A 57,671-nucleotide genomic window follows, 5' to 3' on the forward strand; every position below is an offset into this window, starting at 1 on the left:
GTACAGTCTGTCATAGCGGCGGCTCGATTCCTGGTAGGGTAGGGATTTGTGCAACACCAAATCCTACAAGGAGTAGGGCCGCCGCGCAACCAATTCCTTCGAACTGCCTATGAAATATCCGGGCTAGGCGGAATCTCCTGGCCGATGTCGCGGGTATGGGGTTATGCGCCGTGTTCTCTGCCCATCGGCTCGGGCCGATCAACGCTTCCTGAGCAAGAGCCTCAGCAGGCCCCGGAGCTGCTGGACGACCGGGGCGGCGTCGACGGTTCGCGCGAGGTTGTTGGTCTCTTCGGGGTCGGCGGCGAGGTTGAACAGCTCTTCGGTCCCATCAGCCATCTGGATGTAGTGCATTCCGGCGGCGACCACGGCCTTCATCGGCCCCTTGGCGGCGGGTTCTCGTCCGTCGTTGGTGAGCAGCTCGGGCTTCGTCGTTTCCATGAGCAGGGGCGGGGTCGTCATTCGTCCCTCGCCCGGGTCTCGCGGCCGCCAGAGCTTCGCGAAGGACCGGCCGGGGAAGGCCGGCTTCGAGGCCAATCCGAGGACATCGATCACCGTCGAGGGGAGGTCGCAGAGGCCGACGGACTCGGCGACGGTCCGCCCTTCGGGGAGCCACTTCCGGCCCGCGATCACCAGCGGGACGTGGACGAGCTGTCGGTAGAGGCTACAACCGTGGAAGAAAAGCCGGTGGTCGCCCAGGTGTTCGCCGTGGTCCGAGGTGACGATGACCAGGGTGTTCTCGAGCACGCCCTTGCGGCCGAGCTCCTCGAGGAGCGACCCGAGCCGTTTGTCGAGATAGGAAATGCAGTCATCATAGACATCGATGGCCATGTGGACGTCGTCGTTCGAGAGCGACGTCTTGTCCAGGCCGGTGAAGCTTTGCAGAGTCTGCCGCTGCGCCGAGGTCGAAGGGCGGAGCCCGAAGCCGGGCGTCGACCGGTCCGGAACCTCGTATGGGCTGTGCGCGTCGTTGTAGTTGAGGAAGGCGAAGAACGGCCGATGCGTTGCCTTGCGGTTTTCGAGCCAGCCGAGGAAGGCGCCGTTGATCGCGTCGGCGTCTTTCGCATGCTCTCGCGATTGCGGGATCAGGTCGTGCCAACGGCCGGTCCTCGCCTCGACCCAGGCGTCGACGGAGCCCTGCCACGCGGAAGCATCGATCCGGCGTCCCAGCGCGATGTAGCGGGTGAAGGTGTCGACGATGCTCAGGGAGAAGTCTTCGTAGTGGGCGAATCCCCGAGCCAGGCCGGTCTCCCGGCTGCAATAGTCGAGGTTCGCCACGAACCCCGCGGTGTCGTACCCATGTTCCGCCAGATATCCCGCGAGCGTGGGGACGCCCTCGCGCACGGGGGACTTCCAGTTGACGCCGACCTCGTGGGGCCATCGCCCGGTAAACAGGCTCGCATGCGACGGGAGTGTCCATGACGAGGACGAGAACGCGAGGTCGAACTTGACTCCGCCCCGGGCGAGCCGGTCCAGGTTCGGGGTCGTCACGCGAGGGTAACCGTGCAGGCTCGTGTTGGAGGCCCGCACCGTGTCCCACACGATCAGCAGCACGTTTTGAGCGCCGGGAGCGGACGGGGATAGTGTGGTCCCCTGGCGATATTCCTGCCACCAACGCCCGCCGACCGTCACCAACATGGTCGCGACCAGGGCGGCGACGAGCCATCCGACCGACATCCGGACCGACCGCAAGAACCTTTCCCGGCGCGATCGGACGAAGCGGACCGACTGGGTTGCCAGGCCGATGGAAATGATCGCCGTTGCCCAGAGCTCGAGCCGGAGCCGCGAGCACAGGTCGAGGAACCCGAGGAACGAAAGCAGGCCCACCGGCACACCCAGCCGGACCGATCCCCGTCGCCAGGCATAGAGGATGATCAGACTCGCGGGCACGGACACCAGGGCCGTGACGCCCAGGGGGATGAGCCAGGGGAAGTCCGCGCCGAGATGGTAGAAGTCGTGGGCGACCAGCCGCTTGTAAACGACGAGGACGCCGAGGTCGCAGAACCCCGCGATCAGGCCGATCCAGGTCGCAATCAACGCGACGGCGCCGGCCCCGACCCCGGGCCGCGACGTGGGTGCATCGGGCGCAACGATCCCAGACTCGGACCCGATCCCGGGATCAACGTCCATGTAATGACTCGAAATGCGCGTGGATGAGAACGTGATGCGCAGGATACGATCCGCAGCCCCCGTCCTTCGATCGGATCGGCGGTTGCCGATCCCGGATTTCACGAGGCTGTGGATCGGGGCCAGCTTAGCCAAGCGGCACAGTCAGGGCAAGCGGGCCCCTGGGACCTTCGCCCCTACCAGGAGCTGGCGTCGACTCCTTCAGCTCGTCTCGCACCCGGTATTCTGCCCGCGTCCCCGGCAAGGATTGCGCAGGTCGCTTAACAATGAAGGACACCGGAGAGGGAGTCACAAAGTGGACAGGTTTGCCGCCGCATTCGGATCGAAGCGTATCGTTGTCGCTCAAATCGATTCTTGTCGGTCGTTTTAGTAACGGCGTTATGGTCAATTCGCACATCGTATTCACCGGGCAGGGAGGTCGATGGGATTCGAGGAGAGGGGCGGTCCGGATCTCCGAGTCGTTCGGACGGGGGAGGAGCCGGTACAAAAATTCGATTGATACTTGTCGGGGTGCCCGACTCGGTTATGCTCAACCTGTCTCGATCGATTTCAGCCCGGGGACCCTTCGTCGTGAATTGAGGCTCGACGAGTATGGTTTTCGCTCCGGCTCTCGAATCCGTCCGACTTCCGCGAATTGTGAAGAGATCGCCAGGGGGCTGCCCGTTAGGGGGTGGTCCTCAAGAATGGGCGCGCGGTGGTTCTACGCGCCGGCCGAATCGTATGGATTAAGAAGAATTAATGATAGTGGTTGAAATCGAAATAAGGTGTGTCGCCCCGTTCAAACCTGAAGTCGTTCGCTGCCGGCGGATGGGTTGATTTCGTGGTGCGAAGAATTGGCCCTCGAGCCCTAGGTTCGGGGCGGTCCCGCCGGTTGTCGAGGAGAGTCCATCGTGCGCGATACATGCCGCAGGTTGTTGGCTACGGCCCTGTCCGTCGCGATGCTGGGTGGCCTGGGTGGCGGCCTGAGCGGCTGCGGCGAGGGCAAGCCGTCGGACGGGACGATGGTGAGCGGAGCGCCGCCCCAGTCCGAACAGCAGAAGGCGATGCATAAGAAATTCTACGACCGGTCGAAGAGGGCGAAGAGGGGCGGTCGGCGTTGACCTGCCGAGCGGCGATCGCCGCGGCCTCTCCCTCGCGTCTGGGGACGGCCGTCGGGCCTGTCGCCGCGAGACAATGCCGGCTCGGCGGGCCCAGGGCCCGCCCGCGGAGGGGCGTCCACGGTGCCGTGGCGTCCGAGTGTTCGTGAGATCTGTCAAATCTGGGGGTGCCGATGTCGACAGCTTCTTCGAGGCGAGGTTTCACGCTGATCGAACTCCTGGTGGTGATCGCGATCATCGCCGTGTTGATCGCGCTGTTGCTCCCGGCCGTGCAGTCGGCCCGAGAGGCCGCCAGGCGCATGCAGTGCGTGAACAACCTGAAACAGATCGGGTTGGGCATTCACAATTACCATTCGGCCAACAGCGTATTCCCGATGGGCGGGTCCGCCCAGCTCAACGTCCGCAAGCAGGGGCCCTACGAGTGGGAGAACTTCAGCGCCTTCGCGCTGATGCTCAGCTACCTCGAGCAGGCCCCGATGTACAATGCGATCAACTTCATGATCTGCCCCGACACGGGGTATGGTTATGGTTTTGCGCCGAATACCACGGCCTACAACTGCAAGCTCAACCTGTTCCTCTGCCCCTCCGACCCGTTCTCCGGCATCCAGAACCTGAACAACTACATGGCGTGCTACGGCACTACCACCTGGATGCCCTCCTACCAGGTCGGGATGACGACGCTCAACTCGTCGCGAGACACCAGTGGTGTCTTCACGATCTGGAAGTCGTACGGCATCAACGACGTGACCGACGGATCGAGCAACACAATGGCCTATTCCGAGTCGATCGTCGGGAACGGGGCCAACGGCTATTCGGGCACGACGAGCCCGAGGAAGTATCGGGGTAACTTCCTCTTCAACCAGTCGGGCAACCCCTCGAGCGGCCTCGTGCTCGACATCGGCACGTCGCCGTACGCCAACGTGCTCGCCGACATCCAGAACTGCGCCAGCACGTTCATCACCGACAACAACGACATCGCCGACTATCGCGGCTATCGTTGGATCATGGGCATCCCCGGCGCCACGATGTTCAACTCCGTGCAGACCCCGAACGAGGGGAACAACAACGGCTGCCGGTTCGGCTGCGGCGTCGGCTGCAACACCGACTCGGCCTGGTCCGTGCCCGCCACCAGCACTCACGCCGGCGGCGTCAACGTCCTGTTCGCCGACGGCTCCACCCGATTCGTCAAGAACACCGTCAACCGCAAGACCTGGTGGGCCATCTCCACCCGGGCCGGCAACGAAGTCGTCAGCGCCGACGCATTCTGACGCCACTCCAATCGGGCCGCCCCGAGCCTCCACGCCGAGGACGTTGGAGCGGCCGGTCGGCGACATCCTGAACGCGAAAGGGCCGGGGATCATCCCCCGGCCCTCTTCGTTTTATGATCAGATGTCGTCTCGGACGAACGTCGATCGAACGACGTTCACAAGTCCGCTCGACCCCACATTCCCAATAGTCGTAGAGTCCCGGCCACAGAGCAACGTTGGCTTGCAACTCACGCTTTCTTCGTCGCGACCTTGGGTTCCTGGGAGGCGACGACGACGACCCCGGCCGCGACGCAGAGCCCGAGGAGCAGGTCGCCCGCGAGCCTGGTCCCGGCCAAGTCCGAGAGCGGCCGTTCCGTGTGCGCGAGCGGGAAGAGGCTGCCGGAGACGTCGAACAGGACCGTCCCCAACCCTGCGCCCACGATCCCCCCGACGAGGGCCCGCCCGATCACGGGCCGGCTCCCCGTGCCGATCCCGAATGCGATCCCGGCGGCCGCCCCCAGGGCCGCCCAGACTCCGAGGTGGATGAGCACCGACAGCGTCAGATCCGCCGATTCCATGCGGCCGAAATAAACCGGGAATAGTCCGTAAGAACTCCCCGCCCCGGCTATCGCCCCGAGCACGACGCCCGATATTCCGGCGATGAGCGTGCGGCGGTGTGATCGCCCCCCGATCAGCAGACCCGAGGCCACTCCGAGGCCGAGCGACAACACTGCGCCCAGGATCGCATATCCGACAACGCCGTTCCGGGTCGCCCGAGGCACGGAGAGTTCCGCGCCTCCATAAAATTCGTCCTCGTCCACGACCTCCGCCACGCGGAACGCGTCCCCGAGGACCCAACCGGCGCCCCCCGAGGCCAGCGCCACGAGGAGTGCGACGAACAGGACTTTGGCGCCGAAGACGGGCTTCGTCTCGGGTTGGGCGGGTGAGCCTCCGAGTCCGGCCTCGGGCTCGACATGCTCTTGCGTCACACCCTTGAAATCGGATGTGCTCATCGATAAATTCCTTGATGGTCTTCCGGCGCGTGCGTGTGAAAGGGGCGCGACGTGCAACGTCGGCGGGCCGGCCGGCCTTGAGATTATTTCGGATGGATACGGTTTTCAAGTAGGCAGGCTCTTGGTCGGTCATCGGCCGGCCTGTCTGAAGATCAGCCCCTCCCCGAACGACAGTCCCGAAACCTGTTCTTAAGAATGCGGCAGGTTTCGAGTTAGGTCCTGGCTCTCGCCACGCGACTCAATGGCCATCCCGTGATCCTTCGGGCATCTCGCCTAACCGTTCGCGGTAGCGCTGGAGCCGCGGCAGCATCGCGTCCATCTTGGCGAGGTTGTCGAGCTCGTCCGGGTCGTCGGAGGTGCGGAAGAGCAGCTCTCGTCCATTCCGTTGATTGCGAATATAGACATACTCGTCGTCAGCAATCGAGACGAGGGGCCCGCGCGCCGCCGGCGACCGGCCATGGCTCGGGTTGATGGGGTTGGGCGATGAGAGCTCGGAGATCACCACCGAAGCGTCTCCCGGTGGAGCCGTCTTAGCCGAGGTCTCGCGCCAGTGGCTGGCCAGCGAGTGGCCAGGGAAGGAGGATTGGCCCGGCAATCCGGCCATGTCGACGATCGTGGCCGACAGGTCGAGCAGGCTGACGGGTGTCTTGACGACGACTGGGGCCTCGGCCTCGGCCCTGGCCGGCAGGACGAGCAGCGGGACGCGGATCTCCGGGCGATAGAGGGACTCGCCATGTTCGAAGAGCCCGTGCTCGCCGAGTTCCTCGCCGTGATCCGAGGTGATGATGACCACGGTATTCTCGAGCACTCCTCGCGTTCGTAGCGTCTCGAACAGCTCCCCGAGTTGCCGGTCGAGGTAGGCGAGGCAGTTGTCGTAGGAGTCTCGGATGAGCTGCTGGTAGTGGGGGCCCAGGCGGGCCTTGTCCACGGTTTCCCAGAGGCCGACCAGGATGTGGAAATCCCCCATCGTCCTCGGCCCCGGACCAAAGCGGGGCGGGTTACCCTGCGGGGGCAGATACGGGGCATGGGCGTCGTAATAATTGAGGAACGCGAAGAAGGGGCGACGGGGTTCTCGTCTGCGGGACAACCAGCCGGTGAATTCGCGGTTCAACGCGGCGGCGTCCTTGCGGTAGGGGGCGACGAGGTAGGTAGTCACGGGATTAAGCCGTTCAATCCCGCTCGCCCGGGCGAGGCCGACCGCCAGGTCCCAGGCCTTCTGGAAGAGCACGGCCGTCCGCAAGGGGCGGGCGTGTTCCAGGTCGGTCCAGTAGTCGTCGAAGTGGGCGAACCCGCGATCGAGTTTCGTGTCGTACGAGCAATAGCCGATGTTGGCGGCGAAGCCGGCCGTCGCGTATCCTTGGGCGCCGAGGACCTCGGCCACGTTCGGCGAGCGATCCCGCAATGCGGTCGCCCACTCGACGCCGAGCTCGTGGGGCAAACGACCCGTGAACAGGCTCGCGTGCGAGGCGAGCGTCCAGGGCGCGGTGGCGCGGGCTTCGGTGAAGCGGATCCCACGCTCGGCCAGACGATCGAGCGTCGGCGTCGTGGGGCGTGGGTAGCCGTAGACGCCCAACCGGTCGGCCCGGACGGTGTCGAGCACGATCAACAGCACGTTCGGCGAGCCGGTCGGAGGCAAGGCGCGGGCGCCTTCCCTCGCCTCCGCGACCCAATCGGCACCGAAGGTCACGCACGCCACGACCGGCACCAACGCCAGGAGCCCGGCGGAAGTGCGGCCTGACCATCTCCGCCAGGGGCGCCCCGTCCGCTCCAGCCAGGGGACGAACTGGATCGCGGCCCCCCAGGCCAGGATCCCCCAGGCCCACGAATAGATCTGGGGGACGGCGACCAAAAGAGCGGGCATCAACGCACCGGCGCACAAGATCCGAGGACCGAGCCAGCCGAACCGTCGAGGGCCGATCCTCGCCAAGGCCGCCAACAGAAGGCCCACGACGAGGAAGAGCAGTAGGTTCGAGAGCGGCACCAGCCAGACGAAGTGCCGCGTCATCATATAGAGTCGGTTGGTCCCGATCAGGCTTTTGCAGAGTACCCGCGTCCCGACCTCGAGCCACCCGGCCGCCAGGCCGCACCAGGCGGCGAACCTAAGGACGTCCCCCGCGCCGAGTCGGCCCTTCGACGTCTGGGCGGGATTCGGTGGCCCACCATCGGATTGGTGGTTCGTGATCGAGGTCGTGCTGGTCACGGGCGTCCCCATGCTCTTGGCCGTCGAGATCGGCCGAATTCGCACCCCGTCGTCTCGCCGCCCGGCGCGTTGGGCCAAGTCGGAGTTGCCCATCACGTTGTCAGGGCGGACCGAAGATCGTACTCAACGGATCCCGGGAGGGCAATTCGGTGGGCGAGTTGTGCGATGAGTGGGCGTTAATGTCTCATCCCCACGGGGGCCGCTATCCATGACCCACGAGTTGTATCGGGTCGAACTTGTGTTGATATAATAATTTTTAATTTGTGATGTCTAAAAATTTGTATTGATGGTTCGTTCCCACGGTCCCCGTGGGAATGCTGTCTTCGGACGCTCTGCGTCCTTTTTCACGGGCTTCGAGGTGCCACCGTACCATACGAAGCAACGCGCTCCTTCTCAAGTCACCCTCGCGGAAGAAGGGCCGAATCCGAAGTCCGGCCGTGAACTCATCAGGTCGATCCGAAGGTCTCCGAGCGGCCTTCTGAAGTCGAGCAAAGAGGACGCGGATCGTCCGAAGACGGCATTCCCACGGGGACCGTAGGAACGAGAGATTTGGCGGTCCTGGCTTATGTTTCATGGATAGCGAGGGCCATGGGTACGGGCGTGTGAGGCATTTGCGATTGGCCCGGAGGGACGTGTGCACTGCGATCGAAATCCGTTCTAATGACGCCACCGAAGCCTCCCCTCCGGAGTGTCTCAGTGGCGAGGGCGAGGCCGATCCGCCGGCAAGTCACCGAGCGTTCGCGACAGGAGGTCTCATGCGACACGTTGCTGCTGCCGTGATCCTGATCCTGTTCGGTTGCATGGAGGGCCGCGTCGTCGCCGAGACGCAACGTGGCTTTGATTCTGTCGTCATCGACGGGGTGAAACTCCCGTTCGGCAAGACCGTCGAGGTCTCGGGGCCTTGTCGAGGCTACGAGGATCAGTATCCCCTGAGCGCCGGAGCCATCGCTCTGCGGCTGCGGCGTCTCGACGGAAAGGCGACCCAGGAAGAATTCGACGTCCACCTGATCCCACCGGGGAACAATGACGATTTGTCCTATGAAAAACTGCGCCGACTCGAAGGTGACGTCTTTTACAAGGTCCGCGGACGCCTCGTGTGTGCTCGGGCCGTGGGGCCGTCCCCGGCACTTGGCCTCGTCGTCGGACACATTGAGCAGGTGCCGCCGTCGCCCTTAACCTTCGCGGATTTCGTCGATCGCTCCGCGACGTTCGAGGGGACCGCTCGACCGCAAGGAACGCTCGAAACGGAACACGGTGAGGCGCAAGTCGACGGAATTGCCGCCTGGCCAAAACTCGCCGAGGGCGAGAAGATCGCGGTGCGTGGCGTCATTCGACGCACCCCGGACGGCTGGCGTATCGAACGCCCGGATTGGCATCTCATCGACCTGGGCGTACAACTCGGTCATGAGGTTACGCTGGACGGGAGACTTCGGGGCTGGGATGAGCACTGGTGGTTTCACCACCGCGACGACGACCTTTACCTGACCTCCGCTTCCGGCCCGAAATTGAGTTTTCCGAGCGACAACCACGGTCGAATGGCTCGCGTGACCGGCAAGTTGGTCCGCCAGGATCGACCTTCTATTAAAACTGATGAAGAAACATTCGGTGCGCTCGTCCCTTGTTTCGTCCTCCGCAATGCCAAGGTCGAATACCTCGAGCCGCAAGCCGACAAGAGATCTCGGTTCGGGCCGATCTATAACAGCTTTCACGTCGTTCGCGATGGTGTGATCGAACTCCTCCCCGAGTGGAGTCTCCGCAAGAATGTGATGGGAACGGAAACCGACGCCAGACTCTATAGGGAACGAAATGCTGATGCTATCGACTCGATTTTCCGCGATGCCACGCCGGAGACGCGCGAGGTGTTGGCACGGCGGATGGAGGACTCGAAATTGCCGGAGCCCTTGCGCCTCCTCTACGCCGGCATGCTCCTAAAACTCGACGACGCTCGGGGCCGGACCTTTCTTCTGAGTCGGTCTGATGTGGATGGTTCTCCAAGTATCGACGCGATCTTCTGTCTCGGCGCCTTCCTGTCTACCAAGCCCCCGAAGGACATTTCGTGGGCAGTGCGGCCGCTCATCGCGCTCATGACATCGAAGAAGCTTGCTCATCCAGAACGCTTCGAACTCGACTCGAACGATCCGGTGGGTCTGAAGGTCTTCGACATTGATGTAAAACGCTTCACGGTCGCCGACGCCACCGCTCGCTTTTCCGATATCCCAAGCCTGCTCCTGGCGATGAAATCCGCTCCGGCACGGCAGTCCGTGATCGAGTATCTCGTCACAGACGGCAAGAACACCGTTGCCGGGAACGAGATTATCCGTGCCTTGAGATTTTTTGACTCCGAGCAGACCGAGTACGCGGATGGCGAGACCGATATGGATGTCTGGGAACGTGGCACGCGTGTGGCCAGTGGGTTCCTGCCTGTCGACGAACTCCTGCGGCTCGAAGCCGCGACGGAGACTCGGTACGAGCGGCTCGCAATCCTATCCCAACTCTTGCGGCACGAGCACCGTGCCGCCGTCGATGAATTCGTCGGTGATATGAAGGATGGATTCTTCTATCTGAGCATGAGACGTCATTTGTCCCCGGAGGTAGTCCGGGCCCTCGAAGCCCACCTCCCTACCCTGAGCGGTCGGGCCAAGTACCACGCCGAGGTCCTGGTCGTGCTTTCCCGGAGGGATCCGGTCCCGGCCCTTCTCAAACGGCTCGATGATCCGTCTTGGCCCGACAAGAACCTTGTCTTGTTCGAGCTCGCGCGGCTTGCCGACCCTCGGGTCATCGCCCCTCTGGCGCGTATTCTGCGGACGGCCTCGCCCGACTTTTTTCATGTCGATTTGCAACGAATCGCCGAGGAGGCTGGCGAGGACGGAGGGGCAGAGGCCGTTGACGACGAGTATGCGAAGTCCGTCCGGATGAGAATTGCCACATCCTCCGTCGAACATGCCTTGGAGGCGATCGCGCACGCCAAGACTCCCGAGGCAATCCGCACGCTCATCGAATTGTTCCCGATCGACCTCGCGCGTTTCGGCACCTACGTCGATCGGGAGGATTTCAAGAACGGCATTGCCGCTCACTTGATTGACCTGACGGGAGAATCGTTCGGGGTCGACCCGAACGCGTGGCGGGATTGGCAGACGGCACATCCCGAGTTCGGGCTGAATCCGTAACCGCGAATCGTGAAGACGCCCGAAGAGCATGGCCCGATGATGCGGGACCTACTCCCAGGCCTCGTCCAAAGCACGCGTTGGTCACGTCGAGGTCATTGCGGCGGAAATTCGGGACACGTCGCCGAGGACCACCAGGTATTGTCCGATCGACCTGTTGCAGATTCACCACAAAGGCACCAAGACACAAAGAAATCACAGAGGAAGCTCGGGAAGGATTCGTCCTCTCGGAATGCTCCCTTTGTGCCTTCGTGCCTTTGTGGTGAAGAGTTCTCCCGGCGAAGGCCCGGTGGCGAATCACCGATCTCCGAGAATCGTCCCGGAAACTTGTAAGCGTTGGCGCTCGGCCCGCACTTCTAGGGGTAGACGGACGGCGTGAGGAGGAAGGTCGCATGGTGGGCGGGTCGTGGGGGTCGGTGGCTCGGTCGATTCAGACGCTCTTCAGCGTGGATTCGGTCGCGGGGAAGACGGAGGGGCAGCTCCTGGAGCAGTTCCTGAACCCTCGGGACGAAGCCGGGGCGGAGGCGGCGTTTGCGGCCCTGGTGAAGCTCCACGGCCCGATGGTTTGGCGGGTTTGCCTCGACTTCTTGCCAAATCCGCACGATGCCGAGGATGCGTTCCAGGCGACCTTCCTGATCCTGGTGCGTAAGGCGGGCTCGATCCGCCGGCGCGACACCCTGGGCCCTTGGCTTTACGGCGTGGCCCGGCGGGTCGCGGCGCACGCCAAGGCCTCGGCCGTCCGTCGTCGGAGACTCGAAGGGCAGGAGGGGGAGACGACGATGTCACCGGTCCCGGACGCGGAGCGCCGAGAGCAACTCGAGGCGCTCCACGAGGAACTGGGTCGGCTGCCGGAGAAGGATCGTTCGGTCGTCGTGCTCTGTCACCTCGAAGGGAGGACGCACGCCGAGGCGGCCCGGATCCTGAAGTGCCCGGTGGGCACCGTCAGCGTCCGGGTGGCCCGCACGCGTGAGGTCCTGCGGGCCCGGCTGGCCCGCCGGGGGTTGGCGTTCCCCGCCGTCTTGGCAGGAGCGTTGATCGAGCCCGGGTCCGCGCCCGCGGCGGTCCCCTCGGCCCTGGTGTCGTCCACGATCAACGCCGCGATGAAGGTCGCGGCCGGCAAGAGCCTGGCGGTTGGGACGGTCTCGGCCGCGGTGGCTCAACTGACTCAAGAGGTGCTCAAGTCCATGACCCTAGCCAAAGTCTCGATGGTGGCGGCGGGCGTGCTCGTCGCCGGGTTCGCCTCGACGGGAGTCGGCCTTCTCGCGATGGGAAGCGGGCCGGAGCCGGAAGCGCCTGCTGCGAAGGGAGGAGTCCAGGCCAAAGCCACCGCCGCGAAGTCCGAGCGCGACGTTGCGGTCGCCAAGGCCGAGAGCAAGTTCAACTTCAAGGCGATCCGGACGGCCCTCCTCGAGTACGTCGAGAAGCACGACTTGACATATCCCGACTCTGCGATCCGGTCCGGTGGCAAGCCCGTGCTGAGCTGGCGAGTTGCGCTCTTGCCGTATCTCGGTCAGCAGAAGTTGTACGACCGGTTCCACCTCGACGAAGCTTGGGACAGCCCGCACAACAAGGCACTCCTGTCGGAAATGCCCGAGGTCTATGCGACGAGCTCGGATCATGCGGCGTCCCCGACCTTGACGTATTACCAGGCCCTCGTCGGGCCGAGCACCCTCTTCGAGGACGAGGGGGGAACGTCGATCAAGACGGTGTTCGACGGGACCTCCAACACCTTGATGTTCGTCGAGGCGGCGAAGGCCGTCCCCTGGACCAAGCCCGAGGACGTGACGGTCGACAAGGGCGACCTGGTCTCGAAGTTCGGCGGCCCGTTCCCTGAGGGTTTCCACACCGCGACCGGCGACGGGGCTGTGCGGTTCCTCAACAAGACGATCGACCCGGATCTTCTCCGCTTCATGGTCACCCGAAACGGCGGCGAGGTCGTTCCCCACAAAGACCTCCCCAAGCCCGAATAGACGAGACGACGCGGCGGATCGAACCCATCTCTCGACAACTCGAATCGAGGCCGACGTGCCTCGTGGATGGCCTCCCGAGGCCCGCCACGGGGCACGTCTCGCTCTCTGGGGGGAGCCTCACCACAAAGGCACGAAGTTACCGGGAGAATCTCGGAGGAGGTCCGAAGGGAATACGTCCTCTCTGCATAGACCCCTTGTGTCTCGGTACCTTTGTGGTGAAGTCTTCATTCAGTAGGAACGCGGTCGAGGCCGACGAAGAGCGTCATCCGTTCTCTCGCGGGACCGGGTGGATATCATCGGCCGGTCCTACCCGGAGAGACGCCGATGACGATCCTGCGCAAACAGCCGTTGATTTCCTGCGCCCTGGTGGCCCTGGCCCTCACGCCGTGGCCGGCTGGTGCCCAGGACGCCCCGGCCTGGCGGGAGCTTCGCTTTCGCGAGAGCACCCAGTCGTTCCCGAACCCCGAGCGAGGCTTCTACTCGCCGCAGATGAGCCATCGGACGGGCCGGCTCGAAGGCTTGCGCGCGGGGGGGATCACCCTGCTGCTGCTCGAGGTCGACCTGAAGGCGTTCAAGGAGCGTGAACTCTCTCGGGAGAAGCTCGACGAAGTCCAGAAGGCCCTGGCGGAGGCCCGTCGACACGGCCTGAAAGCGATCCTCCGCTTCGCCTACGGGTTCACGGGGCGAGACTACCGCGCCGACCCGAAAGACATGGACCGCATCGTAGGGCACATCCGCCAACTCGGCGAGGTGTTCCGTTCGAATCGCGATGTCCTCTTCGGGGTCCAGGCGGGATTCCTCGGCCCTTGGGGCGAGTGGCACGGGTCGAACTGGGGCGACCCTCCGTCGCTGGACGCCCGACGCTCGGTCCTCTTCGGGCTGCTCGACGCCGTGCCTTCCCCCGTCACCGTCCACATCCGTCGACCGATGTTCATCCGTGACATCTTCGCAGACGAGGCAGAGCTGACCGAGGCGACGGCGTACAGCGGCTCGCGGTTGTCGCGGGTCGGCTGGCACGACGATGCACTCCTGAGCCTGCCGACCGACATGGGGACTTACGCCGAGAAGGGCTGGGACCGCGAGCGAGAGCTCCGCTGGTGCGCCGAGCACGCCCGCTTCGCCCCCTTCGGCGGCGAGTCCGTCCCCCCATCGGCCCGCACGCCGATCGACCAGGTCGTCCGCGAATTGGAACAACTCCACGCCACCTACCTGAACATCAGCTACCACGGGGGTACGCTCAACGGTTGGCGGAAGGCCGAGTACAAGGGGAGCACGGGCTTCGACCACGTCGAACGCCGGCTCGGCTACCGCCTCGTGGCCAACCGCCTGCGAGTGGCGACAGGTCTTGATGCGGAGGGTAAGCTCCGCGTCGAGCTGGACCTGCGCAACGCCGGCTTCTCCTCGCCCCACATGCCGAGAGAGGTTGCCTTCCTCCTCGTCCAGGGAGACCGGACCCACCGCGTCGTCCTCTCCGACGTCGATCCTCGCCGATGGTCCCCGGAAGCCGGGACGATCTCCGTGCGAGGCGCGATCCCCGTCCCCCCCGATGCCAAAGGAGGCCCCTGGCGTCTCCTCCTCCAACTCGCCGACCCCTCACCCAGCCTGAGCAAGGATGGCCGCTACTCCATTCGCCTCGCGAACGAAGGGGTTGCGTTCGACGAGGCACGTGGCCTGAATTCCTTGGCGGAAGATGTGGAGATCCGCTGAGGTTGACCTGAGCTCGTCGGCGATTCGATCGAGAAGGGTTTCCTCAGTTCCGTCCGTCCGCCCAGGCCCATTCGTCGGCGGGGATGGTCATCGAGACTTCCCCGAAGCCGCTCACCTCCACCCAAAAGAGCAGGCTCTCGTCGGGCATGACCTTCGCATGGACGTCGACCAAGGGCTCGATGTCGACGTCGGGAGGGAGTGTGTCCGCGAATTTGCAGACCAGCGCAACCCAGGCGTCGCGGGCACCCGGGGTGATCGAGACTCGATCGAAGACGTCGTCGGATTCCGTCATGGCGGTCGCCTCGGTTTGCAGGTCGCCAGATCGTTGGGAACGCGAGGAGATCGATTCTCAGATGTGTCACCCTGGATCGTACCATGCTCCACGGTTGCAAGTGCCCGCGATTTGGGGATGACGATCGGTTGTGGGACGAATCGCGATCCTGACCGTTGGAATGGTGGCCACGAAGCGTTACCAAGATATCGCCGACGTAGGACGCTCCGATGAACTTTGCCGTTCGTAAGATTTGGCAACGCTTGACGGCTGGGATCGCGAGCTGTCTGATGAATCGCGATCCCCCTCGCCCGAACAGGCCGATGAACGAACAGGAGTGGATGACCTGTCCCGAGCCGCTGATGTTGATTCGTCACGTACGGGGCAATGTTAGCCCTCGGAAACTTCGACTCTTCGCTTGCGCGTGCTTCCGCCGAGTCTGGAACTTCCTTCCCGAAGGTGACCGAAGGCTCGTCGAGATCACGGAACGACTCGTCGACGAGAACGCGACGCTCGAGGAGCTGATGGCTGCGTTCAAAGAGTCGCCAAAGAAGGACGGTTATTATTGCTTGGCTTATCAGAACATCGACCGTGTGGCTCGTGCCTCCGCCGATCGTGCAAGGGACATCGCGTGGAGCAGTGTTTATATTGTTGAAAAAGTTTTAATGTTTAAAATTAAAAAACATGACGATGAGGCAAACCGGCGTCGTGAAGTGGAACGCATCGCCCAGGTCGATCTGTTTCGCGACCTCATCGGCAATCCATTTCGGCCGTTGGTCGTTGAGTCTGCCTGGTTGACGTCCGATGTGATCGCACTCGCTCGCGAGATCTACGACGAACGGTCCTTCGATCGTCTACCCCAACTGGCCACGGCGCTGGAACGACAGGGGTGTTTCCTTGATGACCTCCTCCGGCATTGCCGAGAGGGAGGCGAGCATGCTCGTGGCTGCTGGGTTGTCGATGGTCTCCTTGGATTGGCATGAAGCGAGGGAGGCGTTTGGCGCCCAGATGAGGGGATTCCTTTTCGGAATGTCACCGACGTGGAATTCCACCCGAAGGATCAGGCAACATGCGGATGAAATTCCGACCCGTCTGTCATCAGTGTGGTGTTCCGCTCAACGAGGCGATTGATGGACCTTGCCCGTCCTGTGCCGAATTACGTCGCTGGCCGGCTCGGAAGCATGTGAGTCGAGTCATGCGGACGATGTTCCGAGCGCCTCGTGCCTCGGGAGGCCTTCTCTTCGAGGGCCTTGTCATCGTGGCGCTTGTGGGGTTGATCGTTGTCCTGTGCCTGCCTCCGGTCGTCCCGGACCACACCTTTCGGAATCGGCTTCGGCAGGGCGGCGTCCCGCTTCATCCGGCATTGCCGCAGACTCGGCCAGTCGAGTCGGACTCTGCCCGATAGAGTCATAGCCCAATGGGCCAATCTGCCAAGTTTGGCGGTGCCGGCAAATCTTGTTGCTTGGGTGAAGGTGGTGATTCAGTGAAGCATAGTGTTCTTGGTGAAATCGAGGAATCCGGTGATGTGTTTGACTATGTCGCGACCATCTTGTACTGTCAGCGCGACATCGAGATTCATATTCTTCTCGACGATAAACCCTTTGAGGTTGTGTTGCAACTCGCCTCCGAAGTTGCCCTTCGCCTCAAGGAACTCGACGAGACCGCCAAGCAAATCGCCGTCGTTGACCTTCGCGAGACTTATAATAACGGTTGGAACGAATACGAAGAGTTGCAAGACGATGGCTCACTAAAATCGGTCACGAATCCGCAGTTGTCTGAAGCCGAATTTGAGGCGAATCTGTCGCTGAGTTCCGTCACAATTATCGGCGATTGTGGGGTCGACTTAGTCTACGAGGACCAGGATATGTTCTGGGGCCACTGTGTTACTGTCAACTCGACGAATGGCGTCGATCTCAGCGAGGCACATGCAGAGCTGTCTGGATAGCACGCGCACAGGTGTATGCATAGGGCGTCGACTGCACGTCGTTGGGACGGTCCATCTTGTCAATGGCGGGGCAAAGCGACGCTAAATTGGATACTCCTCGCCGATCGCTCAGCCGACGATTCTTTCCCCACCAAGGCACCAAGGAGAGAATCTCGAGGGGATATTTCCCTCTCCGATGTACTCTCGTGACCCTTTGTGTCTTTGTGGCGAGTCTGTCACTGCGTCAACCGCAGGTGACTCGGCTGACTTCCGCGAGGAGTCTCCAGTGTAGACTCTTTTGTCGACCGAGCAGTAAGCGTCCGGAATAACCATTCTTGAAGGGTCTGGTAGCCTGCGGAGTGGATCAAATTTCCCTTCGCAGGAGTCACCTCAATGGCCAGGACCCCAGACTTCGATCTTCACGCGGTGTGGCGGGAGCGGATCCGACGACAGGCGAGCAGTGGCCTGACGATCGCACGCTTCTGCCACCGTGAGGCCCTCAGCCAGGCCTCCTTCCATTCGTGGAAACGCCGCCTCCGCCTCGTCGATGCCACTCCTTCTCGGCCAACGCCCCTTGCGCTGTCGCCATTCCTTCCCGTGACTGTGAGCCCTCCTCGGCCGCAGGAGTACGGCGAAGCCGCCGCGATCGTCGCCGATCTCCCCAATGGCGTCCGCCTCAGCATTCCCACGGCCGACGCGCGACTGGCCTGCCGCATCGTCCGTGCCGTTGCCGGAGCCCATACCAGAGACGGAGGCCACCGATGATCCACTGGCCCCAGACGGTCAAGGTCTTCGTCTACACCCCGCCGACCGACCTCCGCAAGGGCTTCGACGGCCTCGCAGGCCTCGTCACCACGGCTTTCGGGCAAGACCCCACCTCCGGAAACCTCTTCCTCTTCTTCAACCGACGCCGCGACCGCGTCAAGATCCTCTACTGGGACCGCGGCGACGGTCTGGCGATCTGGTACAAACGGCTCGAACTCGGCTCCTTCCAAATCCCCGCCGCCCCGGCCGACGCCGTCTCACTCGAGATGACCGCCACCCAACTGGCCCTCATCCTCTCCGGCATCGACCTCGGCTCCGCGCGGCAACGCAAACGGTATCGGAGGCCGGTCATCACGCCCGAAAATCGGCCGGTTTCTCCTTGAATTTTCGGGTGATCATGCGATAATTCATAGCATGAGTCATCACGATGCCTGGCCCGATCAGCCCCGCGAATGTCACGACCTCCTCGACCGGCTCAGCCGCCAGGTCGAGGACCTGCGGGCCGCGCTCGACGCCGCCGCGACACTCCACGTTCGGGCCGCCTGCGAGCATGAGCGGACCGTCGAGGACCTCCGGGCCGCGCTCGACGCCGCCGCGACGCTCCACGACCAGGCCGCTCGCGAGCACGAGCAGACCGTCGAGGAACTCCGGCGGCAACTCGAGCTCTACCGTCGCTACGTCTTCGGACCGCGGCGAGAGCGGCTGATCGAGGCCCCCGGCCAGGGCCACCTCTTCGAGATCGACCCCACGGGCGACGTCATCCCGCCCGCCGAGCTGCCCCCGAGCCCGGCTCCCGCCCCCGCCAAGGCCCCGAAGCCACGCCAATCCCGCCGGGTCGATTACGATCGACTCCCCCAGGTCCGCATCGAGCACGACGTCCCCGAACCCGAGAAGGTCTGCTCCTGCTGCGGCGAGGCCAAGGCCCGCATCGGCGAGGACGAGGCCCGCGTCCTGGAGTTTATCCCCGCCCGGTTCGAGCTCCACGTCCACGTCCTGCCCAAGTACGCCTGCTCCCGTTGCCACGACGGCGTCACGGCCCCACCGACCCCGCCACGGCCCTTGAGCGGCTGCATCGCCGGCGCCGGCGTCCTCGCCGAGGTCGTCGTCTCCAAGTTTGCTGAGCACACGCCGCTTTATCGCTTCGAGGACATCTCGGCACGCTACGGCCTGCACCTGTCCCGCAGCACGCTCTGCGACTGGGTCGGCAGGGTCGCCGAGCTGATGCGGCCGCTCTACGAATTCGAGAGAGACCTGGTGCTCAAAGGGCCCGTCATCTGGACCGACGACACGCCCTTGCGGGTGCTCGGCGGCGAGAAGCCGGGGAGCCACGAGGGGCGGTTCTGGGTCTACATCGGATCCGACGCGGCCCCTTATGATGTCTACGACTTCACGAGTGATCATAAGCGTGACGGGCCGGCGCGATTCCTGACCGACTTCGAGGGCTACCTGCAAGCGGATGCCTTCAGCGGGTATGACGGGATCTACGCAGGCTCCGACGGCCGGATCCTCGAGGTGGCCTGCTGGGCGCACGCGCGGCGGAAGTTCTTCGAGGCTCGCACATCGTCTCCGGCGGAAGCGTCGCTGATCCTCGAGATGATCAAGCGGCTCTACGAGGTCGAAGATCGGGCCCGGCCGCTGGATGCCGAGGCTCGGGCCATGCTCCGCCAGGCGGACGCGGTGCCGGTCCTGGATCGATTGCGCGAGGAGCTGGACCGGCTGTCGGCGCGACTGTTGCCGAAGTCGGCGATGGCCCAGGCGGTGAAGTATGCGTCGAATCAATGGCAGGCGTTATGTCGATACACGGAGGACGGCCGACTGTCGATCGACAACAACGTGTCGGAGCGTCGGCTCCGGGACCAGGCGATCGGCCGCAATTATGCGGACCCGAAGATTATGCGGAGTCGGCGCCGGGATCGACGATCACTCTCGACGAGTGCTCGCGGCCTGACTCCGCATAATCCGGTCACAGGTTATTGAGAAACTCGAGCAGCTTGCCCTTCGGCCGGTAGACGGTCGGCTCGGGCGACAAGCCTGATGCCTTGGTCAGGACCTCCTCCTTCATCTTCAGATCGGCCTCGACGTACTGGTGGGTCGTCTCGGGGCTCTCGTGCCCCAGCCACAAAGCGATGACCGTCAGATCGACGCCGGATTGCAGCAAGTGCATCGCCGTCGTATGGCGGATCGTGTGAGGCGAGACCGATTTGCTCCGCAGGCCCGGACAGGTCGCGGCGGCCTTCTCGACGGCGAGGGCCAACCTGTCCTCGAATCCCGACCGACTCAGCATCCCGCCACGGGCGTTCGGGAAGAGCGGGCCATCCGGCCGGTCTTCGAGTCGCTTCGACCAGGCGGCCAGCGCCACGGCGGTCTTTTTCCAGAGCGGCACGACCCGCTCCTTGCGGCCCTTTCCTCGGATCCGCAGCGATCGGGCGTTGACGTCGGCCAAGTCACCACGCCGCAGGCCGACGACCTCGGACACTCGGGCCCCGGTGTTATACGTCACGGCGAACAGCACCCGGTCTCTCTGCCCGGCCCAGGTCGCGGCGTCCGGGGCATCCAGCACGGCCTGCATCTCCTCGCGGGTCAGGTGGCCTAGCAGCGGTTTCGTGAAGCGCTTGGAGGGGATGGCCAGCACCCTCCGAACGAGCGGCCAGGCGGTTGGATCTCGCGACGCGGCGTATTGCACGAACGAACGCAAGGCCGCCAGCCTGGCGTTCCGCGTCCGGGCTCCGTTACCTCGCCTTGTCTCCAGATGAGCCAGGAAGTCCAGCAAGATCGGAGCGTCGATATCGTCCAGGCAGAGCGACGGGACCGACTTGCCCAGTTGCTGCGGCAGGTAGCCCAGCAGCAGTCGGAAAGTGTCGCGGTAGGCCTCGACGGTACGCGGGCTGACGCCTTGCTGCTCGATCAACCGTCGGCAGAAGAAGTCCTGGACCAGGACGTCGAAGGTGGGTGTCATGGACTGACTCCTTGGGTTGGGTTGGCGAATTGCTCGAAGCGACCGCCGGCCAGGGCCAGGAGTTCGGGGGCGCCCGTCAAGTACCAGAAGGTGTCGGTGACCTTGGCGTGGCCGAGGTAGGCCGAGAGTTGGTCGATGGTCCGCTCGATCTGCGTTCCCTCGTGATACCAGCTCAGCAAGCGACGGCAGGCGAACGTGTGCCGCAAGTCGTGGAGGCGGGGACGCACGCGGCCGATCGGGGTAACCCCGGGCATCGCTTTCTGAAGGAGTTGATGGAAGGTGTGCCGCACCGTGCTATAGGGCAACGGTCGGCCGGCCTCCGACGCGAAGAAGGTCGTGACGACCGCCTCTCGGCGTCGAATCCCGCGAGTTGTCGCGTAGTCGCGAAGCGGCCCGACGGCGGTCGTGTGCAGGGGAATGAGCCTGGACTTGTGGAACTTGGTCTGTCGGACGGTCAGGACGCCGGCATCGAGGTCGACATCGCCAGTCCCCAGGGCGAGGACCTCGCCGATTCGAAGCCCGGTGCAGGCCACCAGGCCGATGAGGGTGGCGTAGGTCAGGGGCCGTAGGCTGTCGACCGGCGCGAGCGATCGTGCCGCCTCGATCAGCGCGGCGATCTCGGCTTCGGTGTAGAGGAACGCCGGCCGTCGGGCATGCGCCGGGCCGAGCAGTCCGCGAGCCGGGACCTCGGTGCCCGGCTCGCGCGGCGCGAGGTATCTCGCCAGCGTCCGCACCACTTCCAGACGCCTGGCTTGATAGAGGCGGGCCGCAATCTCGGGCAGGCGAGCCCAGCGGAGAGCGATCTCGGTCGTCACCGGGCCGGAATGCCCGGACTCGTCGGCGAAGCGGGCAAAGGCCCGGAGCATGTCTCCTTCGGTCCGGAGTTGGTAGCCGAGCGCCCTGCGATACGTCAGATACTCTTCCACCCGCTCGGCCATCGTCGAGGGGCTCATGACGCACCTCCCGGCCAGGGGAGGGCCACGGTTCGCAAGGCCTCGACGTCGAGCTTGACGTAGATCGCCGTTGTATCAATCGAGTGATGGCCGAGGACGTCAGCAATGCCCTTCAGACTATGGCCAGCCGCTCGCATCCGGGCTGCGGCGGTGTGCCGAAGGACATGGGTGCCGACCGATTCCACACGTCCCGTGGCCGTGGCATAAGCCCGACGGAAGACGCCACAGATCAGTGTGTTGGGCACGGGAGTACCGGCCAGGACGGTATGCCGCAAGAAGACATGGCGGTCGGCGGATGAAGGTCGTCCGGCCTGGAGATAGGCCGCGATTGCCTGTCCCAGCGGCGTGGGCAGGGGCAGCTCGCGATCACGCCGTCCCTTGCCGCCTCGGATCGACGCCACCCCACGCCGCCAGTCGATGTCGTCCAGGGTCAAGGCGACGACTTCGCCAACGCGGAGCCCCAGGTCGCTCATGCACCGGATCATGGCCAGGTCGCGGCGGCCGGTCGCCGTGCTGGCGTCGAAATGGTCCAGGATGGCCAGGAGGTCCGCTTCCGCGAGCGACTTCGGAAGGCGATCCATGGGCCATTGGGGTGACATCGGCACGACGCCGACGAGCGACGCGTCGAAGCCATGAGTCAGGGCGAGGTAGCGAAGGAATGCGCGGAGCGAGGAGGCCATGACGGCGACCGATCCGGGCTTCAACGATCCGGCGTGGCATCGGAAGTAGCCCTGGACGTCGGTCGCTTTGAGTCGTTCGGGGGCCGGTGAGTCGTCGCCGAATTGCCGGTCCAGGAACTGTCGGGCGTAACGCAGCCGATAGAGCCGCGTGTGCTCGGCCAACCCGCAGGTCTGCCGAAGAAACCCGTCGTAGCCGGCGAGGAGCACGTCGTGTCGTGTGGACGGCAAGACCAGTCTGGCCGGGTCTTGCTGGTCGAGCATCCGGAGCAGATGGTTGACCGCCGCCCGGCTGGTGATGACGCTGCGGGGGAAGGGAGCCGGGCACGAGCAGGCCACGAGATGTTCCTGGAGGAATTGTCGGGCCGAGACCTGGGTGACGTGGCCTTGAGTCACGGGGGCGTGGCAAGTCCCCAGCCAATAGCCGTAATGCTCGGCGGAGCGGAGGAATTGATGAACGACGCAGGCCCGATGGCCGCGTCGGTTCAGATAACCGGCGAGTTGGTCGAGGATCGCGCCGAGCGGGTTGGCCCGGAGTCGGCGGACATGGTGAGGACGTTGAAAGAGCGCATCGAGCATGATTGCCCTCCCGGGGAAGAAGTCGAGGTCCCGAGAAGAGCTTCCGAATTATGCGGGCCCATGTCCGCTGATCGCAGCCAGGCAAACGGAAGAAAGCCAAAGTTGCAACGATTCGGCCGGCGCCGACTCCGCATAATCTTCGGGTCCGCATAATTTCGGTTATGCGGATCTCCGCATAACCGAAAGAACTGGATGTTCCTGGGGAGCGACGCGGCGGGCCCGCGAGCGGCGATGATCTGCACGATCATCGCGGGAGCGAAGCGACATCGGCTCGAGCCGTGGGCGTATGTGCGTGACGTGATCTTGCAACTCTCGGTCGATGCGAGTCCGGGACGCTTGGCCGAGCTGCTGCCCGACCGATGGGCGTTGGCGCACCCCGGGCACGTGCTGACCCATCGCGTGGAAGAATCGCGAGAGAAGGCGCGTCGTCGGGATCAACGGCGAGCGGATCGACGTCCCACGAAGTGAAACTCGCGAGGCGACGTGGCCTCGTTATGACCGTCGAGTGAATCGCGCGAGGCGACGTCGCCTCGCCGCGTCCGTGGCCTCCGACGGATCGCGACCCGGACCGGCGCGCAAACCGCCGACCCTGGCCATCTCGGACGCTTACACCGAGCATGGCGGTCGAAAAGGGATCGTTGTTTCCGGTCACCGGCCCCAGCCTAGTGTCCGAAAATTTTAATAGGAGTTACGCAGTTGGTATTCTGGGTGGTTTAGACTCGACGCAAGTCGTTATTTCTCGACGGATTTCCCCTGCCAGCAAATTGCCCAGAATCCCAACTGCGTAACTCCTATTTAATTTGTTGATATAAAAAAATTGATTAACAACTTCTCTAAAAGCCTTGACCACGCCCGGTCATGGGCATGTTGGAGTAGTGGACGTGGATCAGTTCCCAGTGGCCGGAGACTTTGTGATAGATCTGGATTTCTCGGCCATTCGTTTTGAGGGGTTGGCCACCTTGCTTGAGCTTGGCCGAGAATTTCCAGGTGAACTCAGCCCAGGCTGCGTCGCCGTAGGCGTGGACGGTGGCATCCTTGGGGGTGAGCTTCCGGTCGGTGAACATCCCTGCCATCGTCTTCTCGTAGAAGTTCCGCTTCACCTCCTCCCAACCTCGCTCGTGCCCCAGCGGGTGGATGAAGGAGACGTCGGGGGACGTCGACCAGATTTCGGCGGCGAGAGTGGTGTCCGCGTCGTCGATCGACTTCGCATACTTCGCGATGAGGCTGCGGATGGCGTTGGTTTCGTCTTTGGTTGACGTGGCTTGTGGCCCACCATCCCTGGCTGCAACTGACCGCTCCGATTCCGCAATTGCGACCAGTACCGCAAATGCCGCAGCGATGAGGCCCGCTCCGAACCTCCACCCGATTCGGCTCGCTCGCATCGTCACCTCCAAGTCGTGGGGGGAGATCCACTCGCTGGCGCTTCGGGCTTGTATTTGGAGAGGGGCGATGCGATCGAAGTGGGTTTAGCCTCGTCCATCTTCGCCGAGCAGGTGCTGGCTCGACTTGAGGATGCGGGAGTGGCGGCTCTTGGTGGCGCTGGAGGGCTGGGTGGTCTTGGCCTTGAGGTCGGCGAGGTTGGCCTGGCAGAAGGGGCACTCGACGACTTCGAGGTGGAATTTGACGTAGGCGCCGAAGTCGGGGTCGACGGCGTCGAGGAGGACGCTGCCGAGCTGCTGGCGGGTCGGGCAGGTGAGGCGGCCGCGTCGCCAGATGGCGCCCAGGGTGTGGAGGCCGGGGTCGCTGCGGTTCTGGCGCACGTCTTCGAGGCGGGCGCGGAGCTCGGAGGAGTCGCGGAGGGCCTTCTCGACCCTCGCCAGGGCTTCGGCGGGGAGGGCGTCGGCCAGGTAGGCTCGCAGGGTCTCGTCGTCGATGATCAACTCGCCGTGCGTCGGGCCCATGGTCGGTGTCATCCCCCGCCAAATTGTTCGTCGAGGCTCAACCCGGCGCGCCGGGCCATCTCTTTGAGCCGGCCAACCGTCTGGAACTTGTAGCTTGCCACCGTCTGCTCGGTGATCTCGAGGAACTTGGCGACGTCCTTGTTCGCCCACCCCTTGACGATCAGGAGCTCGAGGCAGCGGAGCCGGTCGTAGTCGGCCCGCGCCTGCCACTCCTTGACGAGTTGGCCGAGGGCCTCGGCGAGCAGTCGCTCCTCGGCCTTCCGACGCTCGTCGCTGCGGGCGATGCTCGAGGCGGGGCGACCGGCGCCGGGGACTTCCTCCAGCGGGCGGCCGTGGTCGTCGGAGCCGAACTGGTCGATCGGGCGACGGCCTTGCTTGCGGAGGTGGTCGGTCAGCTTGTGCGCGGCGATCGAGAAGAGGTAGGCCTCCATGTCCCGCTTCTCGTCGTAGTGGGGGAGGCTCGTCAGGAACCCGACGAAGGTCTCCTGCACCACGTCCTCGCTGGCGCTCCGGTCGCGGAGCCGGCTGTCGACGAAGGCGAGCAGCCGCCCTTCGTAGCGCTCGATCAGTTGCCGCCAGGCCAAGGCGTCGCCGGCGCGCACCTGCCGGACCAGTAATGCCTCGGCGTCGGTGGTGGCCATCGTTTCGGCTCGCCTCGAGAGAAAGACGGGGACGGACGGTCCGCGAAAGGTGACGGAGATCTCTAATGATTGTAAACGCGGCGAGGGCGCTTCGACCATGGCCTTTCGCCGTAGTCCCGAAACCTGTTTTTTTCTTAAAAACGGGTTTCTGTGGGCGTTGGCAGCGACGTCCCAGAAATGGGTTGCCGGAGTCGAGCGCATCAGAAACCCGTTTTTTAAGAAAAAAACGGGTTTCGGGTCGGATTAGAAGAAGTCTCTTGCGGTCATGGGCTTGGCCGTCGTCGCGGCTCGGGCCGGCTCGGGGCGCCGGGCTAGGGGGGATGCGCGGAAGAACCAGAGGCCGACGGGGGGCATGGCGATCAGGAGGAGCGCCCAGACGAGCTTGTCGTATTTGCCGGCGAATTCCTCGTCCCGAAGGCTCATCAGGTGGAGGAACTCCTGCCGCCAGCTCCACGCGAAGAAGCCCACGACGAAGAGCCCGGCGAGGAACAGGTAGGGGCCGCCGTTCGGGCCTGAGGTGAACGTCGCGAACAGCAGGCCTGACAGGAGAATGACGGCGCCGATTTGCCAGAGCCGATACTGTCTCTGGGCGGGCGGGGGGACGATGATCTCGCGAAGTCCGAGCAGAAGGATCGGCAGACCGATCACGAAGGCGATGATGACGAATAACTCAGACATAGTCTTTCCGATCCTTCCTTAATTGGTGGAGTCTTACGAGGCGAACGTTGAGGATGGACGGTCCTCGGGCAAGCCGTCGGCGCTCGCCCTCGCCCGATCGTCGAGGGACGGCCCATAGGCGGGGAGGCGATCGCGGAAGAGGGTCGCGACCGCCCCGTCCATTCCTGTAAGTCGCCTCAAGGCGGCGTCAGGTCATCAGTTGGTAGAGGAGCACACCCGCGGCCCCGACACCCGCGGCGGCGACGGCGCGGAGTCCGTTGGTGTAGTAGCCCTTGGTCGCCTCGTCGGCGCGGATGTACCCGGCGAGGGCGGCGAGGCAGGTGAGGATGAACCCGAGGAGGGCTCCCAGGCTCGCCAGGCGATGCCGGACGATGTCGTTGTAATAGGCCTCGAGGAACGCGGCCCGATGTTGCGAGGACAGGTTGGCCTCGAAGGTCGCCTCGTAGACGGTGCCGTAGTCCTTGGCGATCGGTTTCACCTGGATCTTGGTCACGAGCTGGTCGACCAGGTAGGCCGGGGCCTTCCACGAGGGAGGAATCTCCGGGACGAGCCACTCGGTCACCTCGCGGTCGAGCTGCAACCGGGCGTCGGCCTTGGCCCGCGTCTCGTTCGCCGAGAGTCGGCCCGCGATCGAGCGGGAGACGTGGGGAACCGCGACCGTCTTCACCGGCCCGGGCGAGGCCTCATGGTTGCGACGGCCCGGGCGCCTCGGCCGTTCGGGCCGCTTGGGGGGGGCCGGGGCGGCCGGCGGCTCGATCTCGGCGTTGATGACGCGAGTCCCGGGGACGATCGGCACGGGGATCTCGTCGACCGATTCCCTGGGGTCCGGGCGATCATCGTCCTCGGCCTCATCAGCCTGGGCGTTGGCGCTCGCATGATAGCGGGCGCTCGACGCTTCCAGGGGGCAGGGACGCGTCCGCATCCAGAACGTGGCGACGATCCCGAGCACGACGAAGAGTAGGAACCGTTTCATTGCAGTCCGATCCTTGCCGAGTCCGCAACGAGAAGAGAGGTCTGGACGCTAGTTCGTTCGCGTTGTCGACCGGAATATTACTGGAGTCGACCGATGTCACTTCGAGAATACGGTGTCGAGGACGACGTCCCGACGTGGGTCCTGTCAGGATGTCCGTCGACGAGGCTCCGCGTCCTCGGGCGTGCCCGAGGAAGGGGTCCTCAGGCGACTTTACGGTTCTTGGTGGCCCGGGCGTAGGCCGCGGCGGCCTCGCTCCAGGGGCTCACGAGCTGGGTCACGAGGGCAATCGAGACGGCGGTCGCGATGCCGAACGGCTCGGGTGTGGGCCAGGCCGGCAGCAGGATCGTGGCAAGCAGGGCGGACCCGAGGACGGGAAACACCCGGAACCGCGCCTTGCGGTCCCTCGCCGTGAACCGGCTCCATCCCCTCGTGAACAGGAAGAGGACGCCGAAGTAGCCCATCGCGAGCAGCGGCGTGGTCTGGGGGCCGTGCGGGCCGACCCAGTTGACGAGCTCGTGGGGGGCGGACGGCAGGACCCCGCCGGTGGGTGGGCCGAACCGGAGCCATTCCCTGAGCAGGATCCATGTCCCTCCGAGGGCGACGCCGAGCCCGACGTTCACGAGCCGCCCGGTCATCCGGTCGAGCTCGCGTCCCTCGAGGGCCTTGTTCGCGATCAGGACCGCCCAGCTCCCGAGGAGCGACATCGCGAAGAGGCTGGCGAGGGGCGCGGAGGACTGGGTGACGTCGACGCCGAGCATCGCGGCGGCGACGACCGCCAGGAGCGCGTTGAGGACGGTGGCCCAGAGCATCGCGGTGGCGAGCTCGGCGACCCGGATCCGGCCCCCGGGCAGGGGAGGAGGTGGCGGCGGCGCCGGGGCGGGGGCCTTCGGTTGGGGCCTCGGCGCCGCCGCCCGTTGCGGGGGACGCCGCAGCGCGGCCCAGTTGGCGCGGAGTCGGCGGCCGATCGCCTCGGGGGGGCGTCGCGGGGGACGGGTGTCGGGGCCGATGTAGAAGATCGGCTCCTCGGCCTCGATCCGCAGCACCTCCTCATCCTCGATGATGAGGTCGTTGTTGGGCAGGGGGGGGGCCACCTTCCCTTCGCCGATGAACCGGACCGCCGCCGTCTTGGGCGCGTCTTCGGGGAGGAGCAGGTCGTAGAGGTTCGTCTGCCGCTGCACGGGGTCCTTGGCCAGGGCCCGGCCCACGATCGACCGGTACGGCTCGACGAGCTTCGACAGGTCGGGGCGGGCGGTCAGGTGCTTCATCAGGATCTCGCCGACCGACTCCCCCTCGAAGGGGACGCGGCCGGTGAGCATCTCGTAGAGGATCACGCCGATGGCGTAGACGTCGATCGGCTTCTGGTATTTGCCCGAGGCGATCTCGGGGGCCATGTAGTGGCAGGTCCCGATGCTCTCGGAGTGCCCGGTGTCCTGGCCGGCGTTGATCAGCTTGGCCAGGCCGTAGTCGCCGATCTTGACCGTGCCCTCTTCCATGAACATGTTCGCGGGCTTCAGGTCGCGGTGGACGATGCCGTGGTCGTGGAGGTAGTTGACCCCCTCGATCAGCCCTTTCATCCAGGCGCGGGCCTCGGCCGGCGGCATCCCGTTGGGATACTGGGCGAGGACGTTGGCCAGGCTCGGGCCGGCGACGTACTCCATGACGACGAAGGAGTCGCCCGCGTCGGTGGTCTTGAGGTCGTAGATGGTCAGGAGGTTCGGGCACTTGAGGTTCATGCATTGCACGACCCCTCGGCGCTCGACCTCGAGGTTGCGGAGGATCAGCTTCAGCGCGACTTCCTTGCCCGCGTCGGAGGTGGCGTAGTACACCTCGCCGAACCCGCCCCGGCCGATGGCCCGCTTGATCGTGTAGCCGTCGAGGGGCCGGGCGCCCGAGCTGAAGGTGTAGCGGTGATAAGCCTGGGGCGAAGGATTGGTCATGTCGGAAGATCCCTCGGGCCTTTCTCGGCCCGGCGGCTCGTTGGGCTCGTAAACGGCCGTCTCGGCCATGTCGGCGCCAGGCAGGTCTCGGGACGTCGCGTTCATCGTTAGGGAAGCTCCAGGGACGATCGAGAGGGCTCGAGGGAACGGTTCCGCACGCCAGGCGAGGGGTTCCAAGGCCCCGGCCTCGACGTGACAGACGACGTCAGACCCGCGACGATTTGGCTCCGAGGGCTTCGAGGCTGAACGAGAAGCCGTCGCCCAGGACGCTCGACTGCAAGGTCAACGGGGCGCGTGCGGCGCAGGCACGGCCGTCGACTTCGAACCCGCCCGAGGCCCGGCACCACAGTGCCGGCCCCTGGCGATAGAGGACCAGCGGCTCGGCGAGCCCGGGGGCCGGGATGTGCGCCTGGGGCGAGGCCCCGACGATGCACGTCTCGGCCATCAGGAGCACGCCGTCGACCGCGAGGGGGAGGCGGTGCCGGCTGACGATCGCCAACCTCGCCGTCGCGCTGACGGGGCTGGGCTGGCGGAACTCGAGCTCGACCGTGGACCCGAGCCGGATGACGTCGCCGTCCCGGAGCGTGGCCGTCTCGATGGGCCGCCCGTTGACGAACGTCGCCTGGTGGGCGCGGAGGAGGTACCCTTCGCCGTCTCGGACGAGGGTCGCGTGGTTCCGGGAGAGGTCTCCCATGAGCGGGACGTCGGCCTGGCTGTCGTGCCCGGCCCGTCCGAGGACGACCCGGTCGTCGAGGCAGACGAGATATCCCCCGACGGTGTCGACCCAGAGGAGGAATCGCCCTTGAGGGCCCTGGTCGACGGCGTGGGCCAGGGGCCGGGGTGTCGGCTGGGGCACGGGAGTCCTCGGCGTTGCGTTGAGCCAGGTAAGGGGGCCGTTGGCCGCCAGGGTGGCCTGGAGAGCGGCTTCGGGCGCAGGAGCTGGAGCGGGGGCCGCCTGCGGGACGCGCGATCCCCGGCTCGGCCACGACGTCGACGACGGGCCGATCGCCGCGATCTGCTGCCAGGCCCGGCTCCGGGCCTGTCGGGCGGCGGGGTGCTCGGGGACGGTCTCGAGCACGGTCTCGGCGGCCGCGAGGACCTCGGGCCAACGGCCGGCGGCCAGGGCTGTGTAGAGCGCCTCGACCTTCGGGGCCGCGTCCTTCCGACGCGCCTCGAGCTCGCGACGGGTGGCGGCGAGGGCCGCCTCGGCGGTCCCGGCCGCGAGCCGCTCGGCGCGGTCGAGCTGCTCCTGGGCCCGGCCGAATTCCCCACGCCCGGAGTCGTCCATCGCCGCCTGCCAGGCCTCGGCGATCTCTCGGGTCCGACGCAGGGAGGGGCCGCCGATCTTGTGCTTGGCCAGGTGCTCGACCCGCTCCACGACCCGGGACGGGACGCCCGCGTCGAGGTCGGAGCGGACTTCGCCCGAGACCCGGTCGGCCAGGCTCAGCCGGGCGGCGGCCAGGGTGTCCAGGGGGGCCGACAGCCGTTCGGCCAGGTCGAGGTCGTCGATCGCCCCGGCCAGGTCGTCCGACTCGCCCCGTCGCGTCGCCCGAGCGATCAGCTCCAGGGCCAGTTTCGCACGCAGGCGGACCGCGTGGTGGTGGTCGGCCACGTCGGGCCGGCTCGCCAGGGCGAGCGCCTCGTCGTAGCGCCCCGCCCGTGCGGCCTCTTCCGCCTGTCGCAAGACGATTCGCCAATGTCCCAGCATGGTTGACTTGCCGCCCGGATTGGCCATGGGGGAATGACTCTCCGCCATGTTACTTTGGGATGCGTGTGCCGCTCAATGAACCTTCAAGCAATCCTCCGGGCGAGATCAGCCCGGCCTGGGAATCCGGCGGAGCGACGCGGCGAACGCATCCCTTCCCTTCCCATCTTCCCTTCATTCCATTCTCGATCCTATCCCGCCTACTCGACGTCGCGTTCGATCCGGTACGAGTCGAGGCCCCTGGCAGGACGGCGTCGGGCCGGCCGGGAGAACGGGCCGGCCCGACGTTCGGGAGAGAGCACGAGTCCGGGTCGCGATTACAGGCTCTTGTCGGAGCTCTTCACGCCGGCCTTGTCGGCGGTGCCGCTGAACTTGGCGTCGATTTCCTTGACCACGTCTCGGTGGTTCTCGTTGCCCACGGGGACGCCCATGTCGAGGTAGCGGCCTTCATACTCGGCCTTGCGGGCCATGACCTCGAGCCGCTTCTCCAGGTCGGCGACGCTCGCCTTGGCGCGGGCCAGGGCGCTGTCGTCGAAGTCGAACTCGTTGCTCGCCCGGGTCGCCTCGATCGCCTTCAGCCGGGCTTCGATCCCGTCGAGCTTGATCAGCAACGCCTTCTTCTGGGCCGACATTGCGTCGAGCTGCTTCCGGGCGGCGGCCAGGGTCTTGTGCTTCGCCTTGAGGGTCGATTCCTTCTCCTCGAGGATCCGCTCGACGTTCTTGTAGTGGTCGAGCCGGCGGGCGAGGTCGGCCTTCACTTCTTCGGGCGACTCGCTCGAACGGCCGGTCAGGCGGAACTCGCCGTTGCGGACGCGATCGGTCAGGGTCAGCAGGGTCGACTTCTCGTCGGCGAGGTTCGCCTTGGTCGTGGCGATCTCGCTCTCGAGCCGCTCGACGTCCACCTCATTGCGCGAGTACGCCTCGATGTTGTCGAGGATCACCGGCTCCAGCCCGGCGATCTCCTCGCGGGTCTTGTCGATCTCGAACTGGGGCGGGATCGACGCCTTGGCGTTGTGGCGGACCTTGTGGAAGGCCGTCTTCACGTAGCTGGGGGCGGAGGTGCCGAGCACCATGTAGAGTGCGCCGGCGCCCAACGCCGCCCCCAGAACCCCCTTCTTGACCATTGAGCAAACCATTTTGAATCTCCTTGATGATCCGGAAGGCCGGATCGGCCCTCGTCACTCGCGGCGGATTGTTGGCGATTCGGCCCCCGTTTTCGGCCTCCTCGTCGCTCCTCATAGGTAATTCGGGAGGGTCCCGGGAATATTGGGCCAGGCTTTTTCGAAAATCCGCGTCCCGGGCGTGATTCGCTCTTGATGGAAGTCCGCCTTCCCCATTCGAGCCCTTCTCCTCCAGGCGAGGCTCGAGGCCATGTGCGGAGTGGGGCGCCGACGAAGGCCCCTCCCACTCCCAGTCGGGAATGAGGAGGGGAAGTCGTTTCCTTTGGCGAATGTCCATGGAATCTTGCGGGTCGCGAGGAGGTGGGTCGTTCGGTGCGAGCCCTCTGGTGGGTGCAACGCGAACGTGATCCGCTCTAGGCCCCCCATGTGGAGTCGAGTCGAGGCCCGGAGATGGGGCCTCGCCTTTGCGCCGGGATCAGCCGAGGAAGAACCTCCGGGACAGCGCCCGGGCAAGCACGGAGCCGGTCGACTGTGCCGAGGTGGCCTGGACGAGCGGGGTGGCGCGCCCGACGAGGAACACGTCATTGGACCCCGGCTGGCCCGTGCCGGCGCCGTCGAGGAGGAGGCCGTCCGCGCCCTTCACGCCCGACGGGGCGGTACCCACGACGGTGAGGACGTAGAGGCGGAAGGGATTCAGACGCTGGGATGGGATGAGCGTGACCGTGTTCGCGTCGCGGTCGTAGGAGATCGACCGGAAGAAGATCCGTTGCCCTCGGGGGAGGGAGAGCAGGAAGTTCTTCGGGTCCTGGGCGGTGGTGGGATCGAGGGCCTGGTTGAACTTCAGCACCAGGACGGTGAAATACCGGCCGACGATGAGGCGGCGGAGGCTCGAGATGGTCGGGGGTTGGGCGGCGGCGATCGCCGTGACCGACTGGACCACGGAGCCTTGGCTGGAGGAGAACCCACCGCCACCGCTGTAGGTGGCGGTGATGTTATGCGGCCCGGCGCCCAGCGAGGCGGTCGTGAACGTGGCATGCCCGGCCGAGTCGAGCGTGGCGGTCCCCAGGACGGTCGATCCGTCGAGGAACGTCACCGTCCCCGTGGGGGCGCCGGAGACTCCACTGGTCTTCGCGACCGAGGCCGTGAAGGTGACGGCCTGGCCTACGGTCGAGGGGCTCGGCGACGCGGAGATCGCGGTGTTCGTCGGCGAAAGCGGTGCGGCGCGGACCATCTGGGTGACGGCGGAGGAGTTGCTGCCCTCGAACGAGGAGCTGCCGCTGTAGGACGCGACGACCGAGTGCGAGCCGACGGCGAGGGCCGAGGTCGTGAACGTCGCCTGCCCTTGCCCGTCGATGACGGTGACGTGCGCGGTTCCCGCGACCTTGCCGTCGATGGTGAAGGTGACGGTGTCGTCGGACTGGCCGTGGGCGGTGCCGCCGTCGGCGACGCCGATGACCGCGGTGAAGGTGACGTTCTGGCCGAAGGTCGACGGGTTGGGCGACGAATTCAGCCTCGTGGTGGTCTTGGCGGCCGGGGTGACGAGGGTGGCCTGGCCTGAGCTCGTGAGGAAGGCGTCGTCGCCGCCATACTGGGCGGAGAAGACCGCGACGCTGCCGCTCGGCAACGGGGTCGTCGTCGTGAACGAGGCGGTTCCGTCGTCGCCGACGGGGCTGGTCCCCAGGGTGATCGTGGCGCCGCCGTTGATCTGTTCGAGGAAGGTCACGGTGCCCGTCGGCTTCTCGGAGATGCCTGAGCCCGCGGCGATCGTGACATTGATCGTCTGGAACTCGGTCGAGGACTTGGGCAGGTCGACCGTGGTGGTGGTCGGCAGGATCGCCTGGCCCAATGCGATCTTCGTGACGAAGGCGTTCTGAACGAAGAAGCCGCTGGCGAGGGCCGTTTGGAAGGCGCCCGTCGTCGTCGGGTAGTTGGTCGAGTCGGTGCTGCCGGTGATGTAGGCGTTGCCGGCCTGGTCCGCCGCGATCCCACTGCCTACCTCACCGCCGCTGCCGCCGAGGTAGGTGGAGTAGAGGAGTGCGGTCCCTTGAGGGTTCAGGCCCGTGACGAAGGCGTCGCCTGCGATGAGCGAGTCGCCGTCACCGCCGTAGGTGGCCTGGATCGCATTGGCGGTCGGGAAGTCGGTCGAGAGGGTGCTGCCGGTGACATAAGCGTCGCCGATCGCGTCGACCGCGATGTCGAAACCTTGCTGGGACTTGCTGCCGCCGAGCAGGGTCGAATAAACAAGGCCGGAGCCGGCGGGGTTGACCTTCGTCACGAAGACGTCGTCGCTGCCGGTGAAGGTCGTCTGGAAGGCCCCCGAGGTCGTCGGGAAGTTGGTCGAGATGGTGTCGCCGGTGACGTAGGCGTTGCCGGCGGAGTCAACTGCGATGGCGGCGCCGTGGTCGGGGGCGCTGCCGCCGAGCAAGGTCGAATAGACGAGTGCGGATCCGTTGGGGTTGAGCTTCGTCACGACGGCGTCGACGTTCCCCTGGCCTGTCGTCTGGTAAGCCCCCGGCGTGGTCGGGTAGTTGGGAGAGTTGACGTCGCCCGTGACGTAGGCATTGCCGGTCGCGTCCACCGCGATCCCGAGCGTGTTGCCGTCGCCGAGGGTGGCGGTATAAAGGCGTGAGGAGCCGTCGGGGCTGAACTTCGTCACGTAGGCGGCCGTCGAGCTGCCGACTGTGGGAGGTGCCCGGAAGGCTCCCGGGGTCGGCTGCAAGAAGCCCGAGCCCGAGCCCGTGATGTAGGCGTCGCCGGCCGAGTCGATCGCGATGTCGTTGCTGGTCGTGCCGATGGCGAGGAGGGTCGAGTAGACGAGCGACGAACCATCGGGGCTAAGCTTGGAGACGAAGGCCCCGGTGACCCCTTGGGTCGCCGGCTGGTAGGCCCCTGGGGTCGTGGGGAAGTTGATCGAATCCGTCTTCCCCGTGACGTAGGCGTCGCCGGCCGAGTCGACCGCGATGCCCGAACCGAGGTCCTGGCTGATCCCGCCGAGATAGGTCGAGTAGATGAGGGCTGTGCCGCTCGCGTTGAGCTTCGTCACGAAGACGTCGCCCAGTGCCGTCCCGGGTGTGCTGACGGGGTCGCCGGGGGTCGTCTGATAGGCCCCGGGCGTGGTCGGGAACTTGGAGGAGATCGTGGTCCCGACGATATAGGCGTTGCCGTCCCCGTCCACCGCGATCTTCGAACCCGAGTCGGTCGCGTCTTCGTTCCCGACGCGAGGTGAGCCGCCCAGGTACGTCGAGTAGCTCAAGACCGGGTCGATCACCAGCGGGAGGCTGTGATCATGCGCGCCGACCGCGAATCCGACCTGCCCGTCCGCGTCGATCACGTACTGGCCGGAAACCGCCTGGCGGACGCCGTCCAACTCCTGGTAGAACACCGGCGCATGCTCGACGACGTCGCCGATGGCCGTGTGGAGCACGAGGTTCCCTTGGGCGTCGATCGTCGACGACTCGGCCCCCTGGATGTTGAGCTTGATAGACCCCGGGTCGGCCCCCGGCGCGACCGTGAAGTCGTACTCCAACTGCTGCTGGTTGCCGTAATAGACGAGATCGATGCCAGGGTAGACGCCCTGCTCGAGCACCTTCGCGTAGCCGGCGATGTCCGTGTACCAATCGCTGGGGTCGCTCCCATTGATGATGTTCGTCGTCCCGGCTTGAGTGTCCTGCCCGATGACGCTGGGCGAGGCGTTGGCCCCGACCAGTTGCATCTTCAAGGCAACCCCATCAACACCCTGCGACGCGTCGTCCCCGGACGCCTGGATGTTGAGGACGGCCGACGTCGGGGTGATGAACAGAGCGTACCCGTCGCCTCGGGCGAGGTACCGGACCTGGGCGTCGGTCTGGCCCTGATTGGCCTCGAAGCTCAGGGGGAGCTGGCCGTACGCATTGAGCAGGCTGTCGGTCGACGTCGAGTTGCTCAGCAGGCGGCGATCTTCCAGGACTTCGATGCGGCGGAACCCGTCGCGGCGGGCCCGAACCTTGCGCCGGGGGTTGAGTCGGGAGTTCATTGGTGATCGTCGCCTCGGAGCCGAACATCATCACGAGCGGGGGGCGGGACAGTCCCGAGCCCTTGAGGGCGACCCGATGGGGGGATCTGGGGCGAGATCGCCGATTAATTTAAGGATATCGTCATTACCTCGACGGAACAAGCAGGCTTCATTGCAAACATGCGCGATGATGTCGTAACGCTACGGGGCATTAAGTCATGCCGTGTCTACGGCATCGATACGGAAGAGGATGTGGGCGTACGAAATGCGGCGACGCGGCTCCTCCGGCCGGGTTACGGCTTGGATAGGTCGCGTTGAGGCAAGATTAGTGGAGTTGTTAACAAAACTTAAGGCGAGGCGAGGCCTGCCCGCCTTCGAGCGTCGTGGCAATCGACGCCGCCGAGGGCGAACTCGCGGCAGGCCCTCGGGCGATAATCGTAGTGGCGGCAGCGGCCGAGCGTAGCGTCGAACCAGAGGCAGGGTGTCCCAAAAGACGGTGCGCCGCTCTGCTTGCGCTCACGTTCCTGCTCGAGGATCGCGGCCAGGAGCTCCGGGTGGTCCCAACGGAGACGTTCCCAGGCCTCTTCACCCTCGCCGTCGAGTCGGCGGACGAACGGGGGTTGGGTCACCACCCGGCAGCAAGCCCCGCAGCCTTCGCACGACTCGATGATGGAGAGCGGCCTGGGCATTGTCCCGCGTTGACCCTGTCCCGAAACCTGTTTTCTTTCTTAAAAACGGGTTTCTGTGGGGATCCACCATGACATCCCGTGAGGGGTTGTCGACGTCGAGGGCGTCAGAAACCCGTTTTTTAGGTAGAAAACAGGTTTCGGGACGGGCACCTTCTCATGCGAGCGATCTGCTTGTCAATTCATCGCCCTTGGCCCTGGCAACTATTTTCTGGGAACAACGAAAATAGTTATAGAATATTAATATGTTTAGGCATTTTTGGTTCGAGCCCTGCCCGGGCCGCGGTCCCATTCGCCGGCTCCGGGGCGTGCATGGGACGCAGCGTCGTCTCTTGATGCACGACCGAGCCTTGCGGCGCCGGGGTCGTCGGCTTCACCCTGAAGAGCAGGACGTAGAGCGCCGGCAGGTTGATGAGGGTGAGGAACGTCGCCACCGTCAGCCCTCCCATGATCGCGATCGCCATGGGGCCCCAGAAGACGCTTCGCGTCAAGGGAATCATCGCGAGGATGGCGGTCGCGGCGGTCAGCAGGACCGGCCGTGCCCGACGCACGGAAGACTCGATGACGGCCTCCCAGGCCGACATCCCGCCCGCCAAGTCGTGCTCGATCTGGTCGATCAGGATCACCGAATTCCGCATGTCCATCCCCGCCAGGGCGATGACTCCAAGAAGCGCGTTGAAGCCGAAGGGGGCGTGAAAGAACAGCATGAAAGCGACCGCTCCGATCAGCCCGAGCGGCGAGATGGCGAACACCAGGAATAGCTTCTTGAAGCTCTGCACCTGGGCCATCAGGAGGGTCAGCATGACGAGGATCATCAGGGGGAACACGCCGAACAGCGCGTCGTTGGCCTTCTGGCTCTCCTCGACGGCGCCTCCCGTGTCGATCCGATAGCCCGAGGGGAGCGCCGACTTGACGGCTTCGAGGCGGGGGAGGATGGCGGCCGTCACGTCCGGGGCCTGCACGCCGTCGACCACGTCGGCCCGGACCGTCAGCACGGTGTCCCGGTTCCGCCGCCAGAGGATGGGCTCCTCCTGCTCGTAGGAAAGGGTCGCCACCTGGGCGAGCGGCACGGCCTTGCCGGCCGGCGTGATGAGGGTCAGGTCGGGCAGGGAGTCGAGCTTGAGCCGCTCCTCGGGGATCGCCCGGGCCACGACGTCGATGAGCTCCCTCCCCTCGCGATACTGGGAGACCGTGGTGCCGATGAGCAGGGTTTGCAACGTGAGGGCGGCGTCCATCGGGGTGAGCCCCAACAGTCGGGCACGGTCCTGGTCGAGCTTCATGCTCACCACCTTCGAGGACTCGTCCCACTCGAGCTGGGTGTCCCTCGTCTTCGGCTCCTCTCGGACGATGTCACGGACCTGGTACGCGATCTGTCGGACCCGCGCCGGGTCGGGTCCGACGACCCGGAACTGGACCGGGAATCCGACCGGAGGGCCGAAATCAAGCCGGACGACGCGCCCTCGAGGGAGGGCGAACTCCCCGTCCGAGCTGAAAAGCGTGAGCAGCTTCGACCGCAACCGCTCGCGAGCCTCGGGGCCCTTGGTGAGGATCACAACCTTGGCGAAGTTGGCGTTCGGCAGGTCGGGGTTCAGCGCGAGGTAGAACCGGGGCGAGCCGGCCCCCGTGTAGGCCGTGAAGTGGGCGATGTCCTCGTCGCCGACGAGCCGCTTCTCGAGCTTCGCCACCTCCGCCTCGGTCGCCGGGAAGGACGCCCCCTCGGGCAGCCTCAACTCGACCATCAACTCCGGCCGCGACGATTGGGGGAAGAACTGCTGCTCGAGCTTCCCGAAGCCGACGACCGCGGTGGCGAAGCCGAGCACCGTGATCCCGACGACGGCCACGGGACGCCGCACGCAGGCGGTGATCGCCCAGCGGAGTCCCCGGTAAAAGCGGGTGTGGTACGGGTCGTGGTGCGGCCTGTGGCTATAGTCAGGGAGCAGCTTTACCCCCAGGTATGGAGTAAAGACGACGGCCACGCACCACGAGGCAACCAGGGAAATCCCGACGACCCAGAAGATCCCGCCGGCGTATTCGCCGGCGACGGACCTGGCGAACCCGATCGGGAGGAACCCGGCCACGGTGATGAGCGTCCCCGACAGCATGGGGAAGGCCGTCGACGTCCAGGCGAACGTGGCCGCCCGCACGCGGTCCCACCCTTCCTCCATCTTCACCACCATCATCTCGACCGCGATGATGGCGTCGTCCACCAGCAGGCCGAGGGCCAGGATCAACGCCCCCAGGCTGATGCGGTCGAGGTTCATTCCCGACGTATTCATGACCACGAGGACGATGGCGAGCACGAGCGGGACGCTGAGCGCCACCACCACGCCGGTGCGCCAGCCCAGGCTCAGGAAGCTCATCACCAGGACGATGGCCAGGGCCTCGAAGAACGACCGGATGAATTCGCCGACCGACTCCTCGACCACGTGCGGCTGGAAGGCGACCCAGTGGACGTCGATCCCGGCCGGGAGGTCGGCCTTGATCCGCTCGAGCTCGGCCTCCAGGGCATGCCCGAGATGCAGGACGTTCCCCCCCTCGACCATCGCCACCCCGAGGCCGACGGCCGGCATGCCGTTGTGCCGCATGGTGAACGTCGGCGGGTCTTCATATCCCCTGCGGACGTCGGCGATGTCCCCGACGCGGAACACTCGGCCGCCGGCCTGGACCGGCACCGACCGCACCTTCTCGGCGGCGTCGAACGGCCCCTCCACCCGGACGTAGACCCGGTCGGTCGGCGTGTCCACGCTCCCCGCCGGCGTGACCGCGTTCTGCTGCCTGAGGCTCTCGAAGACCTGCTGCGGCGTGACTCCGAGGGTCGCCAGCTTCTTGTGCGAGAACTCGACGAACACCTTCTCCGGACGGTCGGCGATCAGGACGACTTTGTTGACGTCCTTGACCCGCAGGAAGCGCTGGCGGGCATCCTCGGCGACTCGCTTGAGCTCGGCCGGGGAATAGTCCGCCCCCGTGAAGGCGTAGACGGCCGAATAGACGTCGCCGTACTCGTCGTCCATGATCGGCCCGCGGACCCCTTCGGGCAAGGTGCTCCGGATGTCGCCGATCTTCTTGCGGACCTGGTACCAGGCGTCGGGCACGGCTTTCGGCGGGGTCGTGTCCTTGAGCCAGACCTGGATCAGGACCCGGCCGGGTAGGCAGTAGGTCTTGAGGTAGTCGAGATAAGGGGTCTCCTGGAGCTTCTCCTCGATCGGGTCGGCCACCTGCCTTTGGACCTCCTCGCTCGTCGCCCCGGGCCATTCCGCCGCGACGACCATCGTCTTGATCGTGAACGAGGGGTCTTCCGCCCGCCCGATCCCGACGTAGGCCTGCACGCCGGCGGCGCCGCAGGCCAGGATGAGGAAGAGCACGAAGGCCGGATGCTTGACGGCCCATTCGGACAGGTTGAGGCCCTTCATCGTCGGTCCTCCCAGGGGAGCACGGGCACCACCGGGTCGATCTTCTGGACGCCGGCCGTCACCACGAGGTCGCCCGGCTTGAGGCCCTTGGCGATGACCACCGACTCCTGCCGATACTCCCGCACCTCGACCGGCGTCAGCGTCGGACGCCCGGCCTTGCGGCCCACCACCCAGACCGCCGGCCGATCCCCTCGACCGGAGAGCGACGAGAGCGGGAGCACGAACCCTCGCGCCGCGTGGTTCGGTGCGAGGTGGACCGTCGCGGTCATGCCGAGCTCGACCTCAGGGCCGGCGCCCGGCATCGAAAAGCGGGCCTGGTAGGTCCTCGTCGTCGGGTCGGCGCTCGGCGACAGCTCGCGAAGTTGCGCGGGGATGGACTTGCCCGGGCTCGACCACAGTGTGACGCTCGCCGGCGCCGACCGTGCCACGTCGACCCGGTTCTCGGGCAGGCTGACCACCGCCTCTCGCCCCCCATCCCGGGCGAGTCGGGCGACCGGTTGTCCCTCGGCCACGACCTGCCCAACCTCGACCGGCAGGGCCGTGATCACCCCCGCGGCCTCGGCCGCCAGGGTGCAGTAGGAGAGCCGATTCCGCGCCAGGGCGAGCATCTTGGTGGCCCGGTCTCGCTTGCCGAGGGCCACGTCGCGATCCGACAGGGTCTTGTCGAACTCCGACAGGCTGGCCGCCCCAGACTTCCGCAATTCGACCCGGCGTTCGTGCTCGACGATCGTGACCTTCACCTCGGCCTCGGCCGCGACGAGATCGGCCTCGGCCGCCTTCACGGCGAGCTCGTAGTCCTCCGCGTCGAGCCGGTACAGCGCCTGCCCGGGCCTGACCCGCTGGCCAACCTCGACGTGTCGGGTCACCACCTTCCCGCCGACCCGGAAGGCCAGGTCGGTCTCGTAACGGGCCCGGACTACCCCCGTATACGTCTGCTCGGAACTCGTCCCCTCGTCGCGAACCTCCTGGACGCGGACGTGCCGGGGAGTCGGCTCCGACCCGACCTTGGCGCTCGAGCTGACGGAGCCATGCAGCCGGTCTCCCGCGATCGTGACAACGGCCGCCGATCCGATGACGCCCGCAACGATCATAAACTTCAGTCGCGCATGCATATTGTGACCTTTTATGGGTTGTATCTACAACAAATGGGGCCACAGGCGTACCGCCGAACTTACGCTGGTCGGCGGCACGCTCAGTCGGTGTGCGTCCTGAGGCCGAGCCGTTCGGCGATCTTGTGGAGGGCGTCGACGCCCGATTCGCCGAGCAGGCGACTGGCCTCGGTCTGGGCGGATTCCCAGGCGGAGTGGGATTTGGCCAGGACCTTCATCCCCTCCGGCGTGACCCGGAGCACCTGGTTCCTTCCCCCATCGGGGGGGGCCGACTCCAGCCAGCCCTTTCGCTTCATGATCTCGACATCGCGGCTGAGCGTGGACTTCTCCAGGCGGAGCAGCCGGCAGATTTCCGCGGGCCGGGCCTCGCCCATCCGGGCCACCGCGACCAGGATGTTCCCCTGGCTCACCCTCAGGCCGTGGGGCCTGAGCGCCTCGTCGTAGATCGCCGTCAGTACCCGGTTGATCAGGCGCACTCGCACGGCGATGCAGTCGGAGGCGATCCGGCCGATGACTTCGGGAGTGGGGATATTCCGCTTCATAGTTAAGTTGTATATACGACTTCGGCCGGAGTCAAGTCCGCTCGCGATTCGTTGTGCGGGGACCGGGCGAGCCGCCCCGGATGGGGCAGCTCAGGAGAGCACGCCCTTGATGACGGATCCATGGACATTGGTGAGACGTCTTTGGATGCCGTCGTGATAGAAGGTGAGGCGTTCGTGGTCGATGCCCAGCAGGTGGAGGACGGTCGCGTGGAGGTCGTAGGTCGTCACCGGATCCTTCACCGAGGCGTAGCCGAGCTCGTCGGTGGCCCCGAAGGCGAAGCCCTTCTTGAGGCCGGCGCCGGCGAGGATGTTGGTGAAGGCCTGGGGGTGGTGGTCGCGTCCTCGGCTGAGCTTGCCCTGGTCGGCCTGGGCGAACGGGGTCCGGCCGAATTCGGTCGAGATCATGACGAGGGTCGAGTCGAGCAGCCCACGCTGCTTGAGGTCGCGGATCAGGCCGGCGACGGGATGGTCGATGCGGCGGGCCTCGCCGGTATGGCTCTTGTAGCCGAGGCCGGTGATGTCCTCGTGGGCGTCCCAGGAGATGCCGTCGCCGGTCCAGACCTGGACCATCCGGACGCCGCGCTCGACCAGCCGCCGGGCGATCAGGCAACTGCGGGCGGCGTCGCGGCACTCGTCCCGGTCGAGCCCGTAGAGCGCCCGGATGTGCGCAGGCTCGTCGGCGAAGTTGGTCGCCTCGGGGATCGCCGACTGCATCTTCGCCGCCAGCTCATAACTCCGGATCCGGGCGGCCAGGGGGTCGGTCTGGGTCTGGGACTCGAGATGGATCGCGTCGAGCTCTTTGAGGAGCCCCAGTCGTTTCGATTGGAGCGAAGCCGAGGCGCCCCCGGCCGGCTGGAGATCGAGGACGGGGGGGCCTCCGCGGGTCTGGAAGGCGACCCCCTGGTGTTCGGCGGGGAGGAAGCCGCTCGCCCAGTTGAACGCCCCGCCCGCCGCGCTCGGGATCCCTCGGGCGTCGGGCAGGACCACGAAGGCGGGGAGGCTCTCGGCCTCGGTCCCCAGGCCGTACGACAGCCACGACCCCATCGCCGGGAAACCCATCTGGCGGAACCCCGTGTTCGCCTGGAAGATCCCCGGGATGTGATTCGCCGTCTCCGCGACCATCGAGTTGATCACCGTCAGCTCGTCCGCCACCCCGGCCAGGCCCGGGAACAGGTCGGAGACCCAGAGGCCGCTTTCTCCACGCTTCTTGAACGCATAGTGCGCCTTGTGGAGCCGGCCGACCTTGCCGAAAAACACGTCGGCCTTGCCGAAGCGCTCGGGCATGTCCTTGCCGTGATACTTCTCCAGCTCGGGCTTGTGGTCGAACGAGTCGACGTGGCTGAGGCCCCCGCCGAGGAAGATGTGGATGACGTGCCGGGCCTTCGGCTCGAAGTGGGTGCCGGGATGGTTTGGCGCATCGGCGACGGCCGCGCGGAGGTCGCCCCCGCGCAAGAGGAGGTCGGCCACGGCGACCGCGGGCAATCCGAAGACGGCGTCGCGGAGGAAGTCTCGGCGAGTGGCCTGGGACGGCCACGTCTCGGGTTCGCGATCCATGGGGAGACTCCTCGGGACGTGGGGCCGATCGCGTCAGTTGATGAACAGGAATTCGTTCGCGTTGAACAGGACGAGGCAGAGCTGCTCGAGCCCGTTCTCGTCGAGGAACGCGCGGGAGGCCCGACGCTCTCGGTCGTCCGGGGCCCGGGCGAAGGCCAGGTTCCAGGCGCGTTCGACCTGCCGGCCGGCGTCATGGCCCGCGTCGCGGCGGAGTCGCTCGGCGAACCGCTTCGCGCACGCTTCCATGAAGGCGTTGTTCGACAGCGAAAGGGCCTGGATCGGCGTGGTCGTGCGGGTCCTCTTGGGCGACATCACCGAGGGGTCGGGGCAGTCGAACGCCTCGAGCATGGGGAGATTCCCCGAGCGGGCCCAGAGGCGATAGATCGTCCGACGGTTGACCGCGTCGGAGAACTCGCCGGTCGGGCCGCCGAACTCGTAGCTGGAGTTGGCCCCTTGCCGGTTGAGGGCGACGTCGAGGAAGCTCGGCCCGCCGACGGTCGGGTTGAGGGCGCCGGCGACCGCCAGGGTGGCGTCGCGGACGGCTTCGCCCTCCAGCCGCCTCCGGTTGGCCCGCCAGAGCAGGCGGTTGTCGGAGTCGACCCCTTCGGCGCGGTCGTTGCGGACCCTCGAGTCCTGGCGATACGTGGCGGAGGTGACGATCAGGCGGTGGATGTCCTTCACCTTCCAGCCCCCCCCGATGAACCTCGAGGCGAGCGAGTCGAGGAGCTCCGGATGGCTGGGGCGGCCCCCGTTGAAGCCGAAGTCGCTCGGCGTCTCGACGAGCCCCTGGCCGAGGTGGTAGTACCACAGCCGGTTGACGAAGACGCGCGCCGTCAAAGGGTTGCGCGGGTCGGTCAGCCATCGGGCGAGGGCCTGGCGGCGCTTCGCCTCGGGTGCGTTCGGGACCAGGGCGAAGTCGCCCGAGACGCCGGAGAGGGCCCGGAGTCCGGCCGGGGCGACGACCTCGCCGGGCTTCCGGTAGTCGCCCCGCTCGAGCACGGCATAGGCCGGCGGCTGTCGGGGGACGACCACGTGCGCCACCCCCGCGAACTTGGGCTGGTCGGGAGTCGCGCGGAGATTGATCATCGCGCGCTCCTTCGCCCCCTGGTTCACCCCGCCGAGCAGGGCGGCGACCTGGTAGTATTCTTTCTGCGAGATCGGGTCGAACTTGTGGTCGTGGCAGCGGGCACAGTGGATCGTCAGGCCGAGGAAGGCCTGACCGAGCGTGCCGACGAGGTCCTCCAACTCGTCGAACCGCGCCGCCTTCTGCATCTCGGTTGAGCCCTGCTCGTGCGCGACCATGTCCCAGGTCCCGCAGACGAGGTAGCCGGTGGCGATCAAGGACCCGAGGTCGTCCGGGTGCAGGACGTCGCCGGCGATTTGCTGTCGGACGAACTCGTCGAAGCGCATGTCGCGGTTGAATGCCGAGATCACCCAGTCGCGATAGCGCCAGGCGTTGTCGCGGACGTGGTTCCGCTCGAACCCCTGGCTCTCGCCGAACCGGACGACGTCCAGCCAGTGCCGCGCCCAGCGCTCCCCATACTGGGGGGACCTAAGGAGTTGATCGACGAGCGCCTCGTAGGCCTTCGGGTTACGGTCGGCGACAAACCGCTCGACCTCCTCGGGCGAGGGGGGGAGGCCGGTCAGGTCGAACGAGAGGCGGCGGATCAGGGTCCGCCGGTCGGCTTCGGGTGCGGGGTGCAGGTCCTTCGCCTCGAGTCCGGCGAGGATGAACCGGTCGATGTCATTCCTCACCCAGCCGTTGTCGCGGCAGGCGGGGGGCTCGGGCTTCCGGATCGGCTGGAGCGACCACCAGTCGTAGCCGCCCCGCCGGCCGGTCGTCGCCAGGAACGGGTCGATTTCCGGCGTCCCCCACGTCGCCCCCGAGGCGATCCAGCGCCTGAGGGTTTTCACCTCGATGTCGCTCAGGCGAGGGCGGTCCTTGGGCATCTCCCCCGACTCGACGTATTCGCAGAGGAGGCTCTCGTCCGGCTTGCCGGGCACGATGGCCGGGCCGTTTTCCCCGCCGGCCCTGGCCTTGGACTCGGTCGAGAGGACGAGCTTCCCCTTCTGCAACGACCGGCCGTGGCATTCCAGGCAGTGCTGCGCCAGGATCGGGGCGACCTCGGCGTCGAAGGCCTTCGCTGCCTGTCCCGGATCGGCCAGGGCCGCGGGGCCGGATGGCCACGACCACGAGGCGACGACGGCCAGCGCCAGGCGCAAGACGAACCTCTTCGAGGGCCGGGCGTTGGACATGTCGGTCTGCCTCGAGGGAGAGGGAGGGATCGTCGAGGGACGATCAAGATTCGATGATCTTATCATCGGCCCCGAGATCGGGACAACACCCCGAGATCCGTCGATGGCGCCGCGGAGGCCGGGAAATGGAACGACCCCTCGACGCGTTGACGCGTCGAGGGGTCGTCGAGGGGAACCGAGTCGATGGATGGGCCGCTGACTTACTTGCTCTCGGCCAGGGCGGCCTCGATGGCCTTGGTGACGTTCTCCGCGTCCGGGGTCACCTTGGGCTCGAACCGGGCGATGACTTCACCCTTGCGGTTGACCAGGAACTTGGTGAAGTTCCACGCGATCGGGCCCTGGTAGGTCGAGGGGGTCTCCTTCGTCAGGTAGGTGTAGAGGGGGTGGATCCCCTCGCCCTTGACGACGATCTTCGAGAAGACCGGGAAGGTGACGCCGTAGTTCTTCGTGCAGAACGCCTTGATCTCGGAGTCCGAGCCGGGCTCCTGCTTGCCGAACTCGTTGGCCGGGAAGGCGAGGACCTGGAAGCCCTTGCCCTTGTACTTCTCGTAGACCTCCTCGAGCCCCTCGTACTGCGGGGTCAGGCCGCACTTGCTGGCGACGTTGACGACGAGGAGGACGTCGCCCTTGTACTTCGAGAGGTCGGTTTCCTGACCTTCGATGTTCTTCAGCTTGAAGTCGAGAACCGACATGGCCTTCTCCGCAGCCCAGCCCGCCGACACGGTCAGGCCCGCGACCAGGGCCAGGGCGAACATCGGAACGACGCGACGCAGCATGGTGGTGAATCCTCAACGTGGTATGTGGCCATCGCTCAAAACGGCCCATTATTTGGGCCCCTCCCCGCCAAATCAAGGGGGTCGGCCCCCGGTCGCCCTCCATGGTTGGAAACTTGATGATAGTCGAAATGGATTCCGTGGCCGACGTATTGTGAAGAAATGGTGTTGCGTTTTGTGGCGTGACGACGTGTTGAATTGGCCGCGTTTCGCGAAGCAAGGGCCTTGGAAATGCGGGCAGGTGTCGCCAAACGTTCCGGTCTCGGTGTTGCAATTCAACCGAAAATCGAATACGTGATAATATTTAAAGTAATAAAAATATTAGTGAATGATGATGTTCCGATGGGGCTGAAGGCCAGCGAGAGGGGAGGACTTCGACTGTGCCTCTTCGGTAGAAGAGGAGCGACGCGATTCGCGGGCGGCCGTTCAAAGTCGTCGCCGACCGTTGTGGAAGCTCTCGGGCGGTGCCATCCCTGCTCGAGCCCACCTTGGATGTGGATCGAGTCAAGGCCGATGGGCTCGATCCGATCAACGGGAGCCGCAGGACATGGCTATGTTGCAATCGCTTTGCACGCATCGATCGTTCATCCTTGCGACCCTATTGGCGTGGTCCCTCCAGAACCCGGGCGCCCCGGCGAGGGGCGAGGGGGCGGCGGTGCCGACGAGCACCGGGCCGGATGCGTTCACGTATCGCGAAGCCGACGGGAAGGCCCTCAAGGCCTACGTCTTCTCGCCGAAGGACGCCGGCAATAAGCGGCCGGCGATCCTGATGTTCCACGGGGGGGCGTGGACGCTCGGCGAGGCGGCGTGGTTGTTCGGGAGGGCCCGCGACTTCGCCGCGAAGGGGATGGTGGCGATCTCCGTCGACTATCGGCTCGCCCACGACCCGCTCTCGCCGATCGACGCGGTCGAGGACACGTGCGCGGCGTTCACCTGGGCCCGGGAGAATGCCGGTCGGTTCGGGATCGACCCGACGCGGGTCGCGGGGTACGGCGTGTCGGCGGGGGGACATCTGGTCGCCTGCGCGGCGACCCTGCCCACCATCCGCGAGCGGATGATCCCCCGGGACGCACGTCCCGACGCCCTCGTCCTGTTCTCGCCGGCCCTCAACATGGCTCACGACCCCTATTTCCAGGGACTCATGAAGGGGAAGGGGAACCCCGCCCGCTACTCCCCCTCGGAGTTCATCTCCGGCGCCCTCCCGCCGACCTTGATCCTCCAGGGAGAGGAGGATTCGATCGTACATACACCCGACGCGGTCGCCTTCCAGGCCGCCGCCGAGAAGGCCGGTGCCCGCTGCACGCTCAAGATCTACCCTCGCGTCGGCCACCTGCTCACGCGTAACCTCAAAGTCCAGTACAAGGACTTCGACGCCGACCCGGTCGCCGGCGCCGACGCCCTGCGCCGCGAAGAGGCCTTCCTCGCTTCGCTCGGCTACCTTCGCGAATGAACGCACGGCGTCACTCGATCGAGCGGTCGTCTCGAATCGAATCGAATGCGCCCACAACCGCCCACCTCGGTGACGGGACGGATAAAGAAGAGGAACGCAACGATCCGGAGATGAGGCAGGTAGACGAAGATGTAAATTTTAACGAATTCATTTGATTTTCATCTGCGTCTATCGGCCTCATCTGCGGATAAATTTTCCCTTCGCTAAATCCGTGTTTCATCGATGGCGCATTGAGCAAAGGCCACGTCCCGGCCCGCATCCTGCGGGCCGATTCGAGCGGTATGGAAGAGGATGTAAAGGAGGGCGGAGGGATCGGCGAGGACGTGTCGTCGGCCATCCGGGGCCGAGTTCCCCGCGGAGGGGAGTGGATTCGGTGAGGGCCGCCCGAGGGCGGGAGGACGATTCCGGACTTCGTTCGTCTGTACGTCAGCGGCCGATGGATCGGTCGGTATGGCTCATCGAGGTGATCAGCTTCATGAGCGCCTGGCTTTCCAGTTGTCGGACGCGTTCGCGGGTCAGGCTGAGGTTCTCGCCGACTTCGCGGAGCGTCATGGGGGCGTAAGGTTCGAGCCCGAAGCGCATCTTGATGACCGTCGCCTCGCGTTCATCGAGCGCCTCGAGTCCGGCGAGGACCAGTTCGAGGTCATCCGACTCGATCATGAGGGCGTCGGGCGACTTGCTCCGCTCGTCGGTCAGCATGTCGTCGAGCGTCATGCCGTCTTCGTCGGAGTTGTCCGAGTGCGGGGTCAGGTTGTTGATCCGGATCGCGTTGGAGACGATTCCGACTTTCTTCTTGGAGAGCCGGAGGGCCTTGCCGATCTCCTCGGGCGTCGGGGCCCGTCCCAGGCGCTCGGTCAGCCCGTCATTGACCCGCTTCCATTTCGAGAGCAAGGTCACCATGTAGGCGGGGAGTCGGATCGGCTTGCCGTTGTTCATGACGGCCCGCCGGATCGACTGCTTGATCCAGTAGCTGGCGTAGGTGCTGAACCGGATATCCCTCGTGCCGTCATACCCCTCGACGGCCCGCATCAACCCGAGGTTCCCCTCCTCGATCAGGTCCTCCAGGGACAACCCCTTGCCGAGGTAGCCCCGCGCCAGGTTCACGACCAGGCGGAGATTGGCCTTGACCATGTGGTCGCGTGCGTACGGATCGCCCGTCGCCACGCGCTCGGCCAGCTCCCGCTCCTCCTGCGCCGAAAGGAGCGGGGTGCTGTTGATGTCGTGAAGATAGATCTGCAATGGCGAGTAGTTGTTCAAATCTCGACGGTAGGCGCGGGCTGGCATCGCGGGTCGCTCCAAAGGTCGCCGTCGAAGCTTGCGGGAAGGCCGCAAGATGTGGGATCTCTACTCGGCACCCCAGCGTCAAAAAATCGGGCCCGATGACGGATCCGTGCGGCCGGTCGGCTGTCATTCAATTCGAGCCTAGGATGATAATTTCCGTTTGTCAACCGCTTAATTCTGTCATCTTCGGACCCGGCCCTTACACTCGTCTCCATCGCCTCTGCGGACCACATCGGCCTGTGGTTTTATCAGCACGAATTCATTGGATTTGAAATTGGGATGTCTGCGGTTCTTGGGGTGATTGGGTTGACAAAGCGATGCACGCCCTCGCCGGGGCGGCAGAATTGGGAAGGAGAGACGCTTTCTCCAGGTCTTGCTTCTTGTCTACTATGTCGGGTCGAACGCAAATCTGATCCGCATTGCCCGTCTCAAATTTCCTAGACTGTAGAAGCTTTGCAATCTTCTTGTTCTTGTGATTTTACGTAAAACCCTTTTTTTGACCGTGTCTCGTTGCGATTGAAGTCCAGTCCCAACACCCTGGAGAGGGGTGTTTCGGGCAGCCTTTCAGGTCATGTTGATATCGCCCAATCGGGCCAAACATTGCGGCCCGTTGGCGGATTGGATTGTTTCTGAAATCGTGATGATGTTTTTATGAAATGCGTGCGATCGGTCCCCCCGATCGGGCTCCGGTTGTTCCTCCGGGGGGAGGGTGAGTTGAGATCCCGTTTTCGCCTCGAGGTCCGTCGCCGAGCTCTCCCACCCGAGGCACCGTCGTGACGTCAGGACGACCGACGAGGCGCCGAGCTTTCCAAATTTTTCCGGACCAGTCCGGTCCTGGCGTCGGTTCCTTCCCGAAGATTCCCGAGGACCGTCGCGACGCCGAGCTCTCCCTACATGATGAAGTCTAGGTCACCGCGGGACTCTTGCCGGAAAAATTGGAACAATCGGATTCGAGCCGGCACCAATCTCGGGAGACCCGGAAGACGGTTCGCGGAGGATCGGGACGTTGTCGTGGGCACGATCGAGTCCTCCTCGACTCGATTTCGACGGTTACCCGCCTTCGCGTCGTCGACGAGGCGATCGGGGCCCAGGGGGTGAAGGTCCGCTGGTGGCAGCACGACACGTCCCTGGAACGAGGCCGGCTCGCCGATTTGCTGGAGAACCTCTCGAGGCAGACGTCCCTCGAATTCCGCCGGCTCGAGCGTCCGGTGGAAACCTGGGCGGTCGTCGAGGAGTGAAAGGCGAGGCGGATTTCTCGGGGTGGGTTTGGGTGGGTTTCGCGGGTTCGCCTCAACGACGGGCCGGGCCCCGGCCGATGATCGTAAATGACCCGCGGCGGTGTCAGGACGGCACCGCCCCGCCCGCGACTTGCACCCCGAAGCGATTCGGTTCTCGACAGACCGACCCACCGCCTTTACGGAAAGGATACCGGAATGCTGCGGTCGAAACTCGCGCTCCTGGCCGCCACCCTCGTGGCAGGCGTGGTGGGCTGCACCCAGTGCGACACCTGCGACGACTTCCCCGCCCCTTGCATCGGTGGCAACTGCGGTTACCACCACAACCAGCCGGGGCCCAATAGCATCTACACGGCCTCCGCGCCGAACCCGAACCAAGACTCCGGTGCGGTCCCCCCGCCGGGTGCTGCCCCCACGGCCCTGGCCAACGCGGCCCCGGCGCAGGCCGCCCCCGAGGCGGCCCCGATGCCCGCTCAGCAGCCGGCCCCCGCCCAGCTCGACGCCGCGACCGCCCCCGCGACCACTGCCCCCACGGATGACACCCCCCCCGTGCCGACGAGCATCGACTCTTCCCTCCTCCCCACGCCTTGATCGCCCCCCGGCCAACGCCCCCCAATGACTTCGGAAAGGCGGTTCCGCCGAGAAGGCGGACCGCCCGACCGAGTCTTCACCACTTCGATCGCGAGACCTTGCTCACGACCGATTTCGTCGGACTCCACGTTTTCCGGCTTGCCAGCCTCGATTGGCGGCCCGGCCGTGCTACTTCGGCGGTAGCGAGCCCACGAACGTGATCGCCTGGGAGATCAATCGTTTGCGGAGTGTCGCGTCGTCGTAGACGTTCGCACCGCAACGGACCCAGCCCGTCATCGGCCGGTCGCCCAACCGCATGGCGACGATCCCGTCGATCTGCAGCGCCCAGGCATCCTGACCTTTCCCCAGCCGGACGAGCATCCCGTCATCACGGGCGGCGCAGAGCAAGTGCCCGTCGAGCATCCACGCGAGCCCCCCGAACATCGCCTTCTCCGTCAGCCCGGGCATCCGGCCGATCTCTTTCTGGATCAACGCTTCCAGGTGCTTCTCGCGAGCCATGGCCTTCCATTCCTTGTGGACGAGAGCGAGTGCGGGAAGCGGGCAGGCCAAAGGACAGAGCCCGTCCTGGCCCTCTCGGTAAAGCTCGTTGGGCAAAGTCCATGAAGGCCTGTCGTCGATGATAGCAGGTTTCGAGAGACTCCTCGCGGATACCCCCCCCCCCGAGCCCTAGTCTGAAGAAGGCTTCACCACAAAGGCACAAAGAACCATCGAAGCAGGTCCGAAGGGGATTGGTCCTCTCTGGCCTCTCACCTTTGTGCCTTTGTGGTGAAACCCTCGAGCGGTGAGAGTCCGGTGGAGATCTGCGAGGAGTGTCGGATTCGAGAGGACGTGTCTTGTCGTTCCGATCCTGGTATGCCGGGATGTTGATCCTGGTTTTTTTGTTGACGCGGGGCGAGATTCCGGGACAATCGTTCGGTCTTTCACGGGAATCGTTCAGCAAGCCGGCGGCCCGGCTTTGCCCGATGCCGTGGTTCATCGGGAACGGTCGTCGGGACGATCGGGGCTCTCATGAAGCTCATCATCGCGTTGATTCAGCCCACCAAGCTCGAAGCGGTCAAGGAAGCACTCTCGCACGTCGAGGTCTTCCGCCTGACGGTCATGGACGTCCAGGGCTTCGGCCGGCAGAAGGGGTATACCGAGGTCTACCGCGGGCATGAGTTCACGGTGAATCTGCTCCGGAAGATCGAGCTGCAGATCGCGGTGAATGAAGACTTCGTCGAGCCGACCGTCAACGCGATCATCCAGGCGGGCCGGAGCGGGCCCGACGGGAAGATCGGAGACGGCAAAATCTTCATCCTGCCGATGGACGACTGTATCCGGATCCGGACCGGCGAGCGCGGGCCTGAGGCGATTTGACAACTTTCGGTCCGCTGACGCGGGACGGGAACGGATAGCAGCATCCCATGATTCGGGCGGTGATCTTCGACTTCAACGGCGTGCTCCTCGACGACGAGCACGTCCACTTCTCGTTATTCCGTGAGGTCCTCGCCCCCGAAGGGGTCGAACTGACACACGACCTTTACCACGACAAATACCTCGGCTACGACGACCGGGGCTGCCTCGAGACCGCCTTGCTCGACGCGGGCAAGGACGCGTCCCCGAGTCGGGTCGATGCGCTGATCGCCCGCAAGGCCGAGCGCTACTTCGAGGTCGCCGAGGAGGGGCTGAACTTCTTCCCCTCCGCGGCCGAGTGCCTCGCCGCGCTCTCCAAGCGTTGGCCGCTCGCGATCTGCTCGGGCGCCTTGCGCCCCGAGATCGTCTTCGCCTTGAAGCTCTTGCACGCGACCGATCAGGTCGCGGCGATCGTCTCGGCCGAGGACACGAGCCGAGGCAAGCCCGACCCCGAGGGATACCTCCTGGCCCTCGCCGCCCTCCGCAAGGTCCTGCCGGACCTCCAAGGCCAGGAGTGTCTGGTGATCGAGGACAGCCTGGCCGGCATCATCTCGGCCAAGGGCGCCGGGATGCACGCGGTGGGCGTCTCGAACACCTATGGCGTCGCGGAACTCGCGGACGCCGGCGCGGAGTTCGTCCTGCCGGGCCTGGTCCCGATGACCCCCGAATGGATCGACGAGCATTTCGCCTGAGTCCGGATCGGGGTGCCTGGTTGGGATTCTTTCGCCACGGATTGAACACGGATGAAACGCGGATAAGAAATTTGAAAATATCAAAGTAAAAATTTTGATATTTTATCTGTGTCAATCTGTGTCATCTGTTGATTGTTCGTTTTCCCTATATCCGTGCGACTCCCTGGACTAGGAGGCTCCGCCGTCTATGAGCGAATCCGTGCCTGCGCCGGAAGGGTCGGAACCGGCGGGATTACTCCTCTGCCGTGACCTGATCTTCACGTCCAAGATCACCGGGACGGCCCGGGAGCTGGGACACCGCGTCCTCGTGGCCGGGAACGTTGCCCTCGCCTCGGCGATGATCGAGCAGTGGCGCCCCAAGGTCGTCTTCGTCGACCTCTCGGCCGGCGATCTCGTCTCGATCCCCGCGCTGATCGCCTACCGCAAGCTCGCGACCCCCGAGACCCCCTTCGTCGCCTTCGGCTCCCACGTCGACACCCAGGCCCTCGCCGGCGCCAGGTCCGCGGGCTGTGACCCCGTCCTCCCCCGCAGCAAATTCTCGGCGGAGCTGCCCGACTTGATCCGTCAGTTTTTTGCGTGACAAGGGGGAGGGGAGGTGTTCACCACAAGGGCACAAAGACACAAAGTGCAGGAAATGCTTGGAAGTTAAAATTAAGGATTTTCACTTCTTGTATTCCCCTCGTGTCTTTGTGCCTTTGTGGTGAATACCTTCTTCTCCCCATCTCCCTACTTCGCAATCGCCCCAAGCCAGGTCGCGACGGCGACGGCCCCGGGGTCGGGGTGGCCGAGGGCGCGGTCGCCGAGGTAGCTGGAACGGCCTCGGCGAGGGGCGAGGTCGGCGGTGGCCTTTGCGCCCGCTTCGGCGGCGTGGGTAGCGGCGCCGAGGGCGGATTTGAGAGGTTGGCCGGCGTCGAGGGAGGCCATGAACGCGTCGGCCGCCGGTTGCAGGGCGTCGAGCATCGTCCGGTCGCCGACCTTGGCACCGCCGAGCTCGGCCACGGCCGTGCAGCCGGCCTGGAAGGCCTCGGCCCAGGCGCGGGGGTCGTTGGGTTTGAGCGATCGGAGTCGGGCCGAGGCGCGGAGGAAGAAAATCCCGTACAGGGCCCCGGACGTCCCGCCGAGCGTCCGTTGGAGCGTCAGGCCGAGCTCGTGCAGCGTCGCAGTCGAGTCGTCGAACGGATAAATTGCGTCCGACGACGAATCGGGCGGATCCATGCTGCGGGCCCCGCGTTCCAGGCTGAGGCCGAGGTCGCCGTCGCCCACGACCTGGTCGAGCTCCGTGAGATGCGGGGCGGCCTCGATCAGGGCCCGGGCCGCCTCGTGGATGGCATTTCGGAGTGCGATCCCGAGCGGCGTTATCGGGGCGGGGAACCGGCTCGGGGCTTCGGTTTGCGAACCTTCGGCCGATGCGACGGAGGAGCGAGGTCCCTGCGGACGCGCCTCGGCGTGCGACCAGGCCGGCGCCTGGGTCGGTGCGTCGAGCCGGGCCAGGCTCGCGTCGTCGACTCGGAGGACCGATAGGGAAACGCCCGCCATCTCCAGGGCCGAGAGGAAGGTCCCGACGTACGCCCGCTCGACCGCCAGGCCGCGTTCCTCGAGCACGGCCAGGGCGTGCCGGGCGACGATCATCAACTCCATCGTCGGCGTGGCGCCGAGGTTGTTGACGAGCAGGGCGACCCGGTCGTTTGGGCCGAGCCCGGCGTCGGCGACGATCGCGTCGAGCAGTTGTTCGACGAGCGCATCGGCGGGCTCGAGCGGCCCCCGGCGGACGCCGGGCTCGCCGTGGATCCCCAGGCCGAGCTCGATCTCCTCCTCGCCGAGCGTGAACCCGGGCTTGCCCGCGGCGGGGACCGTGCAGGGTGACAGAGCAACCCCCATGGTCCCGACGGCGTCTGCGGTGGTGCGAGCTTCGGCGGCGACCTCGGCCAGGCTCGCCCCGGCCTCGGCGGCCGCGCCGGCGACCTTGTGGACGAAGATCGTCCCGGCCAGACCTCGCCTCCCCGCGTTCTCCGACGTCGCGGCCAGGGCGACGTCGTCGGCCACGACGACCATCTCGACTGCCAGCCCTTCGGCCCTGGCCATCTCGGCGGCGAGCCCGAAGTTGAGGCGGTCCCCCGTGTAATTCTTGACGATCAGCAGGGCTCCCGGTGGGCCCGTCACCGCCCTGATCGCCGCGAGCACGGCATCCGGGCTGGGCGAGGTGAAGACCTCGCCCGCGACCGCCGCGCTCAGCATCCCGGGGCCGACGTACCCCGCGTGCGCCGGCTCGTGCCCGCTGCCCCCGCCCGAAATGAGGGCGACCTGCCGCCCCCGGACCACCTCGGCATCGGCCCGGACGATCACCGTCTGGCCCGGCACCCGGGCCAGGCCCGGGTAGACCGCGACCAAACCCTCGACCATCTCGTCGACGACCTCCACACGCCGGTTGATCAGCTTCTTCAACGGAGGGTCCCCCAACGAGAACGTGTACCGACCTCGTGATTCTGTTCCGAAACCCGGTGCTTTCTTCAACACCGGGTTTCTGACCCACTCGCCGCAGACAACCCCTTGCGGGACGTCGTGGATTCTCACAGAAACTCGGTTCTCAAGAAGAAGCCGGGTTTCGGGATAGGTGCTGCGAGGTCGGTCCACTCCGGACTCGAGATGCTTTCCCTCGCGACCCGCCATCGCCTTCCGCAAGGCCAACCCCAGGCGATGCCAACGATCTTGGGGCCTTGGTACTCGTTTGGCAAGGTGCCCCTGGGTGCCACGGGTTCCGTCTTCGGACCCCGTGCGGATCGGGCCCGGCTCAACGCATCGATCCTCAGGGAGTACCGACGACTTGGGCAGACACTTTGGAGGTCTCGATCGGAAGCGGGGCTCAGCACGGGCCATGAGAACCGGCTTCGACGAGCCCTACGCCCAAGCTCGACGCCGCCAGCCGAGCCTCGCCCGCACGGGGTCCGAAGACGGAACCCGTGGCACCCTCGACCTCCGTTCCTCCACCGATTTCGCTCCAGGAGCCGAGGACGATCACCGGGCCGTCGGGGCCGTGCCGTTGGATGCGGCCTCATTGGCGGCCGGCGGCGCCTGGGACGGGCGGCTGTCGGCCATGAACCTCGGGATCGAGTGCAGCGTCGGGGCGGTGTGCGGGATGTCGGTCGCGGGGGAGTGGGGCATGTGGCACGAGACGCAGTCATCGGCCGGGCTCTTGGCGAGGCGCTCGGCGGGCGCGAGCTTGCATCCTCGATCGGCGTGGCACTCGAGGCAGCGTCCCTTGAAATAGGCGACCCGCTCGGCGGGCTCCGGGCGCTTGTGGGGGTCGTGGCAGGAGGTGCAGCCGAGTCGCCCCTCGCTCTTTTGATAGCAGCGACTCTCACGCATCTGCTCGACGTGCCCGATCGCCTTGAGGCCTCGGCGAGGGTCGGTGGAGGCCGGGTTAACCGCCACGAACTGGTGGAACGAGAGGCCGGGGCGATAGTCGAACGGCGAGCGGCCGGGATGGGCGAGCCGGGCCGACCCCTGGAAGTGGCACTGTTCGCAGACGGACTCGCGGAGCGCGACGTCGAGGTCGACCGGGTTCACGATCGTCAGGTCCTTGCCTTTGCCCGTTCCCGAGGCCTGTGCGGGGTTCTTGGCGTGGAGCTCGCCCGGCCCGTGGCAACGCTCGCAGCCGATCGAGAGGCCCTGAAAGACGGGAGGCCCGTTGGCGGGGAGCGCGACCTGGTTGCTGTGGCAGAAGAGGCAGTCGATCAGGATCCGGCGGTCGAAGTGCAGGTTCCCGTCGCGATACCCGGGCGCCAGGTCCCAGCGATGCCCCTCGGTGTACCAGGCGAGGGGGGACTGGAAGAGGTCATTCCCGCGCTGGACGAGGAACGAGTATCCACGCGTCCCGGACCCGAGGGCGAAGCGGATGAGGCCTTCGTCGACGCCGAGCTCCTTGCCATCCTTGTCGCGACGGGTTTCGCGGTGGAAGACCTGGCCGTCGCGACGTTCGATCGAGTAGTCGAGGTCGTCGACCGTGAGGACCTTCCCGCCGACTTCGGCGAAGACCTCGTTCGCGGGCGCCATCGAACGGCCCATCGGATGCTGATGGAACGTCTTGGAAATCTCGGCATGACACTTGGTGCAGACCGCGTCGCCGACGTAGGCGACCCCGCGCTCGGTGTTTTTGTAGGGGGAGAGGCTGGTCGGCACCAGGTGTCCTTCGGGGACGGTCGGCCCCGGGATCTCCTGGTGGGTCTGGGTCCACGCAAAGTAGCCGGCGGCGAGGACGACGACGACCAGCAAGGTCCCTTGAAGGGCCCGAGCGGCCGGAGAGCCGGGGGTTCTCGACTCGGACACGAAGGGCCTCCTTCGAGGTGGCCCGGCCGCGTCGCCGGGCGTCAGGGCTTGGGGTTCTGATCCTTGGAAGATGCTCCGGACGAGGCTTGGAGACGATAGAAGTTGGCCAGCCCCGCGTTCCCCTTGCGCTCGTGATGGTCGGCCAGGAGGCGGCTTGCGTCGGGGTTCCCCGGCTGCTCGCGGAGGACCTTCTCCGCCCATTGGACCCCTTCGGCCTCGAGGTTGTGGTCGAACATCCAGCGAGCGACTTCGACCTGGGCCTTATGGTCCTTGGGGTATTTGATGAGGTGGTCGCGGACGTCGTCGAGCCGCTCGAGCTCGGCGCGGAGCGTCTTCTCCGTGGCCAGCTCCTTCTCGGCCTCGGCGGTGCGTCCGAGTCGAGTCAGGGCGAGGCTGCGGCGATGCCGGATCGCGAGGTCCAGCGGGTTCAGGGCGATCGCCCGGTCGAGATAGGCGAGGGCGGAAGGGAAGTTGCCGTGCCGGACGTCGAGCTCGGCGAACTCCTTGAGCGCCGCGGCGTTCTTGGGGTCCAGGGCCAGGGCCCGCTCGAGGTGCTGGATCCCGGCGGCCTCGTCCCCCTTCTCCAACAGGTTCTGCCCGGCGCCGAGGTGGGCCGCCGCGTCGTCGGGCTTCAGCTTGAGGTAGGCTTCGTACTCCGTCGCCGCCTCGTCGTTGCGGTGCCCCTTGCGGAGCTCATTGGCGAGCCCGAGCCTCGCTTCCGGGAGCGTCGGGGCCCGCTTCACGGCCTCTCGAAAATCGTTGAGGGTGTCGATCGCCTCGGAG

At 65.6% G+C, this 57,671-nt stretch carries 45 protein-coding genes (1 of these 45 running past the window's edge); 17 read left to right on the top strand and 28 right to left on the bottom strand.

Features of this window, described 5'->3' with window-relative positions; genetic code table 11:
- Window positions 1–198: 198 nt before the first annotated feature.
- Complete coding sequence (locus tag ACYOEI_RS38650) at window positions 199–2,127, bottom strand: sulfatase (RefSeq protein WP_462855856.1); 1,929 nt, start codon at window positions 2,125–2,127, stop codon at window positions 199–201.
- 887 nt (window positions 2,128–3,014) lie between these two features.
- Between ACYOEI_RS38650 and ACYOEI_RS38655 the strand changes: the two genes are divergently transcribed.
- Together ACYOEI_RS38655 and ACYOEI_RS38660 are read left to right on the top strand one after the other, a co-directional pair.
- Window positions 3,015–3,224: a hypothetical protein gene (locus ACYOEI_RS38655; protein ID WP_462855857.1), complete on the top strand. Its 210-nt coding sequence runs from the start codon at window positions 3,015–3,017 to the stop codon at window positions 3,222–3,224.
- A gap of 170 nt (window positions 3,225–3,394) precedes the next feature.
- A complete protein-coding gene (locus tag ACYOEI_RS38660) occupies window positions 3,395–4,489 on the top strand; it encodes a DUF1559 family PulG-like putative transporter (RefSeq protein WP_462855859.1) in 1,095 nt (364 codons plus the stop codon).
- Between the two features lie 227 nt (window positions 4,490–4,716).
- On the opposite strand, the gene ACYOEI_RS38665 is transcribed toward ACYOEI_RS38660, so the two are convergent.
- Entirely contained in the window at window positions 4,717–5,481 is a 765-nt protein-coding gene (locus ACYOEI_RS38665; protein ID WP_462855861.1) for a hypothetical protein, read from the bottom strand.
- Between the two features lie 238 nt (window positions 5,482–5,719).
- On the bottom strand, window positions 5,720–7,726 hold the full coding sequence (locus ACYOEI_RS38670) for a sulfatase (RefSeq protein WP_462855862.1): 2,007 nt from the start codon (window positions 7,724–7,726) through the stop codon (window positions 5,720–5,722).
- Window positions 7,727–8,436: 710 nt separating this feature from the next.
- Between ACYOEI_RS38670 and ACYOEI_RS38675 the strand changes: the two genes are divergently transcribed.
- From ACYOEI_RS38675 to ACYOEI_RS38685, 3 genes are all read left to right on the top strand, one after another.
- A complete protein-coding gene (locus ACYOEI_RS38675) occupies window positions 8,437–10,848 on the top strand; it encodes a HEAT repeat domain-containing protein (protein WP_462855863.1) in 2,412 nt (803 codons plus the stop codon).
- A 389-nt stretch (window positions 10,849–11,237) separates the two neighbouring features.
- On the top strand, window positions 11,238–12,815 hold the full coding sequence (locus tag ACYOEI_RS38680) for a sigma-70 family RNA polymerase sigma factor (protein ID WP_462855864.1): 1,578 nt from the start codon (window positions 11,238–11,240) through the stop codon (window positions 12,813–12,815).
- A gap of 324 nt (window positions 12,816–13,139) precedes the next feature.
- Window positions 13,140–14,522, top strand: coding sequence for a DUF4832 domain-containing protein (locus ACYOEI_RS38685; protein ID WP_462855865.1), 1,383 nt, complete (start codon window positions 13,140–13,142; stop codon window positions 14,520–14,522).
- Between the two features lie 43 nt (window positions 14,523–14,565).
- Here the strand turns inward: ACYOEI_RS38685 and ACYOEI_RS38690 are convergent, their stop codons facing one another.
- On the bottom strand, window positions 14,566–14,814 hold the full coding sequence (locus ACYOEI_RS38690) for a hypothetical protein (RefSeq protein ID WP_462855867.1): 249 nt from the start codon (window positions 14,812–14,814) through the stop codon (window positions 14,566–14,568).
- Between the two features lie 209 nt (window positions 14,815–15,023).
- On the opposite strand from ACYOEI_RS38690, the gene ACYOEI_RS38695 reads away from it, so the two are divergent.
- The 5 genes from ACYOEI_RS38695 to tnpC all read left to right on the top strand — a co-directional run bounded on the left by ACYOEI_RS38695 (window position 15,024) and on the right by tnpC (window position 19,459).
- Window positions 15,024–15,776: a hypothetical protein gene (locus ACYOEI_RS38695; protein ID WP_462855868.1), complete on the top strand. Its 753-nt coding sequence runs from the start codon at window positions 15,024–15,026 to the stop codon at window positions 15,774–15,776.
- A 434-nt stretch (window positions 15,777–16,210) separates the two neighbouring features.
- Window positions 16,211–16,738 (top strand): DUF2262 domain-containing protein, encoded by a 528-nt coding sequence (locus ACYOEI_RS38700; protein WP_462855870.1) that lies wholly within the window; start codon window positions 16,211–16,213, stop codon window positions 16,736–16,738.
- Window positions 16,739–17,110: 372 nt separating this feature from the next.
- A complete protein-coding gene (tnpA, locus tag ACYOEI_RS38705; RefSeq protein ID WP_462855871.1) occupies window positions 17,111–17,482 on the top strand; it encodes an IS66 family insertion sequence element accessory protein TnpA in 372 nt (123 codons plus the stop codon).
- Window positions 17,479–17,865 carry an IS66 family insertion sequence element accessory protein TnpB gene (gene tnpB, locus ACYOEI_RS38710; protein WP_462855872.1) on the top strand — a complete coding sequence of 129 codons (387 nt, stop codon included), beginning with the start codon at window positions 17,479–17,481 and terminating at the stop codon, window positions 17,863–17,865. The genes tnpA and tnpB overlap by 4 nt, the downstream gene beginning before the upstream one ends.
- A gap of 31 nt (window positions 17,866–17,896) precedes the next feature.
- Complete coding sequence (gene tnpC / locus ACYOEI_RS38715; protein WP_462855873.1) at window positions 17,897–19,459, top strand: IS66 family transposase; 1,563 nt, start codon at window positions 17,897–17,899, stop codon at window positions 19,457–19,459.
- On the opposite strand, the gene ACYOEI_RS38720 is transcribed toward tnpC, so the two are convergent.
- Genes ACYOEI_RS38720 through ACYOEI_RS38730 form a run of 3 tightly spaced genes read right to left on the bottom strand, consistent with a single transcriptional unit; the run spans window position 19,446 to window position 22,647 of the window.
- Complete coding sequence (locus ACYOEI_RS38720; RefSeq protein ID WP_462855875.1) at window positions 19,446–20,438, bottom strand: site-specific integrase; 993 nt, start codon at window positions 20,436–20,438, stop codon at window positions 19,446–19,448. The genes tnpC and ACYOEI_RS38720 overlap by 14 nt on opposite strands.
- The gene (locus ACYOEI_RS38725) at window positions 20,435–21,391 is read right to left on the bottom strand and encodes a tyrosine-type recombinase/integrase (RefSeq protein WP_462855876.1); all 957 of its coding nucleotides are present in this window, start codon (window positions 21,389–21,391) and stop codon (window positions 20,435–20,437) included. The genes ACYOEI_RS38720 and ACYOEI_RS38725 overlap by 4 nt, the downstream gene beginning before the upstream one ends.
- Window positions 21,388–22,647 (bottom strand): site-specific integrase, encoded by a 1,260-nt coding sequence (locus ACYOEI_RS38730; RefSeq protein ID WP_462855877.1) that lies wholly within the window; start codon window positions 22,645–22,647, stop codon window positions 21,388–21,390. Before ACYOEI_RS38730 ends, ACYOEI_RS38725 begins: the two co-directional genes overlap by 4 nt.
- A 192-nt stretch (window positions 22,648–22,839) precedes the next feature.
- On the opposite strand from ACYOEI_RS38730, the gene ACYOEI_RS38735 reads away from it, so the two are divergent.
- Complete coding sequence (locus ACYOEI_RS38735) at window positions 22,840–23,115, top strand: transposase domain-containing protein (RefSeq protein ID WP_462855878.1); 276 nt, start codon at window positions 22,840–22,842, stop codon at window positions 23,113–23,115.
- A gap of 365 nt (window positions 23,116–23,480) precedes the next feature.
- Here ACYOEI_RS38735 and ACYOEI_RS38740 read toward each other — a convergent pair whose 3' ends face one another.
- From ACYOEI_RS38740 to ACYOEI_RS38815, 16 genes are all read right to left on the bottom strand, one after another.
- On the bottom strand, window positions 23,481–24,029 hold the full coding sequence (locus ACYOEI_RS38740) for a YybH family protein (protein WP_462855879.1): 549 nt from the start codon (window positions 24,027–24,029) through the stop codon (window positions 23,481–23,483).
- Window positions 24,030–24,113: 84 nt separating this feature from the next.
- Window positions 24,114–24,548 carry a hypothetical protein gene (locus ACYOEI_RS38745; RefSeq protein WP_462855881.1) on the bottom strand — a complete coding sequence of 145 codons (435 nt, stop codon included), beginning with the start codon at window positions 24,546–24,548 and terminating at the stop codon, window positions 24,114–24,116.
- Between the two features lie 8 nt (window positions 24,549–24,556).
- Window positions 24,557–25,189: an RNA polymerase sigma factor gene (locus tag ACYOEI_RS38750; RefSeq protein WP_462855882.1), complete on the bottom strand. Its 633-nt coding sequence runs from the start codon at window positions 25,187–25,189 to the stop codon at window positions 24,557–24,559.
- 243 nt (window positions 25,190–25,432) lie between these two features.
- Window positions 25,433–25,867: a hypothetical protein gene (locus ACYOEI_RS38755; protein WP_462855883.1), complete on the bottom strand. Its 435-nt coding sequence runs from the start codon at window positions 25,865–25,867 to the stop codon at window positions 25,433–25,435.
- A 187-nt stretch (window positions 25,868–26,054) separates the two neighbouring features.
- Window positions 26,055–26,840, bottom strand: coding sequence for a hypothetical protein (locus tag ACYOEI_RS38760; protein WP_462855884.1), 786 nt, complete (start codon window positions 26,838–26,840; stop codon window positions 26,055–26,057).
- A gap of 200 nt (window positions 26,841–27,040) precedes the next feature.
- On the bottom strand, window positions 27,041–28,882 hold the full coding sequence (locus ACYOEI_RS38765; protein WP_462855886.1) for a serine/threonine-protein kinase: 1,842 nt from the start codon (window positions 28,880–28,882) through the stop codon (window positions 27,041–27,043).
- 100 nt (window positions 28,883–28,982) lie between these two features.
- On the bottom strand, window positions 28,983–30,512 hold the full coding sequence (locus ACYOEI_RS38770) for an FHA domain-containing protein (protein ID WP_462855887.1): 1,530 nt from the start codon (window positions 30,510–30,512) through the stop codon (window positions 28,983–28,985).
- Between the two features lie 287 nt (window positions 30,513–30,799).
- Window positions 30,800–31,618 (bottom strand): hypothetical protein, encoded by an 819-nt coding sequence (locus tag ACYOEI_RS38775; protein WP_462855889.1) that lies wholly within the window; start codon window positions 31,616–31,618, stop codon window positions 30,800–30,802.
- 460 nt (window positions 31,619–32,078) lie between these two features.
- Window positions 32,079–35,615 (bottom strand): DUF7948 domain-containing protein, encoded by a 3,537-nt coding sequence (locus ACYOEI_RS38780; RefSeq protein WP_462855890.1) that lies wholly within the window; start codon window positions 35,613–35,615, stop codon window positions 32,079–32,081.
- 326 nt (window positions 35,616–35,941) lie between these two features.
- Complete coding sequence (locus tag ACYOEI_RS38785; protein ID WP_462855891.1) at window positions 35,942–36,283, bottom strand: YkgJ family cysteine cluster protein; 342 nt, start codon at window positions 36,281–36,283, stop codon at window positions 35,942–35,944.
- Between the two features lie 227 nt (window positions 36,284–36,510).
- Window positions 36,511–39,690, bottom strand: coding sequence for an efflux RND transporter permease subunit (locus ACYOEI_RS38790; protein ID WP_462855892.1), 3,180 nt, complete (start codon window positions 39,688–39,690; stop codon window positions 36,511–36,513).
- Complete coding sequence (locus tag ACYOEI_RS38795; protein WP_462855893.1) at window positions 39,687–40,802, bottom strand: efflux RND transporter periplasmic adaptor subunit; 1,116 nt, start codon at window positions 40,800–40,802, stop codon at window positions 39,687–39,689. The genes ACYOEI_RS38790 and ACYOEI_RS38795 overlap by 4 nt, the downstream gene beginning before the upstream one ends.
- Window positions 40,803–40,882: 80 nt before the next feature.
- Window positions 40,883–41,341: a MarR family winged helix-turn-helix transcriptional regulator gene (locus tag ACYOEI_RS38800; RefSeq protein ID WP_462855894.1), complete on the bottom strand. Its 459-nt coding sequence runs from the start codon at window positions 41,339–41,341 to the stop codon at window positions 40,883–40,885.
- A gap of 90 nt (window positions 41,342–41,431) precedes the next feature.
- Window positions 41,432–42,895, bottom strand: a complete 1,464-nt coding sequence (locus ACYOEI_RS38805; RefSeq protein WP_462855896.1) for a DUF1501 domain-containing protein — start codon at window positions 42,893–42,895, stop codon at window positions 41,432–41,434.
- 33 nt (window positions 42,896–42,928) lie between these two features.
- On the bottom strand, window positions 42,929–45,151 hold the full coding sequence (locus ACYOEI_RS38810) for a PSD1 and planctomycete cytochrome C domain-containing protein (protein ID WP_462855897.1): 2,223 nt from the start codon (window positions 45,149–45,151) through the stop codon (window positions 42,929–42,931).
- Between the two features lie 200 nt (window positions 45,152–45,351).
- The gene (locus ACYOEI_RS38815; RefSeq protein ID WP_462855898.1) at window positions 45,352–45,927 is read right to left on the bottom strand and encodes a glutathione peroxidase; all 576 of its coding nucleotides are present in this window, start codon (window positions 45,925–45,927) and stop codon (window positions 45,352–45,354) included.
- 544 nt (window positions 45,928–46,471) lie between these two features.
- Here ACYOEI_RS38815 and ACYOEI_RS38820 point away from each other — a divergent pair.
- Complete coding sequence (locus ACYOEI_RS38820; protein ID WP_462855899.1) at window positions 46,472–47,374, top strand: alpha/beta hydrolase; 903 nt, start codon at window positions 46,472–46,474, stop codon at window positions 47,372–47,374.
- Window positions 47,375–47,800: 426 nt separating this feature from the next.
- Here the strand turns inward: ACYOEI_RS38820 and ACYOEI_RS38825 are convergent, their stop codons facing one another.
- Window positions 47,801–48,658 carry a sigma-70 family RNA polymerase sigma factor gene (locus tag ACYOEI_RS38825; RefSeq protein ID WP_462855900.1) on the bottom strand — a complete coding sequence of 286 codons (858 nt, stop codon included), beginning with the start codon at window positions 48,656–48,658 and terminating at the stop codon, window positions 47,801–47,803.
- A 1,091-nt stretch (window positions 48,659–49,749) separates the two neighbouring features.
- Between ACYOEI_RS38825 and ACYOEI_RS38830 the strand changes: the two genes are divergently transcribed.
- Together ACYOEI_RS38830 and ACYOEI_RS38835 are read left to right on the top strand one after the other, a co-directional pair.
- Window positions 49,750–49,893 (top strand): hypothetical protein, encoded by a 144-nt coding sequence (locus ACYOEI_RS38830; protein WP_462855901.1) that lies wholly within the window; start codon window positions 49,750–49,752, stop codon window positions 49,891–49,893.
- A gap of 195 nt (window positions 49,894–50,088) precedes the next feature.
- Window positions 50,089–50,481, top strand: a complete 393-nt coding sequence (locus tag ACYOEI_RS38835) for a hypothetical protein (RefSeq protein ID WP_462855902.1) — start codon at window positions 50,089–50,091, stop codon at window positions 50,479–50,481.
- 168 nt (window positions 50,482–50,649) lie between these two features.
- On the opposite strand, the gene ACYOEI_RS38840 is transcribed toward ACYOEI_RS38835, so the two are convergent.
- Window positions 50,650–50,979 (bottom strand): TfoX/Sxy family protein, encoded by a 330-nt coding sequence (locus ACYOEI_RS38840; RefSeq protein ID WP_462855903.1) that lies wholly within the window; start codon window positions 50,977–50,979, stop codon window positions 50,650–50,652.
- A 510-nt stretch (window positions 50,980–51,489) separates the two neighbouring features.
- Between ACYOEI_RS38840 and ACYOEI_RS38845 the strand changes: the two genes are divergently transcribed.
- The 3 genes from ACYOEI_RS38845 to ACYOEI_RS38855 all read left to right on the top strand — a co-directional run bounded on the left by ACYOEI_RS38845 (window position 51,490) and on the right by ACYOEI_RS38855 (window position 53,145).
- Window positions 51,490–51,837 carry a P-II family nitrogen regulator gene (locus tag ACYOEI_RS38845; RefSeq protein ID WP_015247204.1) on the top strand — a complete coding sequence of 116 codons (348 nt, stop codon included), beginning with the start codon at window positions 51,490–51,492 and terminating at the stop codon, window positions 51,835–51,837.
- 47 nt (window positions 51,838–51,884) lie between these two features.
- Window positions 51,885–52,565: an HAD family hydrolase gene (locus tag ACYOEI_RS38850; RefSeq protein ID WP_462855904.1), complete on the top strand. Its 681-nt coding sequence runs from the start codon at window positions 51,885–51,887 to the stop codon at window positions 52,563–52,565.
- A gap of 187 nt (window positions 52,566–52,752) precedes the next feature.
- The gene (locus tag ACYOEI_RS38855; RefSeq protein WP_462855905.1) at window positions 52,753–53,145 is read left to right on the top strand and encodes a response regulator; all 393 of its coding nucleotides are present in this window, start codon (window positions 52,753–52,755) and stop codon (window positions 53,143–53,145) included.
- 146 nt (window positions 53,146–53,291) lie between these two features.
- Here ACYOEI_RS38855 and dhaK read toward each other — a convergent pair whose 3' ends face one another.
- From dhaK to ACYOEI_RS38870, 3 genes are all read right to left on the bottom strand, one after another.
- The gene (gene dhaK, locus ACYOEI_RS38860) at window positions 53,292–55,007 is read right to left on the bottom strand and encodes a dihydroxyacetone kinase subunit DhaK (protein WP_462855906.1); all 1,716 of its coding nucleotides are present in this window, start codon (window positions 55,005–55,007) and stop codon (window positions 53,292–53,294) included.
- 570 nt (window positions 55,008–55,577) lie between these two features.
- On the bottom strand, window positions 55,578–56,888 hold the full coding sequence (locus tag ACYOEI_RS38865) for a cytochrome c3 family protein (RefSeq protein ID WP_462855907.1): 1,311 nt from the start codon (window positions 56,886–56,888) through the stop codon (window positions 55,578–55,580).
- A 41-nt stretch (window positions 56,889–56,929) separates the two neighbouring features.
- Window positions 56,930–57,671: the 3' portion of a tetratricopeptide repeat protein gene (locus ACYOEI_RS38870; protein ID WP_462855908.1), read on the bottom strand. Its footprint extends 542 nt past the window's final position; only the last 742 of its 1,284 coding nucleotides appear in the window; the start codon falls outside the window, past its right edge; it ends in the stop codon at window positions 56,930–56,932.

The sequence above is a fragment of the Singulisphaera rosea genome (assembly GCF_054877945.1).

What these genes read in the sequence shown, in the direction of transcription:
- ACYOEI_RS38650 (WP_462855856.1), bottom strand. Translation starts at nt 2,127, where the DNA reads ATGGACGTTGATCCCGGGATCGGGTCCGAGTCTGGGATCGTTGCGCCC.
- ACYOEI_RS38660 (WP_462855859.1), top strand. Translation starts at nt 3,395, where the DNA reads ATGTCGACAGCTTCTTCGAGGCGAGGTTTCACGCTGATCGAACTCCTG.
- ACYOEI_RS38665 (WP_462855861.1), bottom strand. Translation starts at nt 5,481, where the DNA reads ATGAGCACATCCGATTTCAAGGGTGTGACGCAAGAGCATGTCGAGCCC.
- ACYOEI_RS38675 (WP_462855863.1), top strand. Translation starts at nt 8,437, where the DNA reads ATGCGACACGTTGCTGCTGCCGTGATCCTGATCCTGTTCGGTTGCATG.
- ACYOEI_RS38680 (WP_462855864.1), top strand. Translation starts at nt 11,238, where the DNA reads ATGGTGGGCGGGTCGTGGGGGTCGGTGGCTCGGTCGATTCAGACGCTC.
- ACYOEI_RS38685 (WP_462855865.1), top strand. Translation starts at nt 13,140, where the DNA reads ATGACGATCCTGCGCAAACAGCCGTTGATTTCCTGCGCCCTGGTGGCC.
- ACYOEI_RS38690 (WP_462855867.1), bottom strand. Translation starts at nt 14,814, where the DNA reads ATGACGGAATCCGACGACGTCTTCGATCGAGTCTCGATCACCCCGGGT.
- ACYOEI_RS38695 (WP_462855868.1), top strand. Translation starts at nt 15,024, where the DNA reads ATGAACTTTGCCGTTCGTAAGATTTGGCAACGCTTGACGGCTGGGATC.
- ACYOEI_RS38700 (WP_462855870.1), top strand. Translation starts at nt 16,211, where the DNA reads ATGGGCCAATCTGCCAAGTTTGGCGGTGCCGGCAAATCTTGTTGCTTG.
- tnpA (WP_462855871.1), top strand. Translation starts at nt 17,111, where the DNA reads ATGGCCAGGACCCCAGACTTCGATCTTCACGCGGTGTGGCGGGAGCGG.
- tnpB (WP_462855872.1), top strand. Translation starts at nt 17,479, where the DNA reads ATGATCCACTGGCCCCAGACGGTCAAGGTCTTCGTCTACACCCCGCCG.
- tnpC (WP_462855873.1), top strand. Translation starts at nt 17,897, where the DNA reads ATGAGTCATCACGATGCCTGGCCCGATCAGCCCCGCGAATGTCACGAC.
- ACYOEI_RS38720 (WP_462855875.1), bottom strand. Translation starts at nt 20,438, where the DNA reads ATGACACCCACCTTCGACGTCCTGGTCCAGGACTTCTTCTGCCGACGG.
- ACYOEI_RS38725 (WP_462855876.1), bottom strand. Translation starts at nt 21,391, where the DNA reads ATGAGCCCCTCGACGATGGCCGAGCGGGTGGAAGAGTATCTGACGTAT.
- ACYOEI_RS38730 (WP_462855877.1), bottom strand. Translation starts at nt 22,647, where the DNA reads ATGCTCGATGCGCTCTTTCAACGTCCTCACCATGTCCGCCGACTCCGG.
- ACYOEI_RS38735 (WP_462855878.1), top strand. Translation starts at nt 22,840, where the DNA reads ATGTTCCTGGGGAGCGACGCGGCGGGCCCGCGAGCGGCGATGATCTGC.
- ACYOEI_RS38740 (WP_462855879.1), bottom strand. Translation starts at nt 24,029, where the DNA reads ATGCGAGCGAGCCGAATCGGGTGGAGGTTCGGAGCGGGCCTCATCGCT.
- ACYOEI_RS38745 (WP_462855881.1), bottom strand. Translation starts at nt 24,548, where the DNA reads ATGGGCCCGACGCACGGCGAGTTGATCATCGACGACGAGACCCTGCGA.
- ACYOEI_RS38750 (WP_462855882.1), bottom strand. Translation starts at nt 25,189, where the DNA reads ATGGCCACCACCGACGCCGAGGCATTACTGGTCCGGCAGGTGCGCGCC.
- ACYOEI_RS38755 (WP_462855883.1), bottom strand. Translation starts at nt 25,867, where the DNA reads ATGTCTGAGTTATTCGTCATCATCGCCTTCGTGATCGGTCTGCCGATC.
- ACYOEI_RS38760 (WP_462855884.1), bottom strand. Translation starts at nt 26,840, where the DNA reads ATGAAACGGTTCCTACTCTTCGTCGTGCTCGGGATCGTCGCCACGTTC.
- ACYOEI_RS38765 (WP_462855886.1), bottom strand. Translation starts at nt 28,882, where the DNA reads ATGAACGCGACGTCCCGAGACCTGCCTGGCGCCGACATGGCCGAGACG.
- ACYOEI_RS38770 (WP_462855887.1), bottom strand. Translation starts at nt 30,512, where the DNA reads ATGGCCAATCCGGGCGGCAAGTCAACCATGCTGGGACATTGGCGAATC.
- ACYOEI_RS38775 (WP_462855889.1), bottom strand. Translation starts at nt 31,618, where the DNA reads ATGGTTTGCTCAATGGTCAAGAAGGGGGTTCTGGGGGCGGCGTTGGGC.
- ACYOEI_RS38780 (WP_462855890.1), bottom strand. Translation starts at nt 35,615, where the DNA reads ATGAACTCCCGACTCAACCCCCGGCGCAAGGTTCGGGCCCGCCGCGAC.
- ACYOEI_RS38785 (WP_462855891.1), bottom strand. Translation starts at nt 36,283, where the DNA reads ATGCCCAGGCCGCTCTCCATCATCGAGTCGTGCGAAGGCTGCGGGGCT.
- ACYOEI_RS38790 (WP_462855892.1), bottom strand. Translation starts at nt 39,690, where the DNA reads ATGAAGGGCCTCAACCTGTCCGAATGGGCCGTCAAGCATCCGGCCTTC.
- ACYOEI_RS38795 (WP_462855893.1), bottom strand. Translation starts at nt 40,802, where the DNA reads ATGCATGCGCGACTGAAGTTTATGATCGTTGCGGGCGTCATCGGATCG.
- ACYOEI_RS38800 (WP_462855894.1), bottom strand. Translation starts at nt 41,341, where the DNA reads ATGAAGCGGAATATCCCCACTCCCGAAGTCATCGGCCGGATCGCCTCC.
- ACYOEI_RS38805 (WP_462855896.1), bottom strand. Translation starts at nt 42,895, where the DNA reads ATGGATCGCGAACCCGAGACGTGGCCGTCCCAGGCCACTCGCCGAGAC.
- ACYOEI_RS38810 (WP_462855897.1), bottom strand. Translation starts at nt 45,151, where the DNA reads ATGTCCAACGCCCGGCCCTCGAAGAGGTTCGTCTTGCGCCTGGCGCTG.
- ACYOEI_RS38815 (WP_462855898.1), bottom strand. Translation starts at nt 45,927, where the DNA reads ATGCTGCGTCGCGTCGTTCCGATGTTCGCCCTGGCCCTGGTCGCGGGC.
- ACYOEI_RS38820 (WP_462855899.1), top strand. Translation starts at nt 46,472, where the DNA reads ATGGCTATGTTGCAATCGCTTTGCACGCATCGATCGTTCATCCTTGCG.
- ACYOEI_RS38825 (WP_462855900.1), bottom strand. Translation starts at nt 48,658, where the DNA reads ATGCCAGCCCGCGCCTACCGTCGAGATTTGAACAACTACTCGCCATTG.
- ACYOEI_RS38835 (WP_462855902.1), top strand. Translation starts at nt 50,089, where the DNA reads ATGCTGCGGTCGAAACTCGCGCTCCTGGCCGCCACCCTCGTGGCAGGC.
- ACYOEI_RS38840 (WP_462855903.1), bottom strand. Translation starts at nt 50,979, where the DNA reads ATGGCTCGCGAGAAGCACCTGGAAGCGTTGATCCAGAAAGAGATCGGC.
- ACYOEI_RS38845 (WP_015247204.1), top strand. Translation starts at nt 51,490, where the DNA reads ATGAAGCTCATCATCGCGTTGATTCAGCCCACCAAGCTCGAAGCGGTC.
- ACYOEI_RS38850 (WP_462855904.1), top strand. Translation starts at nt 51,885, where the DNA reads ATGATTCGGGCGGTGATCTTCGACTTCAACGGCGTGCTCCTCGACGAC.
- ACYOEI_RS38855 (WP_462855905.1), top strand. Translation starts at nt 52,753, where the DNA reads ATGAGCGAATCCGTGCCTGCGCCGGAAGGGTCGGAACCGGCGGGATTA.